48 protein-coding genes and 2 tRNA genes (1 of these 50 only partly in view) are annotated in these 57,671 nt (G+C 71.0%); 34 read left to right on the forward strand and 16 right to left on the reverse strand.

Annotated elements, in window-relative coordinates; genetic code table 11:
- The first annotated feature begins 179 nt into the window (after positions 1-179).
- The 5 genes from ACIRQP_RS05410 to moeZ all read left to right on the forward strand — a co-directional run bounded on the left by ACIRQP_RS05410 (position 180) and on the right by moeZ (position 4,618).
- Positions 180-551, forward strand: coding sequence for a hypothetical protein (locus tag ACIRQP_RS05410; RefSeq protein WP_403883785.1), 372 nt, complete (start codon positions 180-182; stop codon positions 549-551).
- A complete protein-coding gene (locus ACIRQP_RS05415; protein ID WP_403883789.1) occupies positions 544-1,608 on the forward strand; it encodes a hypothetical protein in 1,065 nt (354 codons plus the stop codon). The genes ACIRQP_RS05410 and ACIRQP_RS05415 overlap by 8 nt, the downstream gene beginning before the upstream one ends.
- Positions 1,605-2,579 carry an NAD-dependent epimerase/dehydratase family protein gene (locus ACIRQP_RS05420; RefSeq protein ID WP_403883792.1) on the forward strand — a complete coding sequence of 325 codons (975 nt, stop codon included), beginning with the start codon at positions 1,605-1,607 and terminating at the stop codon, positions 2,577-2,579. Before ACIRQP_RS05415 ends, ACIRQP_RS05420 begins: the two co-directional genes overlap by 4 nt.
- Entirely contained in the window at positions 2,567-3,367 is an 801-nt protein-coding gene (locus ACIRQP_RS05425; RefSeq protein WP_403883795.1) for a spherulation-specific family 4 protein, read from the forward strand. The genes ACIRQP_RS05420 and ACIRQP_RS05425 overlap by 13 nt, the downstream gene beginning before the upstream one ends.
- A 72-nt stretch (positions 3,368-3,439) precedes the next feature.
- Positions 3,440-4,618: an adenylyltransferase/sulfurtransferase MoeZ gene (moeZ, locus tag ACIRQP_RS05430; protein ID WP_403883798.1), complete on the forward strand. Its 1,179-nt coding sequence runs from the start codon at positions 3,440-3,442 to the stop codon at positions 4,616-4,618.
- Between the two features lie 129 nt (positions 4,619-4,747).
- Here the strand turns inward: moeZ and ACIRQP_RS05435 are convergent, their stop codons facing one another.
- From ACIRQP_RS05435 to ACIRQP_RS05445, 3 genes are all read right to left on the reverse strand, one after another.
- A complete protein-coding gene (locus ACIRQP_RS05435) occupies positions 4,748-6,346 on the reverse strand; it encodes an alpha/beta hydrolase (RefSeq protein WP_403883801.1) in 1,599 nt (532 codons plus the stop codon).
- Positions 6,347-6,471: 125 nt separating this feature from the next.
- Positions 6,472-8,127, reverse strand: a complete 1,656-nt coding sequence (locus ACIRQP_RS05440; RefSeq protein ID WP_403883804.1) for an alpha/beta hydrolase — start codon at positions 8,125-8,127, stop codon at positions 6,472-6,474.
- 293 nt (positions 8,128-8,420) lie between these two features.
- Entirely contained in the window at positions 8,421-11,141 is a 2,721-nt protein-coding gene (locus ACIRQP_RS05445; RefSeq protein ID WP_403883807.1) for a lysylphosphatidylglycerol synthase domain-containing protein, read from the reverse strand.
- Between the two features lie 248 nt (positions 11,142-11,389).
- On the opposite strand from ACIRQP_RS05445, the gene ACIRQP_RS05450 reads away from it, so the two are divergent.
- The 6 genes from ACIRQP_RS05450 to nudC all read left to right on the forward strand — a co-directional run bounded on the left by ACIRQP_RS05450 (position 11,390) and on the right by nudC (position 22,208).
- Positions 11,390-11,845: an MGMT family protein gene (locus tag ACIRQP_RS05450; RefSeq protein ID WP_403883810.1), complete on the forward strand. Its 456-nt coding sequence runs from the start codon at positions 11,390-11,392 to the stop codon at positions 11,843-11,845.
- Positions 11,846-12,087: 242 nt separating this feature from the next.
- Positions 12,088-15,600 carry an ATP-dependent helicase gene (locus ACIRQP_RS05455; protein WP_403883813.1) on the forward strand — a complete coding sequence of 1,171 codons (3,513 nt, stop codon included), beginning with the start codon at positions 12,088-12,090 and terminating at the stop codon, positions 15,598-15,600.
- Between the two features lie 95 nt (positions 15,601-15,695).
- Positions 15,696-15,920 carry a hypothetical protein gene (locus ACIRQP_RS05460; RefSeq protein ID WP_403883816.1) on the forward strand — a complete coding sequence of 75 codons (225 nt, stop codon included), beginning with the start codon at positions 15,696-15,698 and terminating at the stop codon, positions 15,918-15,920.
- A 108-nt stretch (positions 15,921-16,028) separates the two neighbouring features.
- A complete protein-coding gene (locus ACIRQP_RS05465) occupies positions 16,029-19,760 on the forward strand; it encodes a UvrD-helicase domain-containing protein (RefSeq protein ID WP_403883819.1) in 3,732 nt (1,243 codons plus the stop codon).
- A 19-nt stretch (positions 19,761-19,779) separates the two neighbouring features.
- The gene (locus ACIRQP_RS05470; protein WP_403883822.1) at positions 19,780-21,192 is read left to right on the forward strand and encodes a dipeptidase; all 1,413 of its coding nucleotides are present in this window, start codon (positions 19,780-19,782) and stop codon (positions 21,190-21,192) included.
- A gap of 71 nt (positions 21,193-21,263) precedes the next feature.
- The gene (gene nudC / locus ACIRQP_RS05475; RefSeq protein WP_403883825.1) at positions 21,264-22,208 is read left to right on the forward strand and encodes an NAD(+) diphosphatase; all 945 of its coding nucleotides are present in this window, start codon (positions 21,264-21,266) and stop codon (positions 22,206-22,208) included.
- A 118-nt stretch (positions 22,209-22,326) separates the two neighbouring features.
- On the opposite strand, the gene ACIRQP_RS05480 is transcribed toward nudC, so the two are convergent.
- Positions 22,327-22,569 (reverse strand): mycoredoxin, encoded by a 243-nt coding sequence (locus tag ACIRQP_RS05480; protein ID WP_249954276.1) that lies wholly within the window; start codon positions 22,567-22,569, stop codon positions 22,327-22,329.
- 208 nt (positions 22,570-22,777) lie between these two features.
- Here ACIRQP_RS05480 and ACIRQP_RS05485 point away from each other — a divergent pair, with 208 nt between their 5' ends.
- The 4 genes from ACIRQP_RS05485 (at position 22,778) to ACIRQP_RS05500 (ending at position 26,358) form a co-directional block, all read left to right on the forward strand.
- Complete coding sequence (locus tag ACIRQP_RS05485) at positions 22,778-24,985, forward strand: ATP-dependent DNA helicase UvrD2 (protein WP_403883827.1); 2,208 nt, start codon at positions 22,778-22,780, stop codon at positions 24,983-24,985.
- 167 nt (positions 24,986-25,152) lie between these two features.
- Complete coding sequence (locus ACIRQP_RS05490) at positions 25,153-25,497, forward strand: hypothetical protein (RefSeq protein WP_403883830.1); 345 nt, start codon at positions 25,153-25,155, stop codon at positions 25,495-25,497.
- A gap of 172 nt (positions 25,498-25,669) precedes the next feature.
- On the forward strand, positions 25,670-26,038 hold the full coding sequence (locus ACIRQP_RS05495; protein ID WP_403883833.1) for a WhiB family transcriptional regulator: 369 nt from the start codon (positions 25,670-25,672) through the stop codon (positions 26,036-26,038).
- Positions 26,035-26,358, forward strand: coding sequence for a hypothetical protein (locus ACIRQP_RS05500; protein WP_403883836.1), 324 nt, complete (start codon positions 26,035-26,037; stop codon positions 26,356-26,358). Before ACIRQP_RS05495 ends, ACIRQP_RS05500 begins: the two co-directional genes overlap by 4 nt.
- 126 nt (positions 26,359-26,484) lie before the next feature.
- Here ACIRQP_RS05500 and ACIRQP_RS05505 read toward each other — a convergent pair whose 3' ends face one another.
- Together ACIRQP_RS05505 and ACIRQP_RS05510 are read right to left on the reverse strand one after the other, a co-directional pair.
- Positions 26,485-27,912, reverse strand: coding sequence for an ABC1 kinase family protein (locus ACIRQP_RS05505; RefSeq protein ID WP_403883839.1), 1,428 nt, complete (start codon positions 27,910-27,912; stop codon positions 26,485-26,487).
- A gap of 42 nt (positions 27,913-27,954) precedes the next feature.
- Positions 27,955-29,103: a TOMM precursor leader peptide-binding protein gene (locus ACIRQP_RS05510; protein ID WP_403883842.1), complete on the reverse strand. Its 1,149-nt coding sequence runs from the start codon at positions 29,101-29,103 to the stop codon at positions 27,955-27,957.
- 245 nt (positions 29,104-29,348) lie between these two features.
- On the opposite strand from ACIRQP_RS05510, the gene ACIRQP_RS05515 reads away from it, so the two are divergent.
- The 4 genes from ACIRQP_RS05515 to ACIRQP_RS05530 all read left to right on the forward strand — a co-directional run bounded on the left by ACIRQP_RS05515 (position 29,349) and on the right by ACIRQP_RS05530 (position 33,219).
- Positions 29,349-29,972: a M48 family metallopeptidase gene (locus ACIRQP_RS05515; RefSeq protein ID WP_403883845.1), complete on the forward strand. Its 624-nt coding sequence runs from the start codon at positions 29,349-29,351 to the stop codon at positions 29,970-29,972.
- A 134-nt stretch (positions 29,973-30,106) separates the two neighbouring features.
- Positions 30,107-31,750, forward strand: coding sequence for a TerD family protein (locus ACIRQP_RS05520; protein ID WP_403883848.1), 1,644 nt, complete (start codon positions 30,107-30,109; stop codon positions 31,748-31,750).
- Positions 31,751-31,763: 13 nt separating this feature from the next.
- A complete protein-coding gene (locus ACIRQP_RS05525) occupies positions 31,764-32,444 on the forward strand; it encodes an AIM24 family protein (RefSeq protein ID WP_403883851.1) in 681 nt (226 codons plus the stop codon).
- Between the two features lie 16 nt (positions 32,445-32,460).
- Positions 32,461-33,219, forward strand: a complete 759-nt coding sequence (locus ACIRQP_RS05530; protein WP_403883854.1) for an AIM24 family protein — start codon at positions 32,461-32,463, stop codon at positions 33,217-33,219.
- Between the two features lie 182 nt (positions 33,220-33,401).
- Here the strand turns inward: ACIRQP_RS05530 and ACIRQP_RS05535 are convergent, their stop codons facing one another.
- Complete coding sequence (locus ACIRQP_RS05535; RefSeq protein WP_403883857.1) at positions 33,402-33,935, reverse strand: NUDIX hydrolase; 534 nt, start codon at positions 33,933-33,935, stop codon at positions 33,402-33,404.
- Positions 33,932-35,377, reverse strand: a complete 1,446-nt coding sequence (locus ACIRQP_RS05540; protein ID WP_403883860.1) for a zinc-dependent metalloprotease — start codon at positions 35,375-35,377, stop codon at positions 33,932-33,934. Before ACIRQP_RS05540 ends, ACIRQP_RS05535 begins: the two co-directional genes overlap by 4 nt.
- A 308-nt stretch (positions 35,378-35,685) precedes the next feature.
- Here ACIRQP_RS05540 and ACIRQP_RS05545 point away from each other — a divergent pair, with 308 nt between their 5' ends.
- The 4 genes from ACIRQP_RS05545 to ACIRQP_RS05560 all read left to right on the forward strand — a co-directional run bounded on the left by ACIRQP_RS05545 (position 35,686) and on the right by ACIRQP_RS05560 (position 38,912).
- Positions 35,686-36,798: an SDR family oxidoreductase gene (locus ACIRQP_RS05545; RefSeq protein WP_403883863.1), complete on the forward strand. Its 1,113-nt coding sequence runs from the start codon at positions 35,686-35,688 to the stop codon at positions 36,796-36,798.
- Positions 36,799-36,908: 110 nt separating this feature from the next.
- Positions 36,909-37,367: a molybdenum cofactor biosynthesis protein MoaE gene (locus ACIRQP_RS05550; RefSeq protein ID WP_403883866.1), complete on the forward strand. Its 459-nt coding sequence runs from the start codon at positions 36,909-36,911 to the stop codon at positions 37,365-37,367.
- A gap of 165 nt (positions 37,368-37,532) precedes the next feature.
- Complete coding sequence (locus tag ACIRQP_RS05555) at positions 37,533-37,718, forward strand: hypothetical protein (protein WP_403883869.1); 186 nt, start codon at positions 37,533-37,535, stop codon at positions 37,716-37,718.
- Positions 37,719-37,823: 105 nt separating this feature from the next.
- On the forward strand, positions 37,824-38,912 hold the full coding sequence (locus tag ACIRQP_RS05560) for a PDZ domain-containing protein (RefSeq protein WP_403883872.1): 1,089 nt from the start codon (positions 37,824-37,826) through the stop codon (positions 38,910-38,912).
- 39 nt (positions 38,913-38,951) lie between these two features.
- Here ACIRQP_RS05560 and ACIRQP_RS05565 read toward each other — a convergent pair whose 3' ends face one another.
- Positions 38,952-39,509, reverse strand: coding sequence for a PPA1309 family protein (locus tag ACIRQP_RS05565; RefSeq protein ID WP_403883875.1), 558 nt, complete (start codon positions 39,507-39,509; stop codon positions 38,952-38,954).
- Positions 39,510-39,659: 150 nt separating this feature from the next.
- On the opposite strand from ACIRQP_RS05565, the gene ACIRQP_RS05570 reads away from it, so the two are divergent.
- The 4 genes from ACIRQP_RS05570 to ACIRQP_RS05585 all read left to right on the forward strand — a co-directional run bounded on the left by ACIRQP_RS05570 (position 39,660) and on the right by ACIRQP_RS05585 (position 44,991).
- Complete coding sequence (locus tag ACIRQP_RS05570) at positions 39,660-42,590, forward strand: UPF0182 family protein (protein WP_403884375.1); 2,931 nt, start codon at positions 39,660-39,662, stop codon at positions 42,588-42,590.
- A gap of 42 nt (positions 42,591-42,632) precedes the next feature.
- Positions 42,633-42,706 (forward strand) — tRNA-Met (locus ACIRQP_RS05575).
- Between the two features lie 201 nt (positions 42,707-42,907).
- Positions 42,908-44,851, forward strand: a complete 1,944-nt coding sequence (locus ACIRQP_RS05580) for a tetratricopeptide repeat protein (protein WP_403883878.1) — start codon at positions 42,908-42,910, stop codon at positions 44,849-44,851.
- A gap of 66 nt (positions 44,852-44,917) precedes the next feature.
- Positions 44,918-44,991 (forward strand) — tRNA-Met (locus ACIRQP_RS05585).
- Between the two features lie 190 nt (positions 44,992-45,181).
- Here ACIRQP_RS05585 and ACIRQP_RS05590 read toward each other — a convergent pair.
- Positions 45,182-45,598: a Fur family transcriptional regulator gene (locus ACIRQP_RS05590; protein WP_403883881.1), complete on the reverse strand. Its 417-nt coding sequence runs from the start codon at positions 45,596-45,598 to the stop codon at positions 45,182-45,184.
- Positions 45,599-45,751: 153 nt separating this feature from the next.
- On the opposite strand from ACIRQP_RS05590, the gene ACIRQP_RS05595 reads away from it, so the two are divergent.
- Positions 45,752-47,203, forward strand: a complete 1,452-nt coding sequence (locus ACIRQP_RS05595) for a catalase (protein ID WP_403883884.1) — start codon at positions 45,752-45,754, stop codon at positions 47,201-47,203.
- A 70-nt stretch (positions 47,204-47,273) separates the two neighbouring features.
- Here the strand turns inward: ACIRQP_RS05595 and ACIRQP_RS05600 are convergent, their stop codons facing one another.
- Positions 47,274-47,678, reverse strand: a complete 405-nt coding sequence (locus ACIRQP_RS05600) for a cyclic nucleotide-binding/CBS domain-containing protein (RefSeq protein ID WP_403883887.1) — start codon at positions 47,676-47,678, stop codon at positions 47,274-47,276.
- 389 nt (positions 47,679-48,067) lie between these two features.
- Positions 48,068-48,868 (reverse strand): histidinol-phosphatase, encoded by an 801-nt coding sequence (hisN, locus tag ACIRQP_RS05605; protein WP_403883890.1) that lies wholly within the window; start codon positions 48,866-48,868, stop codon positions 48,068-48,070.
- A 131-nt stretch (positions 48,869-48,999) separates the two neighbouring features.
- Between hisN and ACIRQP_RS05610 the strand changes: the two genes are divergently transcribed.
- A complete protein-coding gene (locus ACIRQP_RS05610; RefSeq protein WP_403883893.1) occupies positions 49,000-49,698 on the forward strand; it encodes a TetR/AcrR family transcriptional regulator in 699 nt (232 codons plus the stop codon).
- On the opposite strand, the gene ACIRQP_RS05615 is transcribed toward ACIRQP_RS05610, so the two are convergent.
- The 4 genes from ACIRQP_RS05615 to ACIRQP_RS05630 all read right to left on the reverse strand — a co-directional run bounded on the left by ACIRQP_RS05615 (position 49,664) and on the right by ACIRQP_RS05630 (position 53,348).
- Positions 49,664-49,987, reverse strand: a complete 324-nt coding sequence (locus ACIRQP_RS05615) for a DMT family transporter (RefSeq protein WP_403883896.1) — start codon at positions 49,985-49,987, stop codon at positions 49,664-49,666. The genes ACIRQP_RS05610 and ACIRQP_RS05615 overlap by 35 nt on opposite strands.
- 124 nt (positions 49,988-50,111) lie before the next feature.
- Complete coding sequence (gene rsgA, locus ACIRQP_RS05620) at positions 50,112-51,122, reverse strand: ribosome small subunit-dependent GTPase A (RefSeq protein WP_403883899.1); 1,011 nt, start codon at positions 51,120-51,122, stop codon at positions 50,112-50,114.
- A gap of 4 nt (positions 51,123-51,126) precedes the next feature.
- Positions 51,127-52,491 (reverse strand): 3-phosphoshikimate 1-carboxyvinyltransferase, encoded by a 1,365-nt coding sequence (gene aroA / locus ACIRQP_RS05625; protein ID WP_403883902.1) that lies wholly within the window; start codon positions 52,489-52,491, stop codon positions 51,127-51,129.
- A gap of 134 nt (positions 52,492-52,625) precedes the next feature.
- A complete protein-coding gene (locus ACIRQP_RS05630; protein ID WP_403883905.1) occupies positions 52,626-53,348 on the reverse strand; it encodes a M50 family metallopeptidase in 723 nt (240 codons plus the stop codon).
- 219 nt (positions 53,349-53,567) lie between these two features.
- Between ACIRQP_RS05630 and ACIRQP_RS05635 the strand changes: the two genes are divergently transcribed.
- The 5 genes from ACIRQP_RS05635 to ACIRQP_RS05655 form a co-directional block, all read left to right on the forward strand.
- Positions 53,568-54,383: an SOS response-associated peptidase gene (locus ACIRQP_RS05635; protein ID WP_403883908.1), complete on the forward strand. Its 816-nt coding sequence runs from the start codon at positions 53,568-53,570 to the stop codon at positions 54,381-54,383.
- Positions 54,384-54,463: 80 nt separating this feature from the next.
- Complete coding sequence (locus ACIRQP_RS05640; RefSeq protein WP_403883911.1) at positions 54,464-55,186, forward strand: alpha/beta family hydrolase; 723 nt, start codon at positions 54,464-54,466, stop codon at positions 55,184-55,186.
- Between the two features lie 264 nt (positions 55,187-55,450).
- Positions 55,451-56,110 carry a sigma-70 family RNA polymerase sigma factor gene (locus ACIRQP_RS05645; RefSeq protein ID WP_193564036.1) on the forward strand — a complete coding sequence of 220 codons (660 nt, stop codon included), beginning with the start codon at positions 55,451-55,453 and terminating at the stop codon, positions 56,108-56,110.
- Entirely contained in the window at positions 56,107-56,424 is a 318-nt protein-coding gene (gene rsrA / locus ACIRQP_RS05650; RefSeq protein ID WP_403883914.1) for a mycothiol system anti-sigma-R factor, read from the forward strand. The genes ACIRQP_RS05645 and rsrA overlap by 4 nt, the downstream gene beginning before the upstream one ends.
- Positions 56,425-56,733: 309 nt before the next feature.
- Positions 56,734-57,671, forward strand: partial view of an HD-GYP domain-containing protein gene (locus ACIRQP_RS05655; RefSeq protein WP_403883917.1) — the 5' portion only. 640 nt of this gene lie beyond the right edge of the window; 938 of the gene's 1,578 nt are visible here — the first part of the coding sequence; it begins with the start codon at positions 56,734-56,736; the stop codon falls past the right edge of the window.

Consider the following 57,671-nt stretch of genomic DNA (forward strand, 5'->3'; position numbering starts at 1 on the left):
CGGCCCCGCCCTCCGCCCCCCCCCCCCCCCCCGGCCCGCCGCGCCGCCCCCCCCCCCCCCCCCCCCCCCCCCCCCCCCCCCCCCCCCCCCCCCCCCCCCACCACCGGCTTATCCGCTTACGGTCGTCCCGCTGCGAGTCGCCGGATCAACGGCGGCTGCCCACAAGGGAGATCGGGGGTGTGCTCGTGCGGATCGGACTGCTTACGGACGGTGGCTTTCCGTATGCGAAGGGCGAGTCAGTCAGCAAGCGCTGCGGGCTGCCGGCTGCCCTGCGCTCGGAAGCCGCCGTACGGCTGCTGGAGGCCGCCTGCCGTATCCCCGGCGCACGCCGGAGTATGCACACCGCGTCCGTGCCCGATCTCCGCCCCGCCGCGTACGGAGGGTGCGGAGGCTCGGTCACGCTGTCCGGGCTGCTGGCCAAACGCTTCTTCGGGGCCATCCAGAGGCTGACCGCCGAGGTCACCCCGGGCGGGGCGGCCGGCGCGCACGTGGGCCGCGACAACCCCGTCCCTTTGGGGGCGTACGCCGGAGCGGGGGAGCGCGATGTCTGACCGGGACGCGCGAGGCGGCCGAGACGCGCGAGGCGGCCGAGACGCCCGTACGACTCCCGACCGGTCCGGCCCGTCCGGCTGGGGCAGGTGGACGGCCCTCGCGCTGCTGCCCGGCACCGTCTGCGCCCTCACCCTGCTCGGGCTCGACCACACCGGCGGACAGCGGCGCCTCGCGATAGGTCTGGCAGGGGCTCTCGCACTCGCCGGCGCGCTCTTCGCGTGTCTGCGCCGGGGACCGCTGCGCGCCGAAGGCCGTACCCACCCCGCCGCGGGACTCTGGACGTACGGGCTGCTCGCCTATCTGCTGTGCGGCGACGGGCTGCTGACCGCGCTGGTCAGCGGCGGCCCCGACGGAGCGTGGCCCACGTCCCCGGCGCTGCTCGCCGCACCGGCCTTCGCCGTCCTCCCCGCCGCCTGGTGCGTCCACCTCTTCTCCTCGTTCTCCTCGCGGGCCCGGCGCGGGCCCGCCGGGAGCCGCGGACCCGCCGACTTCGCCGCCGTCGCGCGCTCCCTATTGCTCGCGCTCGTCGGGCTCTTCGCCGCCGTCCTGACCTGTCTGTACCTGCTCGCCGCCGCCGTCTTCGGCGAGGACAACGGCGGCGCGCCCGGCGCGCACGGCGCACTTCCCTCCACGCCGGGCGGCGCACTCGTGCCCACCGTCACCGTCGGCACCCTGCTCCTGCTCGCCCGGCTGCTCACGGTCCACGGTTTCCCCGGGGCCGCCGCCACCGGACTCGCCGCCGCCTGTGCCCTGGAGGTCCTGTCCTGCGCGTCCGTACTGGCGGGCCGCCTGCCCGGCTGTGACGCCCTCGCCGTCCCCGTGCGCGCGGTGGCCGAGGCGTGGGGCGCGGCAGCCGTACCCGCCCTCGCCTGCGGAGCCGCCGCGCTCGGACTCCTCGCCCATGCCACCGTCGCCCTCCCGCGGGCGTCGGCACACACCTTGAGGCCTCAGCACCACCTTGTGAAGGAGAAGCCAGAGATGACTCCGCAATCCGCAGCACGGGCCGCAGCAGCGGCCCCCGCACCGGCCCGCCGGCACAGAGGGGCCGCGCGATGAGGGTTCTGCTGCTCGGCGCCAACGGTTTCCTCGGCCGCTTCGTGGCCGACCGGCTGCTCGCCGACCCCGCCGTCCACCTCACCGCGCTCGGCCGGGGCGACGACGCCGACGTACGGTTCGATCTCGCGGGCGGCAGCCCGGGAGCCCTCACCCGCTTCCTGGACGCCGTCCATCCCGGGGTGATCATCAACTGCGCCGGAGCCACCCGTGGCGGCGCGCGCGAGCTGACCCGGCACAACACGGTCGCCGTCGCCACGGTCTGCGAGGCCCTGCGCCGCAGCCGCTGCGGCGCGCGGCTCGTCCAGCTCGGCTGCGCCTCCGAGTACGGCCCGTCCCAGCACGGCTCGTCGACCGCCGAGGACGCCGTACCGCGCCCCGGCGGCCCGTACGGCGTGAGCAAACTCGCCGCGTCCGAGCTGGTGCTGGGGTCCGGGCTCGACGCGATCGTGCTCCGGGTGTTCTCGCCCGTGGGCCCCGGCACCCCCGCGGGCTCCCCGCTCGGCCGGCTCGCGGAGGCGATGCGCCGCGCCATGCAGTCGGGCGACGGTGAGCTGAAGCTCGGCGGCCTGGGTGTGCAGCGTGACTTCGTCGACGTACGCGACGTGGCGCGCGCCGTGCACGCCGCCTCGCTCTCCGCCGCCCAGGGCGTCGTCAACATCGGCACCGGACGCGCGGTGAGGCTGCGGGACGCCGCCGCCGTACTGGCGAGGGTCGCGGGGTACGCGGGCGCCCTGCACGAACTGGACCTGCCCCCCGGGCCGATGCGGGCCGGCCACGCCACCGTCGGCGCCCCCCGGGGCGAATCGGTGCCCGAACTCCTGGGCGCGGGCCCGCTCCCGTACCCCGACGGCTGCGGCAGCTGGCAGCAGGCCGATGTACGGACCGCACGTGACCGGCTCGGCTGGCGGCCCCGGATCAATCTGGAGGAGTCACTCGCCGATATCTGGATGGAGGCGGCGTGCCGTATCTGACCAGAACCGGCGGCCGGCTCTCCGCCACCGAGGAGGGCCGGCTCGGCATCGGCGTTCCCGGGTACGCGCACCCGCTGCTCGCGCCGGTCGAGTGGGCCGAACTGACCCGCCCCGGAACCCCGCTGCACTGGGCCGTCCTCAATGTCGCGGACGGCCCCGGCGACCGGCCCGACCCGCACTGTCTGGCGGCGGCGGGCCGGCTCACCAACGCGGGCTCCAGGGTGCTCGGCCATCTCGACCTGGCGTACGGCGCCCGCCCCGCCGGGGAGCTGGACTCCGACGCGCGGCGGTTCTTCGACTGGTACCGCGTCGACGGCTTCTTTCTCGACCGGTGCCCGGCGGGCCGTGCCGACCTGCCCGCGATGCGGCGGACGACGGCGGCGCTCGGCGCGGTGCTCGACGACGGGTTCCTCGTCCTGGGCCACGGGGTCCATCCGTACCCCGGATACGCGGAGGCCGCCGACCAGTTGGTGACCTTCCGCGGCCGGTGGGCGGATTACCGCTGGTCGCAGGCGGCGGCGTGGACGGCTGACCATCCGCCGGAGCGCTTCGCCCATCTCGTCCACGGGGTGCCGCGCGGTCATCTGGAGGAGGCGATGCGGATCGCCCGCTGGCAGGGCGCGGGCACGATCTTCTTCACCGACCGCACGGACGGCACGGACCGCACCGACCGCACGGACGTGAGTGAGGGCGGCGTCGCCCCGGTCGGCCGCACCAGGGCATTCGAGACGCTGCCCGGCTTCTGGGACGAGATCGTCTCGCGAGTCGGACCAGGTGTCTTGGAATGAGAAGGGCCGTGGCAGTGTTACAGACAGAACAACCGTACTGATTGACCGACCAACCCCCTTGTTGAGGTCCCTGTGTCGCTGCCACCCCTGGTCGAGCCCGCTGCCGAGCTCACCGTCGACGAGGTCCGCAGGTACTCCCGTCACCTGATCATCCCGGACGTCGGGATGGACGGGCAGAAGCGGCTGAAGAACGCGAAGGTGCTGTGTGTGGGTGCCGGTGGCCTCGGCTCCCCGGCTCTGATGTACCTGGCCGCGGCCGGTGTCGGCACGCTCGGCATCGTGGAGTTCGACGAGGTCGACGAGTCGAACCTGCAGCGTCAGATCATCCACAGCCAGGCCGACATCGGCCGGTCCAAGGCCGCGTCCGCACGTGACTCCGTCCTCGGAATCAACCCCTATGTGAATGTGATCCTTCACGAAGAGCGGCTTGAGGCCGAGAACGTGATGGATATCTTCTCGCAGTACGACCTGATCGTGGACGGCACGGACAACTTCGCCACCCGCTATCTGGTCAATGACGCCTGCGTGCTGCTGAACAAGCCGTACGTCTGGGGTTCGATCTACCGCTTCGACGGCCAGGCCAGCGTGTTCTGGTCCGAGCACGGTCCCTGCTACCGCTGCCTCTACCCGGAGCCGCCGCCCCCCGGCATGGTTCCCTCCTGCGCCGAGGGCGGCGTGCTGGGCGTGCTCTGCGCGTCCATCGGCTCCATCCAGGTCACCGAAGCGATCAAGGTGCTCGCGGGCGTCGGCGAGCCGCTGGTCGGCCGGCTGATGATCTACGACGCCCTGGAGATGCAGTACCGCCAGGTCAAGGTCCGCAAGGACCCCGACTGCGCGGTCTGCGGCGAGAACCCCACCGTCACCGAGCTGATCGACTACGAGGCTTTCTGCGGCGTCGTGTCCGAGGAGGCCCAGGAGGCGGCGGCCGGCTCGACGATCACTCCCAAGCAGCTCAAGGAGTGGATCGACGAGAAGGAGAACATCGAGATCATCGACGTGCGCGAGCCGAACGAGTACGAGATCGTCTCGATCCCCGGCGCCAAGCTGATCCCGAAGAACGAGTTCCTGATGGGGACCGCCCTGGAGGCCCTGCCGCAGGACAAGAAGATCGTCCTGCACTGCAAGACGGGTGTCCGCAGTGCGGAAGTCCTCGCGGTGCTGAAGTCCGCGGGCTTCTCGGACGCGGTGCACGTCGGCGGCGGAGTCATCGGCTGGGTCCACCAGATCGAGCCGGAGAAGCCGGTCTACTGAGACCGGAATCGGTCTACTGAGACCCGGCGCATCGATACGAGCGAAGCGAAGGGGCCGACGCGCACACGTCGGCCCCTTCGTCGTGCGTGGGCCCCCTCTACGGGCAGCTGGGGTCCCGCTACGGGCAGCCTACGAGCAGCTGGTCCCGGCGGCCGGGACCGTGCCGTGCAGGAAGTAGTCGTCCACCACACCGGTGATACAGCGATTGCCCGTGGTGTACGCGCCGTGGCCCTCGCCCTCGAAGGTGAGCAGGACCCCGACCCCCTCGCCCAGCTCCTCCACCATCCGCTGCGCACCCTCGTACGGCGTCGCCGGATCGCCCTTGCCGCCGACCACCAGGATCGGTGCCGCGCCCGGCGCCGCCACCTCCGGTGTCTCGTGCTCGCCGGGCACCGGCCAGTCGGCACACCAGCCGGCCAGATCCCAGGCCAGATAGGGGCCGAAGACCGGCGACACCTTCCGGAAGTCCGACAGCAGCCGGGACGTGACCTCCGCCGCGGTGACGCGTCCCTTGGCGTCCGCGCAGGAGATGGCGCGCTGCGAGTGCTGCGCCGTGCCGTAGCGGCCCTGTGCGTCGCGGTCGTTGTACGAGTCGGCCAGCCGCAGCAGCCCGCTGCCGTCACCGCCCTCGGCCGCGTCCAGCGCGTCGGTCAGATACGGCCAGCTGTCCTCGCTGTACAGCGGGCTGATGATGCCGGTGAGCGCGAGGCTCTCGGTGAGTCTGCGCCCCGTACCGGTCGGCAGGGGCTCGCGGTCGAGCCGGTCGAGCAGCCGCACCACCCGCGCGGTGCCCGCCTGCGCGCTGACGCCCCGGCTCTTGTAGTAGTTCTCCAGGGCGCGCTGGAAGCCGAGCGCCTGGTTGCGGGAGTGCCCCACATAGTCGGCCGTCGGATCGACGACCGCGTCCAGGGTGAACCGTCCGACCTTCGCCGGGAACAAGTGGGCGTAGACACCGCCCAGTTCGGTGCCGTACGAGAAGCCCAGATAGTTGAGCGTGTCGTCGCCGAGGACCTGGCGCATCAGATCCATGTCACGGGCCGCGCCGGTAGTGCCGACATGGGGCAGCAGCGGTCCGGAGCGGCGCGCGCAGTCCGCGCCGAAGGCCGCGGAGTCGTCGAGGAAGGTCTTCTGCTCGGCCGCGGTGTCGGGGGTCGTGTCGATACGGAGGGACTTCTCCGTCTGCCGGTCGTTCCGGCACACCACACCGGCGCTCTCCGCCACCCCGCGCGGGTCGAAGCCGACCAGGTCGTACCGGGTTCGGAGCGCGGTGAACGAGTCGGCGACGGCGGGGAGCGTGGCCACGCCCGAGCCGCCGGGGCCGCCGAAGTTGAAGAGGAGGGAGCCGATCCGGCTGGACCTGTCCTTGGTCTCGGAGCGGATCAGGGCGATTCCGATGGTCTCGCCGGAGGGCGCGGTGTAGTCGAGCGGCGCCCGCATCGTGGCGCACTTCCAGTCCGAGCCGGGAGCCTTCGCCGCGCTGCCGCCGGCGGCGCGCGGTGCCTCGCAGCGCTTCCAGTCGAGCCGCTGTCCGGTGAGCGAGGCGGGCAGCGCGGGCACGGCGGCGGAATCCGGTGTGGCACCGGCGGCGGCCGGGGCGGACGCCGGGGCCGAGGAGCGAGCGGCCGCCTTGGCGTCGGGCGGGGGGTCCTCCGTAGCGCTCCCGCACCCGGTGACGGTCAGCAGGAGTGACACCGTGAGCAGGGCGGATATCCGAGTACGGCGAGACATGGCGCAATTCAATCCGGTCCGGCCGGTGAGGACAACCGAGGGCGGACGGACTTCGGACGTGGAGACCGCGCGCATAGGTGGGGGGCCTCTTGGAGACCGCGGGGGCATGGCCACCGGTCCGCGCGTCAGCGGCAGACCGTACCCGCGGCCGGCACCTTTCCGTTCAGCAGATAGCCGTTCACCGCCCCCTGGACACAGGGGTTGCCGCTGTCGTACGAGCCGTGTCCCTGTCCGTGGTACGTGATCTCCGTGCCGACGCCCTTGCCCAGCGCGTTGGCCATCGCCCTGGCGCCCGCGTACGGGGTCGCCGGGTCACCGGTGTTGCCGACGATCAGAATCGGGGCCGAGCCCTTCGCGCTGACATCGGGGGTGGACCACCGCCCCGGCACCGGCCACTTGGTGCAGCTCATGATCCCCCAGCCCAGGAAGTCCCCGAAGACCGGCGACGCCCTGCGGAACTCCGGCAGCTTCGCCTCGGTCTGCGCCACCGTGTAGCGCTCCTTGGAGTCGGCGCAGTTGATGGCCACGTTGGCGGCCTGGAGATTGCTGTACCTGCCGTACTGGTCGCGGCCGTTCATCGAGTCGGAGAGCGCGAGCAGCAGGGCGCCGCTGCCGCCGTCGGCCTCGTCGAGCCCCTGTTCCAGATACGGCCAGAAGTCCTTCGAGTAGAGCGCCTGGGCGATGCCATTGGTGGCCTGTGTCTGGGTCAGTTTGCGGGTCCCGATGCCGGCGATCGGCTGCTTGCCCAGCCGATCGAGCAGCTGGGTGATGAACCCCTCGATCTCCTTCGGGGTGGTGCCGGGCAGTACACAGGCGTCGCCGCGCGCGATGCAGTCCTTCTCGAAGTTGTTCAGGGCGAGCTGGAAGCCCTTCGCCTGGCCGAGCGAGCCCTGTTCGGAGTTCTGGGTCGGGTCGACGACGGCGTCGAAGACCGCCCGGCCGACGGACTTCGGATAGAGATGGGCGTAGACACCGCCCAGTTCGGTGCCGTAGGAGATGCCGAAGTAGTAAAGCTTGCTGTCGCCGAGGACCTGGCGCATCAGCTCCATGTCGCGGGCGGCGTTGGTCGTACCGACATACGGAAGCAGGCTGCCGGAGTTCTTCTCGCAAGCGGCGGCGAAGGTGGCGAGCCCCTTGGTGAAGGTCTTCACCTCGGCCGGGGTGTCGGGGGTGGAGTCCTGGGCGAAGTACGCGTCGAGCTGTCTGTCGTTCTCGCACTTCACGCCGTCGCTGTCGCCGACCCCGCGCGGGTCGAAGCTGACCAGGTCGTAGCGGGCGCGGAGTTTCTCGTAGTCCGGGGCGAAGGACGGCAGCCCGGTGATGCCGGAGCCGCCGGGGCCGCCGAAGTTGAAGATGAGTGAGCCGATGCGCTGCTTCGTGTCGCGGGCCTTGGCCCGGATCAGCGCCAGATCGATCGTGTCGCCGTCCGGCTTGGCGTAGTCGAGCGGCGCCTTCATGAAGGAGCACTCCCACCGGGCGCCGCCGGGCAGCGGCGAGGGGGCCGTACCGCCGCCCTCCGCGACCGACGGGGTCCTGCACGCCCTCCACTCCAGCCGCTGGGTCGCCAGGTCCTTGGGTCTGTCCGCACTCCCGGTGTTCCCGCCGTGGGAGCTGCCCGGCGCGGAGGTCCCGCTGTTGCCGGAGCATCCCGTGGCGGCCAGCAGGGCGGCGGCGGTGACAGCGGCCAGGGCGGGGGCGCGGCGCACGGAGAGAGCGGACGGGGCGGACGGGACGGACAGGGCGGACGGGACGGAGACGGCGGAGACGGGGGAGCGTGACATGGACCCATCGTGCGCCCCGGCGGCATGGGCCGCTCGGGGCCGCGGTCCATGCGGGTGGCGGCGGCCCGGCGGGAACCGCACGCATGTCTCGCAGGTCCTGTCCGGCCGGACAGGACTTAGGCCGTGTCTGACAAATTCCGCCTGGCTCGCGGCGTCTGGCACGCGCGCTCGCCGCGTTGTCGGGCTCGTCCACGTAGCTCCGCTACGAGGACGACCCTCCGCCTTGCGATCGCACGCACCAGACGCCGTGAGCCCCGCCCTCCGGGCGGACGGCGCTATTTATCAGACACGCCCTAGAGAGCTCCCTTACGGGTGAGGTGACTGAAGCTCAGCCAGCCGGGCAGCACCGGCAGCCACAGCGTCAGCAGCCGGTAGAGCAGCACGGCGGGCGCGGCGACCTCCTTCGGCAGTCCGACGGCCAGCAGACCCAGCGTCAGCGCGCCCTCGACCGCGCCCACCCCGCCCGGCGTCGGCGCGGCCGAGCCCAGCGCGTTGCCCGCCAGGAAGACCACCGCGATGCTCGCGTAGCTGAGCTGCTGGTTGCCGTTGTCGAACGCACGGATCGAGGCGTCCAGGCACATCACGAACACACCCGTGAGCAGGAGCATCCCGCCGATGCCGGTGAGCAGCTTCATCGGCCGCTGGAGGACGTCGAGCATGCGGGGCACCACCCCGGCGAACAGGGAGCGCAGCCGCGTCACGAGGAACTTGCGCAGGAACGGGATCGCGGTCACGACCAGCACCAGCACGGCGACCGTCAGCAGACCCGCGATCACCGTCCTGGACGGGGTGAGCGACGTCGACTTCTCCGTGCCGGTGAGGTAGCCGAAGGACAGCAGCAGCAGGATGTGCGCCCCGAGCCCGAAGAGCTGCGAGGCGCCGACGCTGGCGACGGCGAGCCCCGGGCGTACCCCCGCGCGCTGGAGGAAGCGCGTGTTCAGCGCCACACCACCGACCGCTGCGGGCGTGACGATCTTGACGAAGGAGCCGGCGACCTGCGCGACGACCGTACGCCGGAAGGGCACCCGTTCCGGTACGAAGCCCAGCAGGCTCATCGCCGCCGCGACATAGCTGAGCGCCGAGAACGCCACGGCCGCGGCCACCCAGCCCCAGTGCGCCTGACTGATCACCGAGCCGAAGTCCACCTGCGTGATGGTGGTGAGCAGGAAGTACGCGGCGACGGCCCCGGCGATGAAACTGAGCAGCGTACGGGGCTTGATCCGCTCCAGCCGCACCGGTTCGACCGGCGCCTGCGGCCTGATCCGCAGCACCTGCTTGCGCATCTGGGAGAGCAGATCCTCCTCGCGCGCCTCGTCGAGGGCCTCGTCTATGGCCCGCTTCTCCGCCTGCTTCTCCGCGCGCAGGGATCTCCGTACGGCCTTGCGGTCACCGTCCACGGCGGCGGCCTCCGCCACCTTGGCGCGCTTGTTCGCCTCGGACGCCTGGAGCACCGCCTCGCGCTCGCGCTGCGATCGCTCGCGGGCGAGCCGGCGCAGCGTCGCGCGCGTGGAGCGGCTGAGCGCGATCGGCTGGAGGAGCGGCAGGCAGTCGGCGATGGCGTCGGGGCCGAGGACCTCGACCGCCGCGGCCACCGAGCGCTCCGCGCCCACCCGCAGCCCCATCGTGGTGAGCAGCTGGGCGGTGTCCATCCGCAGCACCAGATCGCCCGCCGCGATCTCGCCGCCGCGCAGCTCGGTGAGGATCACCTTGCCGGAGCGGTCCACCAGCAGCGCGTCGCCGGTGAGCCTGCGGTGCGCGATCCGGCGCGACTGGAGGGCCTTGACCTGGCGCCAGGCGCCTCGTACCAGTTCGTCGGTGATCTCCTCGTCCGGCAGTGAGTCCAGGGACCGGCCGCCCAGGTGCTCGTACACGAGCATGACGGCGTCGGGGCCCAGCTCCGAGGTGGCGATCAGCTTGGGGGCGTTGGCCCCGGCGGCGATGGCCGCGTACGCGAGCAGCGCTTCCTGTTCGAGCGCCTGGCGCAGCGAAGGGATGGACCGGCGGGTGGTGATGGAGCGCAGCGTCAGCTGGCGCCAGACCCGGTAGAAGAAGCCCTGGGCCTGCTGTTCGCGGTCGACGACGGTGACATCGAGCGGTGGACCGTCCTCCAGGGTGACCAGATAGCGGCGGCCCCGGTCGCCCTGCTCGGCCGAGTCGGCGGCATCCTCGGCGCGCATCGCGTTGACGGGACGGAAACCGACATGGCGCAGACCCGCCATCAAGGTCTGCCCGGTGGGGCGTACGTTGGGCGAGCCGACCGTGTAGAGCGTGCCGTACGCCACGCTCCAGCCGATCAGTACGGTCAGGATGATCGAGAACGGTGTGGTGTAGCCCGCGACCAGCATCGCGAAGGCGTCGAGCAGCAGCACCACCCACAGCACGACCCGCCAGCGGGGTCTGCGTGCCATCCCGACGGCCGTCATATACGCGATGACGGGCGCCAGATAGCCATGGACGGGGTCGGTGAGCCCGGCGCCCGCCTGGGGCCGGGTCAGCGCGTCCTGGATCGACTCCGGGGCGGCTCTGGCGACCCAGAGGTCGATGGAGAGGGTGACGCCGTGTGCCAGGACGGCGGCGAGCACCCCGTCGGCGATCCGCAGTCCGTCGCGTTTGATCAGCCGTTCGATCGCGAAGGCGACCGGGACGAGCAGCACGGCGATGCTCGACACCAGACCGGCCACCTTGACCATCAGGTCGGGGGCCTGGCCCGTGCCCTTGCTGATGTCCTGTTCCAGACCGGAGGTCGTGCCGTGGGCGAAGGCGGAGAGCCCGAGGACGAGCGCGATGGCCAGGACGCCGATGAGCAGACGCAGCAGATCGGAGGGGCGGTGGACACGGGCAGAGAGCAGCGGCTCGTCGCCGGAGACGCGGTCGGCGCGGGTGGCGCCGGTGTCGCAGGACTCACTGTCGGGACCAAAGCCGGGACCGGTGCTGGTTCTGGTGGTGGTGCCGGTGTCGTCGGCGTCCGGGCGCGACTCACCGCCAGAGGTGGGCGCCGCCGCCGGAGGCCGCACGTCCCGCTCCTCTGTCGAATCCGTCTCTTCTTGATCTCGTATCACCAGTCACCGCCCGGATGATGGTGGCACGAGCAGCCGACAGACGGGGGCATCAGGGTGCATTGCGGGGACCCGGGGCGCACGAGATGCGTCCCTTTGCGTGCGTACGTACATGCGGTGACCGCACGTATACGCTCCGATGCGCGGTCGCGGCCGGGCCGCCGGGACCGGCGGGGCTGTCGGCGGGGTGCGGCAGGATGGGCAGGATGGGGAGCGAGGAGTCCCGGAAGCCGACCGTGCGCGCGCCCGCCGACGTGCCCGCTGACGCGGCGGCCGACGCGGCGGCCGACGAGGCGGATGGAGCGGCCGACAAGGCGGCGCGGCTGCCCGATTACGCGGAGCGCGTGCTGGACGTGGCCGAGCTGATCCCGCCCGGCCGGGTCATGACCTACGGCGATGTCGCGGAGTGGCTCGGTGAGGGCGGACCGCGCCAGGTCGGCCGGGCCATGGCGCTCTACGGCGGCGCCGTGCCGTGGTGGCGCGTGGTCAGGTCGGACGGAGTGCTGCTGGCGGGACACGAGCTGAGCGCGCTGGACCACTACCGCGAGGAGGGCACCCCCCTGCGCGAGGCCGCGCGGAGCGCGGAAGGGCATGTGCCGCGTCTGGACATGAAACGGGCGCGATGGGACGGCGCGGATGCGGGCGAGGGGGCTCACATATGACAGCTTCCGCCATTCGGGCGTTCGACGGGTGGTGCGCCGCCCCCGCGGCTGCCCGTGCCGATGACGGAGCGGAGCGCGTCGCCGGGCCGGTCGTCGCGAGCGGAGCGCAGCGCATGCGTCCCGGCCGCCCGACGGCGTAGCGTCACCGGCACGCGCCACCCGCGCCCCGGCCGGCGCACGGGTCACCGTCAGCGCCCCCGGCACCGTCACCACCAGCACCTTCTCCAGGACCGGCGAACCACGTGAGCTCCTCCTCTTCCACCGGGCGTACCCCGCACCGTCGGGTACGGCAGCGGACCCCGGGCGCGTACCGACTGGTGCGTACCCCGCCGGTCCCGGTGGATCCTCCTTGGCTGGACGCAGCGCAGCGCGGCGTGGTTGACCATGAGACCGGACCGTTGCTTGTGCTGGCCGGCCCCGGCACGGGCAAGACCACGACGCTCGTGGAGTCGGTCGCCGCGCGGGTCGGCCGGGGCGCCGACCCCGAACGGATCCTGGTGCTGACCTTCAGCCGCAAGGCCGCCGTGGAACTGCGCGACCGGATGGCGGTCCGGCTCGGCGGCAGGCGCGGCCCGCAGGCGACCACCTTCCACTCCTTCTGTTACGCCCTGATCCGCGCCCATCAGGAGGCCGAACTCTTCACCGAACCTCTACGGCTGCTCTCCGGTCCCGAGCAGGACGTCGCCGTACGCGATCTCCTCGCGGGCCAGCTCGATCTGGAGCGGGCGGGGCGGGGGCGCGTCCGGTGGCCGGACGAGCTGCGGGCGTGCCTCACCACGCGCGGCTTCGCCGACGAGGTACGGGCCGTGCTCGCCCGCAGCCGGGAACTGGGCCTCGGTCCCGACGCGCTGGCCGTGTTCGCGCGGCGCACCGGCCGTCCCGACTGGTCGGCGGCCGCGGCCTTCCTCGCCGAGTATCTGGACAACCTGGATATGCAAGGGGTGCTCGACTACGCGGAGCTGGTCCACCGGGCGGTGCTGCTCGCGGGCCGCCCGGAGGTCGGGGCGCGGCTGATGGAGCGGTACGACGCGGTGTTCGTCGACGAGTACCAGGACACCGACCCGGCGCAGGTCCGGCTGTTGCGCGCGCTGGCGGGCCGGGGGCGCACGCTGGTCGCCTTCGGCGATCCGGACCAGTCGATCTACGCTTTCCGGGGCGCCGATGTGAACGGCATCCTCGACTTCCCGTACGCCTTTCCCCGGAGGGACGGCCGGCCGGCGCCGGTGGAGGTGCTCACCACCTCCCGGCGCTCCGGAGACCGCCTGCTGACGGCGACCCGGCTGCTGACCCGCCGTATGCCGCTTCCCCGGCTGCCCGCCGAGAAGGTACGGACGCACCGCGAGCCGGCGGCGGTGCGTACGGGCGGCAGGGTCGAGACGTACACGTTCCCGACGCCGTCGACGGAGCTGGACAACATCGCGGACATCCTGCGCCGCGCACATCTGGAGGACGGCGTTCCGTGGCGTGACATGGCGGTGCTGGTGCGCGCGGGCGGCCGTACGATCCCGTCGATCCGGCGCGCCCTGACCTCGGCCGGCGTCCCTCTGGAGATCGACGGAGACGATCTTCCCCTTCGCCATGAACCGGCGGTGGCCCCACTGCTGGCGGCGCTGCGAGCGGTGGCGGAGGCGGCGATCCGCCGTCCGTCGCGGGACGGGGCGGGCGAGGACGGGGCGGGCGCGTACGTACGAGGAGAGGGCACGGCGGCGGCGGAGGAGGAGGCCGTGCCCGATCCACGAGTCGACGGCAGGACCGATCCGGCCTTCGCCGTCGATCCGCGGGTCGGCGCCGGGACCGAGCCCGCCTTCGCCGTCGATCCGCGGGTCGGCGCCGGGACCGAGCCCGCCTTCGCCGTTTCCGCCGTGTCCGCCGCTCCCGTCACCTCCTGGCTCGATGTCGAGACCGCTCTCGCTCTCCTCGCCTCTCCCCTCGGCGGGATGGACGCCGCCGATCTGCGCCGGCTCGGGCGGGCGCTGCGCGATGAGGAACGGGCCGGCGGGAACCGCGTCCCCGCCGCGTCGGACGCGCTGCTCGCGCGGGCGCTCGCCGAGCCCGAGCGGCTGGTGGCGCACGACCCCGCGTACGCCCGAGGCGCACAGCGGCTCGGCGCGCTTCTGCGGAAGGCGCGTGAGCTGCTCGAAGGCGGCGGCACCGCCGAGGAAGCCCTCTGGGAGTTGTGGGACGGCACCTCCTGGCCGGGCCGGCTGGAACGCTCCGCGCTGCGCGGTGGTGCGGGCGGCCGTAACGCCGACCGCGATCTCGACGCCGTATGCGCCCTCTTCGACGCCGCCGCGCGCGCGGAGGAGCGCACCGGCGGCCGGGGCGCGCTGAACTTCCTGGAGGAGCTCGACGCCCAGGACATCGCCGCCGACACGCTCAGCCGCAGGGCCGTACGCCCCGACGCCGTACGGCTGATGACGGCGCACCGCTCGAAGGGGCTCGAATGGCGCCTTGTCGTCGTCGCCGGTGTGCAGGAGGGGCTCTGGCCCGATCTGCGGCGGCGCGGCTCTCTCCTGGAAGCGGACAGGATCGGCCGCGACGGCCTGGCCGAGCCGCTTTCCCCCGGCGCGCTTCTCACGGAGGAGCGCAGGCTGTTCTACGTGGCCGCGACCCGCGCCCGTGACCGGCTGGTCGTGACCGCCGTCAAGGCCCCGGCCGACGACGGCGACCAGCCCTCGCGCTTCCTCACCGAACTGGGCGTGGAGCCCAGGGACATCACCGGCCGCCCCCGCCGCCCGCTCGCCGTCGCTCCGCTCGTCGCCGAACTGCGCGCCACCACCGTCGACCCGGAGGCGTCCGCGGCGCTCCGCGCCGCCGCCGCCCGTCGGCTCGCCCGGCTCGCGGCGCTCAGCGACGAGGACGGCCAGGCGCTCGTCCCGGCCGCGCATCCGCACCGCTGGTGGGGCCTGTACGAGCCGACCCACAGCACGGTCCCGCTGCGCGACCGTGACCAGCCCGTCGCGCTCTCCGGGAGCGCCCTCGACCAACTGGCGAACACCTGCGCGCTCCAGTGGTTCCTGGGACGCGAGGTGAAGGCCGACGCGCCCGCCACGGCCGCCCAGGGGTTCGGCAACGTGGTCCATGTTCTGGCCGACGAGGTCGCTTCCGGCCGTACCCCCGCCGATCTCGATGTCCTGATGGAGCGGCTGGACTCCGTATGGGACGCGCTCGCCTTCGACGCCCCCTGGAAGTCCCAGCAGGAGAAGGCGCAGGCGAGGGTCGCCCTCGAACGGTTCCTGCGCTGGCACGTCATGGACCGCGGCCGTACGCCCGCCGCCACGGAGCACGGATTCGACGTCACCCTCGAAGCGGGCGCGTACGAGGTACGCATCCGGGGCTCCATGGACCGCGTCGAGAAGGACGCGGAGGGCCGCGCCTATGTCGTCGACTTCAAGACCGGGAAGCAGGCCCCGACCAAGGACGAGGTCGCCCACCACCCCCAGCTCGCCGTCTATCAGCTGGCGGTACGCGAGGGTGCGCTGGACGAGATCTTCGACGGCCGCCGCCCGGAGCCGGGCGGCGCGGAACTCGTACAGCTGCGCCAGGCCGCGCCGAAGAAGGAGGGCGGCGAGGAACTCCCCAGGATCCAGGCCCAGGAGCCACTGGCGGGGGAGTGGGTCGGTGAGCTCCTGACCACGGCGGCCGGCCGCGTACTCGACGAACGCTTCACCCCCACGACCGGCCAGCACTGCGGCCACTGCGCGTTCCGCGCGTCGTGCAGCGCGCAGCCGGAGGGGCAGCAGGTCGTGGAGTGAGACATGGGATCGATGGGTGACCCGTATGGGTGATTGTTCGAGGAATCAGCCTATGTGCCAAGCGGTACTCACCAGAGGGTGTGCACAGTTTCGGCATGGATACATTTCCCCTTGTGGAAGCCCGCAACCAGCTTGGGCAGCTTGTAGGCCGGGTGCGGCACGGCCATGTAGAGGAACTGGAAGAACTGCGCCGCCTGAGGGACGAGGCCGACATCGCGGAAGCCGAGGCCCGCAGGGCCGCCCCGACCGGGCCGCCGATTACGCATGATGAGTTCATGGCTCAATTGGATGCCGAAGACGCTCAGGCGGCGGCCTCATGACGTAAATCATGGTGTGGGAGCACCAAGCCACGGCTGAGCTCCGCAGATTTCGTGAGATCGATCAACTGGCCCACCCCAGTGTCAGTGGTGGCCGATAGCCTCCCTGGGGTGTCCGTACATCTCACCGATCCCGAGCAGCTCAAGGAGCTTCTCGGGATCCCCTTCACCCCGGAGCAGACGGCCTGCATCACCGCGCCGCCCGCCCCGCAGGTCATCGTGGCCGGAGCCGGTTCCGGGAAGACGACGGTGATGGCCGCCCGGGTGGTGTGGCTGGTGGGCAGCGGACAGGTCGCCCCCGAGCAGGTCCTCGGGCTGACGTTCACCAACAAGGCGGCGGGCGAGCTCGCCGAGCGGGTGCGCAAGGCGCTCGTACGGGCCGGAGTCACCGACCCCGACGCCATCGACCCCGAGCACCCTCCCGGCGAGCCCAGCATCTCCACCTACCACGCCTTCGCGGGCCGGCTGCTCACCGACCACGGCCTGCGGATCGGTCTGGAGCCGACCGCCCGGCTGCTCGCGGACGCCACCCGCTTCCAGCTCGCCGCGCGGGTGCTGCGGGACGCGCCGGGACCGTATCCGGCTCTGACAAAGACGCTTCCCGCGCTGGTCAGTGATCTGCTCGCGCTCGACGCCGAGCTGGCCGAGCATCTTGTCGGGCCCGCGCGGCTCGGCGCGTACGACACCGACCTGCTGCGCACCCTGGAGGGTGCGCGGCTCAGCAACGCCGAGCTGCGCAAGGTCCCGGAGACCGCCGTCGCCCGTGGTGAACTGCTCGAACTCGTCGGGCGCTACCGCGCCGCCAAGAGCGCCCGCGAGCTCCTCGACTTCGGCGACCAGATCGCCCTTTCCGCCCAACTCGCCACCACCAGACCCGAGGTCGGCGCCCTCCTCCGGGACGAGTTCCGGGTCGTCCTGCTCGACGAGTACCAGGACACGTCGGTCGCGCAGCGGCTCCTGCTCTCCGGGCTCTTCGGCGGCGGCACGGGACACGCGGTCACCGCGGTCGGCGACCCCTGCCAGGCGATCTACGGCTGGCGCGGCGCCTCCGTCGCCAATCTGGACGACTTCCCGGCCCACTTCCCGTACGCGGACGGCCGCCCGGCCGCCCGCTTCTCCCTCAGTGAGAACCGCCGCAGCGGCGGCCGTCTCCTGGACCTCGCCAACGGCCTCGCGGAACCGCTGCGCGCGATGCACGAGGGCGTGGAGGCACTGCGCCCGGCGCCCGGCGCCGAGCGCGACGGCGGGGTGCGCTGCGCGCTGCTGCGTACGCACGCGGAGGAGATCGACTGGCTGGCGGACTCGATCGCCCATCTGGTGCGCACGGGCAAGGAGCCCGCCGAGATCGCCGTGCTGTGCCGTACGGCCGGGGACTTCCCGGAGATCCAGGGCGCCCTGGTGGCCCGCGATGTGCCCGTCGAGGTCGTCGGCCTCTCGGGACTGCTCCATCTCCCCGAGGTGGCCGACCTCGTGGCGATGTGCGAGGTCCTCCAGGACCCCGGCGCCAACGCCTCCCTCGTACGGCTGCTCACCGGACCCCGCTGGCGCATCGGCCCGCGCGATCTGGCGCTGCTCGGCCGCCGGGCCCGGCTGCTGGTCCACCGGGGTACGGGCGCCGACGGGGACGACGACCCCGACGCGCGGCTGGCCGCGGCGGTCGAGGGCACCGACCCCGCCGAGGTGATCTCGCTCGCCGACGCCCTGGACACCTTCCTGGAGTCGGCGGGCGCGCCGGAGGACGGACTGCCCTTCTCCGCCGCCGCCCGGGTCCGGTTCGCCCGGCTCGCCACCGAACTGCGCGAGCTGCGCCGGTCGCTCGCGGACCCTCTGATGGACGTCTTGCACCGCGTCCTGGCCACGACCGGACTGGAGGTCGAGCTCTCCGCCTCCCCGCACGCGCTGGCCGCCCGCCGCCGGGAGACGCTGGGCAACTTCCTCGACATCGCCGCCTCGTTCGCGGCGCTCGACGGCGAGGCCGGGCTGCTGGCCTTCCTGGCGTTCCTGCGTACGGCCGCGCAGTACGAGAAGGGCCTGGACAACGCGCTGCCCGGCGGCGAGAACACGGTGAAGGTCCTCACCGCCCACAAGTCCAAGGGGCTGGAGTGGGATGTCGTCGCCGTGCCGGGGCTGGTCGCCGGACAGTTCCCCAACGGCAAGGCGCGCGAGTCGTGGACGTCCCAGCCGAAGGTCCTCCCGCACGCGCTGCGCGGTGACGCGCCGACCCTGCCGGAGATCACGTCCTGGGACGCGAAGGGCCTCAAGTCCTTCAAAGAGGCCATGAAGACGCACCAGCACACCGAAGAACTGCGCCTCGGCTATGTCACCTTCACCCGTCCGCGCTCGCTGCTGCTCGGCTCGGGCCACTGGTGGGGGCCCACGCAGAAGCGGCCGAGGGGCCCGTCCGATTTCCTGCACGCTCTGTACGACCACTGCGCGGCGGGCTTCGGCGAGATCGAGGCATGGGCGGACGAACCGGAGGAGTCGGAGGACAACCCCGCTCTGCGGACGGAGGGCGTCTCCCACGTCTGGCCGCTTCCGCTGGACGGGCCGTCGCTGACCCGCCGGCGCGTGGCGGCGGACACGGTGCTGACGTATCTGGAGGAGCTGGGGAGCGACGGAGGCGGGCCGGCCGAGTCTGCGGACCCGGCCGATCCGGAGAAGCCGGCCGATCCGGCCGATCCGGAGGAACTGGCCGATGTGGAGGAGCCGTCCGATCCGAACGAGCCTGCCCATCCGCATGTGCGGGCCGGCCTGGACGAACCCGACGATCCGTTCGACGGCGAGTCGCCGGACGAGGACCCCTTCGACGTCGACCTGTCCGGCGCGGATCTGTCCGACTGGGACTCCTGGACGACCGCCCCCGGCGCCGACGCCCCCGATGCCGACGCCTCCGGTGCCGACGCCCCCGGCGCCGACGCCCCCGATGCCGACGCCCCCGGCGCCCACTCCGCGGCCGCCGTCCCCGCTCCCCGGCAGGCCGGGGAGGCACCCGCCGACCACCCCCGCCTCACCCCCGAAGAGAGCCGCACCCTCGCCTCCTGGGACCGCGATCTCGACGCCCTCGCCGGTGAGCTGCGCCGCGCCCGCGCCACCGTCCGCGACGTCCCCGTACCACCGTCGCTCTCCGCCACCCAACTGCTGCGGCTCGCCGCCGACCCCGACGGCTTCGCCCATGAGCTGGCCCGGCCCATGCCGCGTCCGCCACGGCCCGCCGCCCGCAGGGGCACGCGGTTCCATGCCTGGGTGGAGTCGCGGTTCGAGGAGCTGCCGCTCCCGATGCTCGGCCCCGACGAGCTGCCCGGCGGCGAGGACGACGAGCCGGAGATCGCGGACGAACGCGATCTGGCCGCGCTCAAGGAGGCGTTCGAGCTGACGCCGTACGCCCGGCGCACGCCGTACCGCGTGGAGGTACCGTTTCAGCTCACCCTCGCGGGCCGCGTGATCCGGGGCCGTATCGACGCCGTCTACCGCCATGCCCATGCCGACCCCGCGACCGGCGCGGAGACCTTCACGTACGAGATCGTCGACTGGAAGACCGGCCGTGCCGGGACGGCGGACCCCCTTCAGCTCGCTGTCTACCGGCTGGCCTGGGCCGAGCAGCACGGCCTCCCGCCGGCCGCGGTCACGGCCACCTTCCTGTATGTGAGGACCGGGGAGGTCGTCCGTCCCGGCCGTCTTCCCGGCCGCCCGGAGCTGGAGCGGCTCCTCACCGAAGCCCCGGACGGCCCGGAGGAGACCGCCCAGGATGGCCAGGACGGGGCCGCTCCGGAAGGCACGCACGGGACCCGGGACACACTCACGGACGAGCGATCCTCACAACCGGCAGACGGGACCGCCCTCTGAGCCCGTTAGGCTCGTAATCATGAGCGACACCCCGGACAGCGTCGTCCGTACGTACATCCAGACCCACCGCACCGCCTTCCTCGCCGACCTCGCCGACTGGCTGCGCATCCCCTCCGTGTCCGCCGACCCCGACCACGACGCTGACGTGCGGCGCAGTGCCGACTGGCTCGCCGCGAAGCTCAAGGAGACCGGGTTTCCGGTCACCGAGATCTGGGACACCCCGGGCGCCCCCGCCGTCTTCGCGGAATGGCCCTCCGAAGACCCGGACGCCCCGACCGTGCTGGTCTACGGTCACCACGATGTCCAGCCCGCCGCCCCCGAGGACGGCTGGCACACCGACCCCTTCGAGCCGGTCGTCCAGGACGGCCGTATGTACGCGCGCGGCGCCGCCGACGACAAGGGGCAGGTGTTCTTCCACACACTCGGCGTACGGGCGCATCTCGCCGCCACCGGCCGCACGACACCCGCCGTCCACCTCAAGCTCCTCGTCGAGGGCGAGGAGGAATCGGGCTCCCCGCACTTCCGCGCGCTGGCCGAGGAGCGGGCCGGCCGCCTCGCCGCCGATGTCGTGATCGTCTCGGATACGGGCATGTGGTCTGCGGACACCCCGACCGTCTGCACCGGTATGCGCGGGCTCGCCGACTGCCGGATCGAGCTGTACGGCCCCGACCAGGACATCCACTCCGGCTCCTTCGGCGGAGCCGTCCCGAACCCGGCCACCGTCGCCGCCCGTCTCGTCGCGGCCCTGCACGACGAACACGAACGCGTCACGGTCCCCGGCTTCTACGACGGTGTGGCCGAACTCACCGAGGCCGAGCGCGCCCTGATCGCGGAGCTGCCCTTCGACGAGAAGGAGTGGCTGCGCACGGCGAAGTCGCACGGCACCCTCGGCGAGGCGGGCTTCTCCACCCTGGAACGCGTCTGGGCCCGCCCGACCGCCGAGGTCAACGGCATCGGCGGGGGCTACCAGGGCCCGGGAGGCAAGACGATCATCCCGTCCTCCGCCCATCTGAAGCTCTCGTTCAGGCTGGTCGCGGGTCAGGACCCGGACCGTATCGAGCGGTCCGTACGCGACTGGGCCGAGGCCAGGATCCCGGCCGGTATCCGGATCAAGATCAGCTTCGGCGCGGCCACGCGTCCCTGTCTGACCCCGCTGGACCATCCCGCGCTCCAGTCGGTCGTACGGGCCATGGGCCGCGCCTTCGGGCAGAAGATCCGCTTCACCCGGGAGGGCGGTTCAGGACCGGCCGCCGACCTCCAGGACGTGCTCGGCGCCCCCGTGCTGTTCCTGGGCATCTCCGTACCGTCCGACGGCTGGCACGCGCCGAACGAGAAGGTCGAACTCGACCTGCTCCTCAAAGGTGTGGAGACCACGGCCCACCTCTGGAGCGAGCTGGCTGCCCCCGCGCCGGGGACAGGACCCGCGCGTTGAACGCCCCGCCCTGTCCCGCCGCATACTCCGCTGACCAGAAACCAATCCACCCGGGGGAGTTGGAAGTACCTGTGAGCACCATCAGCAGTGACGCCACCGCACACCGACCCATCGGCCTCACCGCCCCCAGCGGTATCGACCGCGCGGCGCACCACCGCCTCGACGAGGCATGGCTGGCGGCTGCCTGGAGCCATCCGACGACCCGCGTCTTCGTGGTCTCGGGCGGCCAGGTGCTGATCGACGACACCCCTGACGGGCGTACCGAACTGGTCATGACCCCGGCCTTCGAGGCGCCGCTCACCGAGACGCACCGCTACTTCCTCGGTACGGACGAGGACGGAGTGCGCTATTTCGCGCTCCAGAAGGACTCGCTCCCGGGACGGATGGACCAGTCGGCGCGGCCCGCGGGGCTGCGCGAGGCCGGGATGCTGCTCTCCGCGCGCGACGCGGGCCTGATGGTGCACGCGGTGGCGCTGGAGAACTGGCAGCGGCTGCACCGCTTCTGCTCCCGCTGCGGCGAGCGCACCGTGATCGCGGCGGTCGGCCATATCCGCCGCTGCCAGGCCTGTGGCGCCGAGCACTACCCGCGTACCGACCCCGCGGTGATCATGCTCGTCACCGACGAGGACGACCGCGCGCTGCTGGGCCGCCAGGTCCACTGGCCCGAGGGGCGGTTCTCCACGCTGGCGGGCTTCGTGGAGCCCGGCGAGTCGATCGAGACATCCGTGGCCCGCGAGGTCTTCGAGGAGGCGGGCGTCACCGTGGGCGAGGTCGAGTACATCGCCAGCCAGCCGTGGCCGTTCCCGTCGAGCCTGATGCTGGGCTTCATGGCCCGCGCCACGTCCTCGGACATCACGGTGGACGGCGAGGAGATCGAGGAGGCGCGCTGGTTCTCTCGGGAGGATCTGCGGACGGCGATCGAGACGGGCGAGATCCTTCCCCCGGCCGGCATCTCCATCGCCGCGCGCCTGGTGGAGCTCTGGTACGGCAAGCCCCTGCCGAAGCCGCTGCCCTGATCACCGGCCGGAGTCCGATCAACCGCCGGAGTCCGAGCACCGCCTGTCTGTACGGCACACGACAGAGCCCCCGCGGACAGCGGTCCGGCGGGGGCTCTGTCGTGCGATGGCCGCGTCGTCAGACGCCGACCTTCTGCTTGACCTGGGCCAGCGAAGGGTTCGTCAGCGTGGAGCCGTCGGGGAACAGCACTGTCGGTACCGTCTGGTTGCCGCCGTTCGCCTTCTCGACAAAGGCCGCCGACTCCGGGTCCTGCTCGATGTTGATCTCGGTGTACGCGATGCCCTCACGGTCCATCTGGCCCTTGAGCCGACGGCAGTATCCGCACCACGTGGTGCTGTACATCGTCACAGTGCCCGGCATGTCTCTCGGCTCCTCTGCCTCGTCGAAATCTCGGACATCTCGCTGAATGCGTCGCCCGCAGTCTGTCGAACGCGCGTAACCCGGCCACCATTCCCCAGGGCGCACGGCCATCCACAGGACCGGTCGTACGAACGCATCGGTACGACCGGTGCGGCACCCCTGTGGACAACCGCCGCACCTGTCCCGGGAGACCTGGCAGCATGGCGGGGTGACAGCAGCAACGCACTCCCCACTGTTCCCGCGGGAATCCGACGTCGGCCAGATCGTGCCCCCGCCGCGCGACGCCGACGCGGTGCTCGACGCGCTCGACCCCGAGCAGCGCGAGGTGGCGACGGCCCTGCACGGTCCGGTGTGCGTGCTGGCCGGGGCCGGCACGGGCAAGACGCGCGCGATCACCCACCGGATCGCGTACGGCGTGCGCGCGGGCATCCTCCAGCCCGGCAGCGTGCTGGCCGTCACGTTCACCAACCGCGCCGCGGGCGAGATGCGCGGGCGGCTGCGCCAGCTCGGCGCGGGCGGGGTGCAGGCGCGTACGTTCCACTCCGCGGCGCTGCGCCAGCTCCAGTTCTTCTGGCCCAAGGCGGTCGGCGGGGAGCTGCCCCGGCTGCTGGACCGCAAGGTGCAGTTGGTCGCCGAGTCCTCGGCCCGCTGCCGGATCAGGCTCGACCGCAATGAACTGCGCGATGTCACCGCCGAGATCGAGTGGGCCAAGGTCACCCAGACCGTGCCGGCCGACTATCCGGCGGCCGTCGCCAAGTCCTCCCGCGAAGCTCCGCGTGACGCTGCGGAGATCGGCCAGATCTACGGGATGTACGAGCAGCTGAAGCGCGAGCGCTCGGTGATCGACTTCGAGGACGTCCTGCTGCTCACGGTCGGCATCCTCCAGGACCGCCATGACATCGCCGACCAGATCCGCCGTCAGTACCAGCACTTCGTGGTGGACGAGTACCAGGACGTCAGCCCGCTCCAGCAGCGGTTGCTCGACCTGTGGTTGGGGGACCGGGAAAGCCTCTGTGTGGTCGGTGACGCGAGCCAGACCATCTACTCCTTCACCGGCGCCACCCCCGACCATCTGCTGAACTTCCGCACCCGGCATCCGGGCGCCACGGTCGTGAAGCTGGTCCGTGACTACCGCTCCACCCCGCAGGTGGTCCACCTCGCCAACGGCCTGCTCAACCAGGCGCGCGGCCGGGCCGCCGAGCACCGTCTCGAACTGATCTCGCAGCGCGAGCCCGGCCCCGAGCCGGTCCGCGCGGAGTACGCGGACGAGCCCGCCGAGGCCGAGGGCACCGCCCGCCGTATCCGCGATCTGATCGCCGCGGGCGTGCCGGCCGGCGAGATCGCCGTGCTCTACCGGATCAACGCCCAGTCGGAGGTCTACGAACAGGCTCTCACCGACGCGGGCGTGCCCTACCAGCTGCGCGGCGCCGAGCGGTTCTTCGAGCGCCAGGAAGTACGGGAAGCGGGCGCTGCGCTGCGTGGTGCGGCCCGCTTCGGGGGCAATGACTCCCTGCTCGACGATGTGGTCGAGCTGCCGTCACAGGTGCGGGCGGTGCTCTCCACGAAGGGCTGGACCACCGAACCCCCGGCGGGCTCGGGCGCCGTCCGTGACCGCTGGGAGTCGCTGGCCGCCCTCGTCCGGCTCGCGGAGGACTTCGTACGGGCCAAGCCGTCGGCGACGCTCGCCGATCTGGTGGCCGAGCTGGACGAGCGCGCCGCCGCGCAGCACGCGCCGACGGTGCAGGGCGTCACGCTCGCCTCGCTGCACGCCGCGAAGGGCCTGGAGTGGGACGCCGTGTTCCTGGTCGGTCTCACCGAGGGCATGATGCCGATCACCTACGCCAAGACCGACGAGCAGATCGAGGAGGAGCGCAGGCTGCTCTATGTCGGTGTCACCCGGGCACGGTCGCATCTCTCCCTCTCCTGGGCGCTCTCCCGCTCTCCCGGCGGCCGGGCCTCCCGGCGGGCCACCCGCTTTCTCAACGGGCTGCGTCCGGGGTCCGTGGCCCCGGGTGCCCGGGGCGCGGGAGCGGGAGCGGGCGGTCCCGTGGAGCGCGCGGGCGCGGCCCGGCGCAAGCGGCGCGGCCCGGTGCTGTGCCGGGTGTGCGGCAAGACGCTGACGGACGCCGGCGAGATGAAGCTGATGCGCTGCGAGGACTGTCCCTCGGACATGGACGAGGCGCTCTACGAGCGGCTGCGTGACTGGCGCGCCGACCAGGCACAGCTGCTGAGCCAGCCCGCCTACTGCGTGTTCACCGACAAGACGCTGATGGCCATCGCCGAGGCTGTGCCCGGGAGCCCGGGTGAGCTGGCCGGGATCGCCGGTGTCGGCGGCCGCAAGCTGGACCGGTTCGGAGCCGATGTACTGGCCATCTGCGCAGGTGAAGAGCGCGCGGAAGCCGATCGGGACAGCTGAGGCAAACTCGGCCCAAAAATAGTTTGCGCCCGCCCCGGGAATCCCCATAGGTTCTTAACCACGGAAACAACGGCTTCTCCGAAGCCCCGTTACCGTGCTCTACTTGTCCACATACGTGTGACGGGCCTTCGGGCCGGTCCTTGAGACGCCGAGAGGAGGCGATTCCAGTGATCAGCATCAACGCAAGCTTCATCAGCACCGCCAAAATGACCGATCTCTCGGTCGTCTCCGTCTGCCCGCTCGGCATCTCCCGTTCCGAGCTCATCGCCAGTGGTCTGTCCGGCGCCTCCGCCGTCCGTCCCGCAGGTCTGTCGGCCCTTCCTGTCCGGAAGTGCGCCGGCAATGTCCTGGAGCGCAATGAGCGACCGAGCGGGGCACTGGAAGCAGGAGTAGCAGCGGCAGAGGCCAAGGCCTATGCCTTTGCGGCGACCGGTGCCGAAACGAAGAAGCAGACGCAGCACCACATGATGTGGGCCTTCCGTGGGCTCGAACCCTGGAGTGATCCAGCCTGATCCACCATCAGGCCGGCGCCTTCAGGGCCGCGGAACCCCACCCGGGATCCGCGGCCCTTCTGTTTGTCCCGAACGGGAGAGACAGAGCGAAGGGGCCTCGGGACACGCACCACCCGGTACCAGCCGACACCCGGCCAACAGGCCGGACCGACCAGACGAGGAACGACACCCCGTGCAACTCGAAGCGCACGCCCCGTCCGTACCGCCTTCCGAATCGATCACCCCGCCCGGCCCCACGGAGGACTCCACCTTGACCCCGCTCACCGCGCTCACCGCGCTCGACGACGCCATCGAGAACCTCGGCGTGCCCGTTCCGTGCCGTGCCTACGACCCGGAGGTCTTCTTCGCCGAGTCCCCGGCCGATGTCGAGTACGCCAAGGCGCTCTGTCGCACCTGCCCGCTGATCGAGGCCTGCCTCGCCGGCGCCAAGGAGCGGCGCGAGCCGTGGGGTGTCTGGGGTGGGGAACTCTTCGTCCAGGGCGTCGTGGTTGCCCGCAAGCGGCCTCGTGGCCGTCCGCGCAAGAACCCGGTTTCGGCATGAACGTCTCCGGAACCATCGACCGCCCCCTCACGCACGATCCCCAGAAGCAGGCTCCGATGACCTCTTCCCCGAGCGAGCCGTGCGGCTCCGCCACCCCAGTCGTCACCACCATGGGCGCGAACGACTCGCGTCAGAACAGGACCCGCGAGATGCAACTCATTCCAGAAGCCCTGGCACGCGCGCATATGAACGAGCGCATGCGGGAAGCCGACGCGGAACGCCGGGCCGTGCGCCTGGTCGCCGCTCGGCGGATGCAGCGCCGCGCCGAGCGCGTATCGATGCGCGCCCGCCGCGCGCTCGCCATGGCCGTCATGCAGTAGGCGACACCTTCAGACAGCGCCAGTAGCTGTCACTGCGCGGGGGCCGGTCCCGACGGACCGGCCCCCGCGCCGCGTTGTTTTCCACCCGGACCCGGTGGGGCTGTCGTCGCCACGTGCGGTGACTGCTCACGCGTCCACATCAGAGCGGTCGAGGGCAGGCTCGGCTCCGACCGGTGGTGACAGCACCTCGTCCTCGTCGCCAGGCTCCGGCACGAACCCGGGCAGCCATGCCTCCAGCTCGCCCCGGAGCCGTACCGTCGCGCTCAGCTGGCAGAGCACTCCGATGGTGCTCAGCGTCACGCGGTGGATCAGCAGATACGACGGCGGCAGATTCAGCTGCTTGCCCAACTGGTTGGCGGGGGAGCGCGGGTCAGCGATCCGTGCCGCCTGGGCGCGCATCCAGCCGCGGGTGAAGGTGAACTCCTCCACCACCGCCGGTTCGATGATCGGCAGCAGATACTCCAGCACCCCGTCCGGGTCGAGATCGACGGAATCCTTGACGAACCCCTCGTCCCGCAGCAGGTCGTACACCGCCTGGGCGTCGCCCTCCAGTGCCATCCTCAGCGCCTCACCGATCGTGTCGGGCAGCCCACCAGGCAGCCGGTCCACCGTGCCGAAGTCCAGCACGCCGAGCCGCAGTTCACCGTCCGGGCCGTCGTCCCCCTCCCCGGCGTCCGCCGCGGGCAGCAGCCGGAAGTTCCCCGGGTGCGGATCCGCGTGCAGCAGGCCCGTACGCGCGGGGCCCGAGAAGAGGAACCGCGCCAGCAACTGCCCGGCCCGGTCGCGCTCCTCGGGCGTGCCGTCGGAGATCACCTCCGCCAGCGGTTTCCCGTCGATCCACTCCGTGACCAGCACCTGATCGCCCTGGTGCACCACATCGGGCACCACCACATCCGGATCGTCGGCGAACTCCGCGGCGTGCTCCCGCTGTGCCTCGGCCTCCAGGGCGTAGTCCAGCTCCTCGGACACCCGGTCGCGCAACTCGTTGATCAGCGGCTTGATGTCCATCCCCGGGACGAGCGGCCCCAGCAGCCTGGCGAACCGGCTCAGCTGGGTCAGATCCGACAGCAGCGCCTCACCCGCCCCCGGATACTGCACCTTGACCGCGACCTCGCGTCCGTCGTGCCACACCGCCCGGTGCACCTGGCCGATCGAGGCGGCGGCCGACGGCTTGTCCTCGAACTCCAGGAACAGCTCGCGCCACTCCTCGCCCAGCCGCTCCGCCAGCACCGCGTGCACCGTACGGGTGGGCATGGGCGGCGCCGCTTCCTGGAGCTTGGTGAGCGCCGCCCGGTAGGGCCCCGCGATCTCCTCCGGCAGCGCGGACTCGAAGACGGACAGCGCCTGCCCGAACTTCATCGCTCCGCCCTTCAGCTCCCCGAGCACCTTGAAGAGCTGGTCGGCCGTGCGCTGTTGCAGCTCCCGCGCGACGATCTCCGCGGACTTCCCGCCGATCCGCTTGCCGAGCCCCCATGTGGCCCGGCCCGCGAAGCCCAGCGGCAGTGTGGCCAGCTTCGCGGTACGGGTGACCGCCTTCCGGGGAAGATCAGACATTGAGCCCCTCCTAGTCCCAGACAGCCATGTCGCGTACGGCGGTTATCCCGCCATTGTGTCGTGCGACGCCGCCGTCCCGGCCATGCGCTCCCCCTCTCTTCGGCCCGCCGCCCCGCAGGGACACTCCGGATGCGGTGCGATCCGTTCCGACCGCCAGTCGAGCAGCGGCAGTGACGCCTCCCACCGCGCACCCGTACTGGCCGGCAGCTCCCCGTCCAGGAACGACAGGGCATGGGCCGCCGCCAGACCCGCCACCGCGGTGGCCAGCCCCAGGTCACAGGCCGGTACGGCGTCGGCACCGCGCCCGGAGCGCCACTGCGCCAGCATCCTCGGCCATCCCGGATCGCGGTCCGCGCGCTCCCCGGCGATACACCCCGCGCAGGCCGTGCCGCCCGGCAACACCAGCGGTCCGACCACGCCCGTGGCCTCGATCACTCCCGTATAGAGATGGGGAGTTCCGGTGGAGATCCAGGGCTCGGCAGGCGCCGGATCGGGGGCGAAGGCCGCGAGCCCGTCCCGCGGGGCGACGATCACCAGCGAGAGACCCGGCTCGCCCTCGCCGCCCGACTCCGCGAACTCCGCCGCCCGTGGCGCGCGTCCGGGCGCGGACTTCCGTACCAACTGCCGGGCCGCCGTGTCCCGGCGGTCACCCACCGACCGCGTCGGCAGTCCGCCGGGTGACACATCCCACACCTGGGCGCACCCGCTGTCCAGCACATCGACCCGCCCGACCCCGGAGGCCGAAAGCACCGCCGCGACCGCCGCCCCCACCCGTCCCGCGCCACGGACCTGGACCCGCGTCGTGCGGCGCGCCGCCAGCCGTCGCACGCCCGCCCCCGGCTCCGGATGGACGACGGAGAGCGATGCCAGATCGGGCCGCATCCGGTCGAGCACCGCCGTCCGTTTCCGCAACGCGTCGGCCGCGCCGCCGCCCGCGTCCGGATCGTCGATCAGCCCCGCCCTGGTCAGCCGTGTCACCAGCGAATCGGCCAGGCCGTCCGGCAGCCCCATCGCGCGGGCCTCCTCCCGCAGCAGCGGCAACCCGCGCGTCCCGTCCAGCAGCTCCAGAAAGCTGCCCGTGGCCGTATCGACCGGACCCACCAGCACCGCGTGCGCGGGGGTGATCCCGAACTGCACGGTCTGCCGCTCCCGCCACGCGCGACGCAGCGCGGGCTTCACCGTCGGATGCATATCGGCCTCCCCATTTGTCTTCTCTCGTCTTGTGCTCTGTTCTCGTCTTGTGCTCTGTGATCACTCCGGAATGTCCCGGGCCCCCGGATTCGTGTTCTCAGAATGCAAGACAGCTCTCGACGGTGCGGAAAGTTATCCACAGCGGGCGTCATTAGTCGTTCAAATCCTGCCGTGCAGGAAGTGGATCAAGGGAGAACCCTCGCGGAGGCGGGACTTCCTCCACACACAGCGGGTAACGTCGTGGCGTGTCCGCCGATCCTTCCCCTCGCCTGGCGGGGGAGACCCCATCGCGCAGCGCCGGAAGTGACGAGCGGCGCGTGCCGGGCCGCCCGCCCCGCGGCCCGGGGACCAGCGCTGTCGAGGTCCGCAGAAGCACCCGCCGCAGCAGAACGGTCTCGGCATACCGCGAGGGCGACCGGACCATCGTGCTCATCCCGGCCCGGATGTCGGAGGCGGAGGAGCGGCGCTGGGTGACGGTGATGCTCGACAAACTCGCCGCGCAGGAGAGCAAGCGCGTCCTCGGCGACAGCGAGCTGACGGCACGGGCCGAGCGGTTGTCGAACCAGTACCTCGGCGGACGGGCCAGGCCCGCGTCGGTCAGATGGGTCACCAACCAGAACACCCGCTGGGGTTCCTGCACCCCCGCCGAGGGCAGCATCCGGCTGTCGCACCGGCTCCAGGGCATGCCGGAGTACGTCGTCGACTACGTACTCGTCCACGAGCTGGCCCATCTGCTCGTGCCGGGACACGGCACGCGCTTCTGGCGCCTGCTGGAGGCGTATTCCCGTACCGAGCGGGCCAGGGGCTATCTCGAAGGCGTGGTCGCGGCGGAGCGGCTGCCCTTTCTGCCCGTCGCGCGGGGGGAATGACGGCCGCCGGCCGCCGGGACTTCTGTCCATTCGGCGATCCTGTACCGAGTGTGTACCGGCTGGGCCGATTGTCAGCCTCAGCCGTTAGCCTGACGCGACGCAATCACCATCCGGATGGGGGACGGTCGTTACGCATGGCCAGGGAATTCCAGCGCGGCCACAAGGCCAAGATCAGTGATCTCACGGCGGGGACCGATCTGTACGTAGGTGTGCAGATCGCCGGCCCCGGGCTGAGCTTCGACATCAGCTGCTTCGGCCTCGACGCCAACGAGCAGCTCTCGGACGACCGTTACTTCATCTTCTTCAATCAGCCGAAGTCCCCTGAAGAATCCCTTCAGTTGCTGGGCGCGCAGGCGGGCGACACCGAGTCGTTCCGGGTGACCCTGGACCGTATTCCGGCGAATATCCACAAGCTCTCGTTCACCGCCACCCTTGACGGTGCCGGACAGATGTCCCAGGTCGGCCCCGGATACATCCGTATCGTCGCGGGCGGCGAGGAAGTTGTCCGATACGCCTTCACCGGCTCGGAGTTCACCACCGAGCGCGCTGTGATGCTCGGTGACTTCTACCTCAAGGACGTATGGCGGTTCGCCGCCGTCGGCCAGGGTTTCGACGGCGGTCTCGACGCGCTGCTGAAGAACTTCGGCGGCGAGGTCGCCGAGGAGGAACCGGCCGTGCCGGAGCCGATCGCCGGCGGCGCCCCGCCCGCCTTCGCCCCGCCCGCGCAGAGCACCCCGCCGCCCGCGTTCGGCGCTCCGGCCGGACCGCCTGCCCAGGCGCCCGCTCCCGCGCCTGCTCCGGCGCCCGCGCCCGCCCCGGTGCCGCGGCCCGTGCACACGGCGCCGACCATCGTGGCGCCGATGACCCCGCCGGGCGGTACGGTCCATCCGCCGGCGCCCGCGCCGTCTCCGTACGGCCAACCCACGCAGGCGCCCGCGCCCTACGGCCGGTCCGAGCCCGCCCCGTACGGTCAGCCGGCGCCCGCGCCCGCCGCCCCGTTCGGACAGCCGGCCCCGACGCCCTACGGTCAGCCCGCTCCCGCGCCCTACGGTCAGCAGCCGCCGGGACCGCCCCAGGGCGTCCCCCAAGGTGTCCCGCAGGGCGTGCCGCGCGGCGGCGCCGGTCTCCAGGCGGCCCTTCAGCCGTACAGGGAACTGCCCACGGGCCAGCGCTGGACCTCGCAGAACGGCCAGCTGATGCGCGTCGACCTCGGCGAGGGCGGCAGTCCGGTCCTCGCCCGGCAGGGCAGCATGGTGATGTACCAGGGCAAGGTCGACTTCGGCTACAAGGGCGCCGGTTTCGCCGGCCGTATCGTCGGCAACGCCACCGGCCAGGAGATGCAGCTGATGCGCTGCACGGGCAAGGGACAGGTCTTCCTCGCCGAGGAGGGCGCACATCTGCACCCCGTCGAGCTCCAGGGCGACGGCATCTGTGTCTCCGCCGAGAACGTCCTCGCCTTCGACGAGAGCCTCCAGTACGAGGTCCGCCGTATCGAGGGCCACGGCATTCCCGGCGGCGCGCTGTTCACCATGCTGTTCCAGGGCACGGGCACCGTGGTCGTCAAGACCCATGGCACCCCGGTGGTCCTGCCCGTCACGCCCACCACCTTCGCCGACTGCAATGCCGTCGTCGCCTGGTCGGCCGCGTCCCAGGTGATCATCTCCAGCCAGGTCAGGCTGCGCCGCAACGCGTACCCCGGCCACAGCGGGGAGACCGTGAACCTCCAGTTCCGGGGAGCCCCCGGCAACTTCATCGTCGTCCAGCCGTACGAGGTCTGAGGGAGCCCGGACAATGAACCAGCAGCTCGCGGGCTATGCCCCCACCCCCGTCGCGGCCCGGATGGAGAACCACGGCCGCGCCATGCTCAAGGTCGCGATGGCCTCGGGCCAGGACCTGTTCGCGCGCACCGGCTCGATGGTCGCCTACGAGGGCTTCATCCAGTACGAGCCGAACCCGCCCGCCATCCGCCGGGTCGCCTCCCAGTGGGTGACCGGCGAGGGCACGCCCCTGATGAAGTGCGCGGGTGACGGTCTGCTCTATCTCGCCGACTACGGCGCGGACGTCGTCGTCATCAACCTCGACAACGACGCGCTCTCGGTCAACGGCACCAATCTGCTCGCCTTCGACGCGCACCTCCAGTGGGGCGTCGAGCGCGTCAAGGGGCTGGCCAAGTTCGCCGGCCAGGGGCTGTGGAACGTACAGATCTCCGGGACCGGCTGGGTCGCCCTGACCTCACGCGGCACCCCGATCGTCGTCGACTGCGGCCGCGGCGAGGACGAGACCTATGTGGACCCGGACGCTCTCGTCGCCTGGTCGCCGGCCCTGAAGGTGAAGGGCAAACGCAGCTTCAAGGCATCGGCGCTGATCGGGCGCGGCAGCGGGGAGGCCTACCAGATGGCCTTCTCCGGCTCGGGAATCGTGGTCGTACAGCCCAGCGAGGACAGCACCGACCGCCTGCGGGTCCAGGGCTGAGGGGGGAGAACACACCATGCAGAGTCCGCTTTTCGCGTACACCGAGCAGCAGTCCCAGGACCGCTACGCGGTACAGAACCCGCAGCTGCTGCGGGTCGCGCTCACCGGCCAGGACGATGTCCTCGCCCGCAAGGGCGCGATGGTCGCCTACCAGGGACTGATCGACTTCGACGGGGAGTACCAGTCGCAGAGCCAGCGCCAGTCCCGCACGCGTACCGGTGAGGGACTGGCGCTGATGCGCTGCTCCGGGCAGGGCACGGTCTATCTGGCCAATCTCGCCCAGTACATCCATGTGGTGGACGTCGACCACGAGGGGATGACGGTGGACAGCGCCTATGTGCTGGCGCTCGACTCCACGCTGCACACCGAAGTCATCGCGGTGGACAGCCAGTACGGGATCTCCGGCTCCGGCAAGTACCAGCTGAACATCTCCGGCCGGGGCAAGGTCGCCCTGATGACCTCGGGCCAGCCGCTGATGATACAGGTCACGCCCGAGAAGTACGTCAACGCGGACGCCGACGCGGTCGTCGCGTGGTCCTCCGGCCTGCGGGTGCAGATGCAGGCGCAGACGCACTCCTCGGGGGTGCTGCGGCGGCGCGGCAACACCGGCGAGGGCTGGGAGCTGAGCTTCCTCGGCCAGGGCTACGCGCTGGTCCAGCCCAGCGAGGTCATGCCGCCGCAGCACGCGGCGATCGGGCAGGGCCTCGGGGCTCAGTTCGGGGTCGGCCAGCAGGGCGCCCACGGCCAGAACCAGAACAACGTCTGGAGTCGTTGACGCGGGAGATTCCGGGCCGGCGGAGGGCCGACGGATGGGAGCGACCGGGTTCCGGACCGGCGGAAGAGGGCGGCTCGCACGGGGCCGCCCCTTCTCAGCGGCTCTCGCGCTCGCAGCCGCTCCCGCCCTTCTCAGCCGTCGTGCCCGTCCCAAGCCTTGAAGCGCGGCCTCGGCCTCGCAGCTCAGCCTCGGCCTCGCAGCGCGGCGCGGGTGCGCTCCACCAGTCGTACGACCGAGCCGTCGCCCACCGTCGCGGCCTCGTCGTAGGAGAACCACCGCAGGTCCAGTGACTCCTCGCTGATCGCCTCGACCGCTCCCGAAGGCGCCAACGCCGCGTACTGGACATCGAGATGCCAGTGGCACGGGGCCGGGATCGCGTGCCGGTCCAGCTGTACGGGGCCGCCCGCCAGCAGCGTCAGCCCCTCGATCCCGGACTCCTCCGTCGCCTCCCGAAGCGCCGCCCGCGCCAGCGAGGTGTCACCCGGTTCGCAGTGGCCGCCCATCTGGAGCCACATGCCGAGCTTCTTGTGCAGGGTCAGCAGAACCCGGCCGCGGTCCGGATCGATCACCAGCGCGCTGGCCGTCAGATGCCCTGCCCCGCAGGACTTCCACATCGCGTCGGGATGAGCGGCCAGATGGTCCTGATAGAGCCCGCGCAGCTCCGGCTGGTCCTCGTAACCCTTCAGTACGAGGACCGCGTCGTCGTGGGGGTTCACTTGCCGCTGTCGCCCTTGTCGTCGTCCCGTCCGGCGTTGTCACCGTCGTCCTTGCGGAGGTTCGGCTTGCCGTCCGCCGCCTCGCCGAGCATCTTGTCGAGCTCGGAGAAGTCCAGCTGTTCGTGGTGGACGAAGCCGTCCGGGTCATCGAGGTCGGACGCCGTCGGCAGCATGTCCGGGTGCTCCCACAGACGGTCGCGGCCGTCGACGCCTCGCGCGTCCGTGAGCGAGGCCCACAGCCGCGAGGCGTCCCGCAGCCGGCGCGGGCGCAGCTGGAGACCGATGAGGGTGGCGAAGGTCTGCTCCGCGGGACCACCGGAGGCGCGCCGCCTGCGCAGCGTCTCGCGCAGCGCGTCGGCGCCCGTGAGCCTGGACTTCGCGGCCTCGTGCACCACCGCGTCCACCCAGCCCTCGACCAGCGCGAGCGCCGTTTCGAGACGGGCCAGCGCGGCCTTCTGCTCGGGTGTGTCCTCGGGCTGGAACATGCCCTGCTGGAGCGCTTCCTGAAGCTCCTCGGGATGGGTCGGATCGAACTGGCCGACCACGTCCTCCAGCTTGGTCGTGTCCACCTTGATCCCCCGGGCATAGCCCTCGACCGCGCCGAACATGTGCGACCGCAGCCAGGGCACATGGGCGAAGAGCCGCTGATGGGCGGCTTCACGGAGGGCCAGATACAACCGGATCTCGTCCTTGGGGACCCCGAGGTCCTTGCTGAACGCCTCGATGTTCAGCGGCAGCAGCGCGGCCCTGTTCGCCGGGCCGAGCGGGAGCCCGATGTCGGTCGAACCGACCACCTCTCCCGCCAGCACGCCCACGGCCTGTCCGATCTGCTGGCCGAACATGGCGCCGCCCATGGAGCGCATCATGCCGATCAGCGGACCCGCCACGGACTGCATCTCCTCGGGCAGCACCTCACCCATGGCCGTACCGACCCGCTCCGCCACCGGATCGACGAGCTGCTGCCACGCGGGCAGCGTCGCCTCGACCCATTCGGCGCGGCTCCACGCCACGGCCGTGTTCGAACCGGAGGGCAGGGACGTCACGCCGTCCAGCCAGATGTCCGCGAGCCGTACGGCCTCCTCGACCGCGGCGCGCTCGGAGGGTCCGACGCTCGCGTCCTTCGTGCCGTCCGGTGTGCCCTGGGCGACCGTCTGGCGGGCGATCTGCTTCGCCATGTCCCAGTTCACGGGACCGCCCTCGTAGCTCAGCATCTGGCCGAGCTGCTGGAAGGCCGCGCCCAGGTCGTTGGGGTTGAGCGAGCCGAACATCGCGGCGAACGGATTGTCCGCACCGCCCGCGCCGCCCGGCATCCCGAACCCCGCGAAGGGGTTCACGGGACCGCCACCGGCACCCTGACCACCTCCGGCGGGGTCCTTCTTCTTGCCGTCGCCGTCCTCCGGCTCCTCCGGCGGAAGGCCGAATCCGAATGGGGTGTCACTCACGGGGTTCCTCGGCTCGTAGGGCCGCCGGCGTGCTGCCGGCGGCGGCTGCCCGGCTACACCACCCAGCCTAAGCGGCACGGGCGGGTCAGGGTGTCTTCGCGGGCCGCGGGCCGCGCCCGGCCGCACTACCCGGGACCCTGCCTTCGACCTGCTGTGTCTCCCGCCTCCGACGGCCCCATACCATTTCGACACCCGGGCGGCTTCCGGGCTCGATGCTCCGCCGGACCATGGCCTGCGGCAGGATGGACATCACCTGGTACGTACGCGTCATTCACGTACGTATTGAAGACAACCGCTGGAGACGCCCGGTGAGTTCCCCAGATCCGCAGGTTCGCGCAGCGCGAAACCGCTCAACCACGCCCCGGTCCCGCGGCCCCGTCGTCGCGGTCACCGGCGCCGCCTCCGGAGTGGGCGACCTGCTCACCCGCCGCCTGGCCGCGTCCGAGGAGATCAAGCAGGTCATCGCCATCGACGAGCGCAGGGGTGAGGTCTCCGAGGCGCAGTGGCACCTCCTCGACGTCCGTGATCCGGCCATCGCGGAGAAGTTGCGCGGGGCGGATGTGGTGGTACATCTCGCGCTCGATCTCGACCTGGAGACCGACGCGACCGCGCGTACGGCGTACAACGTGCGCGGCACGCAGACCGTGCTCACGGCGGCCGCCGCCGCGGGGGTGCACCGGGTCGTGCTCTGCACCTCGGCCATGGTCTACGGCGCGCTGCCGGACAACGACATCCCTCTCTCCGAGGACGCGGAGCTGCGCGCCACCGCCGAGGCGACCGGCGTCGGCGATCTGCTGGAGATCGAGCGCCTCGGCCGCCGCGCGCCCCGCGCGCACCCCGGCCTCAATGTGACGGTCGTACGCCCCGCCGTCCTGGTCGGCGGCACCGACACGGCTCTCACCCGCTACTTCGAGTCGCCGCGGCTGCTCGTCGTCGCGGGATCCCGCCCCACCTGGCAGTTCTGCCATGTCGACGATCTGGTCAGCGCGCTGGAGTACGCCGCGCTGGAGAAGGCCGACGGCGAGTTCGCGGTCGGCTGCGACGGCTGGCTGGAGCAGGAGGAGGTCGAGGAACTCAGCGGCATCCGCCGGATGGAACTGCCGTCGGCGGTCGCCCTGGGGGCCGCCGCCCGGCTGCACAGGATCGGCCTCACCCCCTCGCCCGCCGGCGACCTCGCCTACACCATGCATCCCTGGGTGGTCAGCGTCGGCAGGCTGCACGACGCGGGCTGGCGGCCGCGCTGGACCAACGAGGAGGTCCTCGCCGCGCTCCTGGAGGAGGTGGAGGGCCGCCACACGGTGGCGGGCCGCCGGCTCGGCCGCAAGGACGCCACCGCAGCGGGCGCGGCGGGCGCGACGGTGGCGCTGCTCGGTACGGCCGCGCTGGTACGACGGGCCCGCAAGGCGAGGCGCAGGCTCTAGCAGCGCAGGCTCTGAACGAGCGCTGCGGACCGGCCCCGGGGCGCACCGTCGCGTCCGGCCGCGCGAAAGCGCTGTTCCGCGATGTCAGTGCCGTGCGGCACGATGGGTCCATGGCGAGCACGCATTCCCACCCCGGCGAGCAGGCGGCACAGGACCCGATCCGGCTGCTGGCGATACGCGACACCCCGCTGACCGTCGACGAGGTCTTCCGCGCGGTCGGCGACGACGCGGCCGGCGGCACGGCGCTCTTCGTCGGCACGGTGCGCAACCACGACGGCGGAGCCGACGTCGACACCCTCGGCTACTCCAGCCATCCCACGGCCGAGGCGGAGCTGCGACGCGTCGCGGAGAAGGTCGTCTCCGACTATCCCGTGCGCGCTCTGGCCGCTGTCCACCGTGTGGGTGATCTGGAGGTCGGAGATCTGGCGGTCGTCGTGGCGGTCTCCTGCCCGCATCGCGGGGAGGCGTTCGAGGCCTGTCGGAAGCTGATCGACGACCTGAAACACGAGGTCCCGATCTGGAAGCACCAGAAATTCGCGGACGGCACGGAGGAGTGGGTCGGCGTCTGAAGAGGTCCGCGCGCGCGCTTTGCTCGACCGGCATCGTCTGAAACCCGGTCAGTACCCCTAGGGCCCGATTTGCGTAACCGCACCCCTGCCAGCAGCGTTGGATCAGCAGATGCTTATCTGCTGATCGGTCAGTCAGAGACGCTCACTTGAGGTCGGGAGAACGAAATGGCCGCACTTGCCTGGCTCTTGATTCCACTCTTCGCCGTCATAGGCGCCGGTATATGGGGAAGCTGGGTCTCCAGGGACCGCACGATCGGGGACATAGCCGAGCTCAACGGCTACGCCCGGTTCCGTGACGCGATGGAGAAGGCACCCTCCGGCTCGGTTCCCGCCGAGTCCGACGCCGTCTGACGTCGTCGCGGTCCGTACGTCGTCATCGCGCGGCCCCGCCGCCCGCGACCCCGTACGGACCGGCCCCAGGGGTGTACTGACAGACCCTTCCCGTACTGTCGTTCCATGCCACGCCGCACCGCCACGATGCTCGCCTCCACCCTCGTCCTCATCGCGCTGCTTTGCGCAGGCGTGCTGATCAAAGTGCCGTATGCGGAGATGAGCCCCGGGCCGACGGTGAACACACTCGGTGACGCGGGCGGTGAGCCCGTACTCCGGATCTCCGGCCGCAAGACGTATCCGACCTCGGGTCATCTCAATATGACGACGGTCAGGGTCACCGGCGCGGACTACAACATGAACATCGTCGAAGCGGTCTACGGCTGGCTCGCCCACGACAACGTGGTGGTGCCGCACGACACCCTGTATCCGGACGGCAAGACGGAAGAGCAGTCCACACAGGAGAACGCCGAGGAGTTCAGCCAGTCCCAGGAGAGCGCCAAGGTCGCCGCCCTGCGGCAGCTGAATGTCCCGGTGTCGTCGCGGATCATCGTCTCCTCCGTGATCAAGGGCAGCCCCTCCGAGGGCACACTGCACGCCGGTGATGTGATCAAGGCCGTGGACGGTACGGCCGTCAAGGAGCCGCAGGACGTCGCGAAGCTCGTCACCCAGCACAAGCCCGGCGAGGACGTCTCCTTCACCATCGTCCCGGCCGACGAGGCGAAGGCGGCGGAGAAGGCGGGCAAGGAGCCCCAGGGCGGCGAGAAGGTCACGGTCACCACGGCGAAGTCCCCCGACGACGACCGGGCGATCGTCGGCATCCAGGCCGGGACCGCCCACACGTTCCCGTTCACGATGGACATCAAGCTGGCCGACGTGGGCGGACCGAGCGCCGGGCTGATGTTCTCCCTCGGCCTCGTCGACAAGCTCACCCCCGGCTCTCTGACAGGCGGCTCGTTCGTCGCCGGTACGGGCACGATCGACGAAAAGGGCGAGGTCGGCCCGATCGGCGGTATCGAGATGAAGCTCGTGGGAGCGCGCGCCGCGGGCGCCGAGTACTTCCTCACACCGGACCAGAACTGCGCGGCGGCGGTCTCCGACATCCCCAGCGGCCTCACGCTGGTCAGGGTGAAGACCATCGCGGACGCCACGAAGTCCCTGGACAAGATCCGCGCCGGGGACACGGCCGGCCTGCCGAGCTGTTCGGCGAGCTGACCGGCCGCGCCCCGGGAACGGGAGCGGATAAGGAGTCGCTTACGACTCGAACGTGGCGGAGAGTGCCTCGGCGAGCCCCGGGACCAGCCCCGAGCCGGTGAGGACCTCGCTCGGAGAATCCTTCTCGCGCAGCCGCAGAGCCGACTCCCGGGCGCCGTCACGCAGCACGGCCACGGTCATCCGTACCTCCTGACGCTCCGGGTGGTCGGAGACCCACGAGGCGAGTCCCGCCTCGTCGAGACCTTCCGGTACGGACGCCTCCGCGGACGGCGGCAGCATCAGCCGCTCGACCGTCATCGCGCAGCCCGCCACCGCCCCGGGCCACGCGATGGTGGCGAGGAACTCGTCCAGCGGGGTGCCGGACGGGATCTCGTCCTGCTCGATAGGGGTGAGGGGCGCGACCGCCCCGGCGTCGTCGAGACCCAGCTGGGCCGCGAGCTCCGGTTCGTCGGTGCGCAGCCGCGCGGTGTCGACGAGCGCGAAGAGCCTGGCCGGCTGGTCCCAGCCGAGCCCGGACGCGTACTCGTCGATTTCGAGCACCGCGCGGGTCAGCGGGCTCGCGGCCATGGGAGTGCCTGAGGGAGAGACGTTGGACATGGCCAATATCCTGCCTCCTTCGCACCCGGGTACGGGAACTAGGTAAAGCCTCAGTAAGTTGCATGGGTGGGCTCTACGATCGCGGGGCCCGCTTTTCACACGCTGAATCACACGACCGCGAACTTAGAGGTGCGCACGTTGGCTTTCCAGATGCCGGACCGCGGCGGAGGCCCAGCCGGGCCACGGATGAGAGTGGGCCGGCCCTCTCGGCGGGTCCGGACCCTGCTCATGACCCTGGGGGTACTGGCCGTACTGGCCATGCTCTTCGTCATGTTCGCGGGGTTCTGGACCGACTGGCTCTGGTACCGCTCGGTGAAGTACTCCTCGGTGTTCACCACCACGCTCTGGACCAAGATCGGCCTGTTCGCGGTCTTCGGGCTGCTGATGGCCGGCGCCGTCGGTCTCAACATCTGGCTGGCGCACCGGCTGCGGCCGCCGCTCAGCGCGATGTCGATGGAGCAGCAGAACCTCGACCGGTACCGGATGGGGATCGCCCCGTACAAGAAGTGGGTGCTCCTCGCGATCACCGCGCTCGTCGGGCTGATCTCCGGGGCCTCCGCCGCGGGACAGTGGCGTACGTGGCTGATGTGGGTGAACGGGGTGGCCTTCGGCCAGAAGGACCCCCAGTTCAAGATGGACGTGTCGTTCTACGCGTTCGATCTTCCCTGGTACCGCTTCCTGCTGGCCTTCGGCTTCGCGGCCACGGTGCTGTCGCTGATCGCCGCCGCGCTGACCCACTACCTGTACGGCGGGCTGCGGATCACCAGCCCCGGCGCGCGGGCCACCGCCGCGGCCACCGGCCATCTGTCGGTGCTGCTCGGTGTCTTCGTCTCGCTGAAGGCCGTGGCGTACTGGCTCGACCGGTACGGGCTGGCCGTGAAGTCCAGCGACTTCAAGGCCGCGGGCAACTGGACGGGTCTGCGGTACGTCGACGCCAACGCGTACCTTCCGGCGAAGACGATCCTCTTCTTCATCGCCGCGATCTGCGCCCTGCTGTTCTTCGCGACGCTCTGGCGCCGTACGTGGCAGCTGCCGGTGATCGGCTTCGGTCTGATGGTGCTGTCGGCGATCCTCATCGGCGGCCTCTACCCGGCTATCGTGCAGAAGTTCCAGGTCCAGCCGAACGAGCAGGCCAAGGAAGCGCCGTACATCAAGAAGAACATCGACGCCACGCGTCAGTCGTACGGCATCGACACCGCCGATGTGCAGAACTACGGCGGCAAGGGCGACCCGGACAAGAAGGCCGAGCAGCGCAAGGCGGCCGACACCGCCGCCAGTTACCGGCTGGTCGACCCCAATGTGGTCTCGCCCGCGTTCCAGCAGCTCCAGCAGGAGCGCAAGTACTACCAGTTCCCCGCCACGCTGGACGTCGACCGGTACACCGGCCCCGACGGAAAGCCGCAGGACACGGTCGTCGGTCTGCGCGAGCTGAACATCACCGGTATCCCCAAGCGCAACTGGATCAACGATCACTTCACGTACACCCATGGGTACGGCGTGATCGCGGCCAAGGGCACGAACACGGTGACGGACGAGAACAACGGTACCGTCGGCGCCCCGGACTTCACCGAGTCCGGCCTGCCGACGACCGGTCAGCTGCCCACGTACGAGCAGCGCGTCTACTACGGCGAGAAGACCGAGCAGTATTCGATCGTGGGCGGCCCCCAGAAGGAGCTGGACTACGAGAAGAACGGCGAGCGGACGACGAGCTACAAGGGCAAGAGCGGGGTCGATCTCTCCAACCCGCTGAACCGCGCGGCATACGCCGTGGCCTTCAGCGAGCCCCAGATGCTCTACTCCGGCGCCATCGGCGACGGCTCGCGGATTCTCTACAACCGCACGCCCAAGGAGCGCGTCGAGGCCGTCGCGCCCTGGCTGACGATCGACGGCGACGCCTATCCCGCCGTGGTCGGCGGCCGTATCCAGTGGATCGTCGACGCGTACACCACGACGAACGGCTATCCGTACGCGTCCCGTACGACGCTCGGCGACACCACGGCCGACTCGCTGACCGACAGCCAGCGCGCCGTGGTCGCGCAGCAGAACCAGGTCAACTACATCCGGAACTCGGTGAAGGCCACCGTCGACGCCTTCGACGGCACGGTCAAGCTGTACGAGTGGGACACCAAGGACCCGGTGCTCAAGACCTGGATGAAGGCCTTCCCCGGCACGGTGCAGCCGAAGGCCGAGATCAAGCCCGACCTGATGTCCCATCTGCGCTACCCGCAGGACATGTTCAAGGTGCAGCGCGAGCTGCTCACCCGCTACCACGTCACGGAGCCCGAGCAGTTCTACAGCGGCAGTGACGCGTGGCAGGTGCCGGACGACCCGACCAACAAGGACAGCAACTCCGTCCCGCCGTACTACCTGAGCCTGAAGATGCCCGGCGAGACCGAGCAGAAGTTCTCGCTGACCACCACCTTCACGCCCAACGGACGCCCCAACCTGGGTGCGTTCATGGCGGTGGACGCCGATGCGACCAGTTCGGACTTCGGCAAGATCAGAGTCCTGAGAGTGACGTCCACCGTGCAGGGCCCGCAACAGGTGCAGAGCGAGCTGAACGGTGTGCCGGAAGTCGCCGAGTTCGTCAGAAACCTGAGAGGCACCGACTCGGACATCGAGTACGGCAACCTCCTGACGGTGCCGCTCGACGGAGGCTTCCTGTACATCGAGCCGGTGTACGCGCGCGGTGGCAGCGCGAACTATCCGCTGCTGAAGAAGGTGGCGGTCTCCTACGGCGGCAAGCCCGTCTTCAAGGACAGCCTCCCCGAGGCGCTCAACGCGGTGTTCGGGGCGGAGAGTTCACCGCCGCCCACGACCCCGCCGCCACCGGGCGAGACCACCAAGCCGCCGGTCACCGGTGACAAGGCGCTGCAACAGGCCATCGCGGACGCCCAGAAGGCGTACGAGGACGGTGAGGCCGCGCTGGCGAAGCAGGACTGGACGGCGTACGGCAAGGCCCAGAAGGAGCTCCAGGAAGCTCTGCAGCGGGCCGCCGACGCGGACACCGGATCCGGCTCGACCAGCGGAAACGGCGGAGACAGCGGCGACGGCGCGAACGGCGGTGCCAACAGCGGCTGAGCAGGCGGCACTCCACCCCGTGGTACGGTTGGAACACAACGACGCGGGGTGGAGCAGCTCGGTAGCTCGCTGGGCTCATAACCCAGAGGTCGCAGGTTCAAATCCTGTCCCCGCTACGCGAAGTCGAGGGCCCGGATCCATACAAGGATCCGGGCCCTCGCCATGCGCGCCGCGCCACGTGTGCCAACTGTGTCTCAGGTCCCCTGAGTTGACCGCGAGCGTGTTTGACTTGTCTCTCTGTGGGCATGTCGACAAAACGCTGAAGTGACCACCGGTCGTTGTATACCGGCTGTACGCCGGTGGTCAGTGGTGCGACGATGGAAAATATGGGGGATAGGACAACTCTGTTGGAGACAGGGCGGTATGTGCAGCGACACGTAGAGGATTCCGTGCGGGCCGAGAGCGGCACGGCGGGATCCGCCGAGACCGCTGCCGACGCCGAGACCGAGCAGCGCCACCGGCGCGCCGCCGACGCGGGCGACACCGCGTCGATGAGCGTCCTCGGCGCCATGCTGCTGCGCCGCGGCGAACTCGACGCCGCCGAGCCCTATCTGCGTGCCGCGACCGCCGAGGGCGAACGCGCCGCCGCCAACAACCTGGGCGTCCTGCTCCACCAGCGCGGCTATGTCGACGAGGCGGCCGGCTGGTGGCGGGTCGCCGCCGTCGCCGGATCCGCCGCCGCGGCCCACGCGCTGGGACGGCACTACCGCGAGCTGGGCGACGAGCCCGCCGCCGAGTACTGGCTGCGTCAGTCCGCCGAGCAGGGCCACGCGCTGGGCGCGTACGCCCTCGCCGATCTGCTGGAGCACCGCAGCGACGTCGGTGCCGAGCGCTGGCTGCGCGCCGCCGCCGAACAGGGGCACCGCGAGGCGGCGTACCGGCTCGCCCGCGCCCTGGAGGTACGGGCGTGCGAGACGGCGCACCCGGGCGCCGACGAGATCTACCGCAGCGGCACCGGCCCCCCGACCGCGGGCGGCCGCCGCCGACCGGGCACCGACGCGGGCCCGCGCGAGGACACCGGCACCGTCTGGAGAGCTTCCGACGGGCCGTCGCTCATCAGCGAGGCCGCGCAGTGGTACCGGCAGGCCGCCGCCCGCGGCCACCGCCGGGCCGCGCTGTACCTCGGCGCGATCCTGGAGAAGCGGGGTGAGCTCAAGGAGGCAGGCCGCTGGTATCTGACCTCCGCCAAGGACGGCGAGGCGCGGGCCGCCTGCGCCCTCGGTTTCCTGCTGCGCGACGCGGGTGACGAGGAGAGCGCCGCCATCTGGTGGCTGCGCGCCGCGCAGGAGGGCGACGGGAACGCGGCCAACGCCCTCGGCGCGCTGCACGCCGCGCGCGGCGAGCAGCAGACCGCCGAGCGCTGGTACCGCGCGGCCATGGACGCGGGCGATGTCAACGGGGCGTACAACCTGGGGCTGCTCTGCGCCGCCCAGGACCGCAACGTCCAGGCCGAGCAGTGGTACCGCCGCGCCGCCTACGCGGGCCATCGCGAGGCCGCCAACGCCCTCGCCGTCCTGCTGCTCCAGGCCGACGACCCGACCGGCGCCGAGCCCTGGTTCTCCAAGGCCGCCGAGGCGGGCAGCGTGGACGCCGCGTTCAACCTCGGCATCCTCTACGCGGGACGCGACGACGACAGTACGGCCCTGCGCTGGTACGAGCGCGCGGCGGCGGCCGGCCATACGGAAGCGGCCCTCCAGGTCGGTATCGCCTGCCTCAGGGACGGCGACGAGCGGTCGGCCGAGCGCCATCTGCGCTGCGCCGCGGGCGGCGGCAGCGCCGAGGCGGCCTTCCGGCTGGCCACGGTCCTCGACTCGCGCCGACCGCAGCCGGGACCGCCCGCGCTCGGTGAGCCGCACGGCGTGAAGACCGAGTGCGAGCAGTGGTACGAGCGCGCCGCCGAGCAGGGACACCGGCGCGCCCAGGTACGGGTCGGCATGCTCGCCGCCGGCCGCGGGGACATCGCCGACGCGGCCCGCTGGTACCGGGAGGCGGCGGAGGCGGGCAGCCGCAACGGCGCCTTCAACCTCGGACTACTGCTCGCCCGCGAGGGCGGCGAGCGGGAGGCCGCGCTGTGGTGGACCAGGGCCGCGCAGGCCGGGCACGGCCGGGCCGCGCTGCGCCTGGCGCTGCTCGCCGCGCGCCATGGCGAGCTGACCGAGGGCCAGCGGTGGTGCGCGCGCGCCGTCGAGCTGGGCCCCGCCGAGGTCGCGGAGCGCGCGGCCCGGCTGCGCGAGGCGCTCCACCAGGAGCTCACCGCGTGAGTACGCGGGGCGCGCGGAAAGGGATTTGCTCTGGTCGGTGGCGTGACGTAGTGTTGCGTTCATCGACGCGGGGTGGAGCAGCTCGGTAGCTCGCTGGGCTCATAACCCAGAGGTCGCAGGTTCAAATCCTGTCCCCGCTACTGAAACCGGAGGCCCGGATCTCGGAAGAGATCCGGGCCTCCGGCGTTGGTGCCTCAGCTACGACGAAGGGCCCGGCGGCGGTGAGCTGCGGGGCCCTCGGTGAGCTGCCGGGCCCTCCGTGAAGCGATCTGCCTGACGACGTGACGCCTGTTGACGTGACGCCTGAGACCTCTGATGAGTGCGAAGCGGTTACGCGGCCGCGCAGTTTGGGCAGGTGCCCCGGTATGTCACTTCGACATCCGAGATCGTGAACCCGAAGCGCTCCGCGTCCGGCAGGTCGGCCAGCGGATCGCCCGATGGATGGACATCACGTATGGCACCGCACCGCGCGCAGACCAGGTGCTGGTGCGGCCTGTGCGCGTTCGGGTCGTACCGCTTGGCCCGGCGGTCCGTGGACACCTCGATCACTTCACCGAGCGTCACCATCTCGCCCAAGGTGTTGTAGACGGTGGCCCGGGAGATCTCCGGAAGTCTGGCGACGGCGCGCGCGTGCACCTCGTCGGCGGTCAGATGCACATGGTCCCCGTCGAGGACCTCGGCCACAACACGACGCTGGGCCGTCATGCGCCAGCCGCGTTCGCGAAGTCGTTCCAACAGGTCACTCATGGGACCAGCCTAACAGTGAAGGGACCCAGGTCCCGAACGTGTGTGACTTTGGATGGCTGCTTGACTTAGACAAAGTCCATCGTAGGATCGGAATCGGCACTCGCCAAGGGTGCCGAGGGACAGGACAGAGCAGTAATGACGCAGGAGGCGCACGTGACGCAGGGACCGCTCACCACGGAGGCCGGGGCTCCGGTCGCCGACAACCAGAACAGCGAGACCGCGGGCGTCGGTGGTCCCGTTCTGGTCCAGGACCAGGCACTGCTGGAGAAGCTCGCGCACTTCAACCGCGAGCGCATCCCGGAGCGCATCGTGCACGCGCGTGGCGCCGGCGCGTACGGCACGTTCACCCTGACCCGCGACGTCTCGCAGTGGACGCGGGCGAAGTTCCTCTCCGAGGTCGGCAAGCAGACGGAGACGTTCCTGCGCTTCTCCACCGTCGCGGGCAACCTGGGCTCGGCGGACGCGGTGCGTGACCCGCGCGGCTTCGCCCTCAAGTTCTACACCGAAGAGGGCAATTACGACCTCGTCGGCAACAACACCCCGGTGTTCTTCATCAAGGACGCCATCAAGTTCCCCGACTTCATCCACACCCAGAAGCGCGACCCGTACACCGGCTCGCAGGAGGCGGACAACGTCTGGGACTTCTGGGGTCTGTCGCCCGAGTCCACCCACCAGGTGACCTGGCTGTTCGGTGACCGCGGTATCCCGGCCACGCTCCGTCACATGAACGGGTACGGCTCGCACACGTACCAGTGGAACAACGAGGCCGGCGAGGTCTTCTGGGTCAAGTACCACTTCAAGACCGACCAGGGCATCAAGAACCTCACCTCGGAAGAGGCCGCGGTGCTCGCGGGCCAGGACCCGGACAGCCACCAGCGCGACCTGCGCGAGGCCATCGAGCGCGGTGACTTCCCGTCCTGGACGGTGCAGATCCAGGTCATGCCGGCGGCCGAGGCGGCCGCCTACCGCTTCAACCCGTTCGACCTGACCAAGGTCTGGCCGCACGAGGACTACCCGCCGATCGAGATCGGCAAGCTGGAGCTCAACCGCAACCCGGAGAACATCTTCGCGGAGGTCGAGCAGTCCATCTTCTCGCCGGCCCACTTCGTTCCGGGCGTCGGTCCCTCCCCGGACAAGATGCTCCAGGGCCGTCTGTTCGCGTACGGCGACGCCCACCGCTACCGCGTCGGCATCAACGCCGACCACCTGCCGGTGAACCGTCCGCACGCCACCGAGGCGCGGACGAACAGCCGTGACGGCTTCCTGTACGACGGCCGCCACAAGGGCGCCAAGAACTACGAGCCGAACAGCTTCGGCGGCCCCTTCCAGACGGACAAGCCGCTGTGGCAGTCCGCCCCGGTCACCGGTGCCACCGGCAACCACGAGGCGCCGAGCCACGCCGAGGACAACGACTTCGTGCAGGCGGGCAATCTGTACCGGATGATGTCCGAAAACGAGAAGGGCCGTCTGATCGGCAACCTCGCCGGGTTCATCTCCCAGGTCTCGCGCGACGACATCGCCGAGCGCGCGGTGAACAACTTCCGCCAGGCGGACGGTGACTTCGGCAAGCGACTGGAGGCCGCGGTCCAGGCCCTTCGCGGCTGACAGCCTCACGCGCCGAGACGTCAGGGGCCGGGTCCTTCGAGGATCCGGCCCCTGACGCCGTCCCGGGGCCTCAGGCCCCGGCCAGTACCGCCGCCTCCCGCCGGGCCGGGGCCCAGCAGCGGATGATGTCGCGTACGGAGACGATGCCGACCGGTTCGTGCTCGTCGAGCACGATCAGATGGCGGAACCCGCCGCTGGACATGGCGGCCGCGGCTTCCTCCAGCGTCCAGGCGGGCGAGGCGAAGACGACGGACGTCGTGGTGTGGCTGCAGGCGGTCTCGGAATCGGGGCTCTCGCCGGCACCGAGCGAGTTGAGAATGTCGCGCTCGGTGAGGATGCCGATGCCGCAGTGGTCGGGGTCGAGGACGACGGCGGCGCCGACGCGGCGTGCCGACATCAGCCGGGCCGCCTGGCGGAGCGTATGCGTGGGCCCGATGGTCAGAACCACCGAACTCATGGCATCACGGACAAGCATGGATGGAGTCACCTCCTCGGTGAACCGGTTTCCTGGGTCCCTTGGGGGCCGAGGGGATCGGGAAGACCCTGGAGAAACGATTCACAAGTTCACAAGTGGGGGAACTCTTAGAGTGACACTGTTGCGCGGAGTGAACAAGGGGGCGCCCGGCGCGGATCCCCGGGCGCACACAAAACAGACAAACGCTCCCAGTGCCCGGACGCCCCGATCGCGGCGTCCGGAGGCGAGTGAGCCGAAGGGGCGCGCCGACGCCGAAAAAGAGGCTGTGCTCGATATGCGGCTCCGCCGCGCGTGCAGAGGTTCGCGAGGTACGAGCGAATCGAGCACGGTCGACCGTCGGCGTTGGCATAAGGCGCCCCGGAGGCGAACCGAGCCTCCAAAAAGAGAGGCTAATAGCGCTGGTTCAAATAGCCGAGGAGTTCTTCGTGGAGGATTCCGTTCGAGGCCGCCGCGTTGCCGCTGTGGGGGCCCGGACGGCCGTCGAGGCCGGTGAAGCTGCCGCCCGCCTCCTGGACGACGATCGCCGGCGCCGCCATGTCCCAGAGGGACAGCTCGGGCTCCGCGCAGATGTCCACCGAGCCCTCGGCGACCATCATGTACGGCCAGAAGTCGCCATAGCCGCGGGTACGCCAGCACGCCCGGGTCAGATCCAGGAAGCCGTCCAGTCGGCCCTGCTCGTCCCAGCCGGTCAGTGAGGAGTACGCGAACGACGCGTCCTGGACGCGGGAGACGTCCGAGACCCGCAGCCGCGTCGCGGAGGAGAGGCTCCTGCCCGTATAGGCGCCGCCCCCCTTCGCCGCCCACCAGCGCCGGCCGAGCGCGGGCGCGGACACCACGCCGACGACCGGTTCGTAACCGCCCTCGACGGCCACCATCAGGGAGATCAGCGTGGCCCAGACGGGCACTCCGCGGACATAGTTCTTGGTGCCGTCGATGGGGTCGATAACCCAGCGGCGCGGGCCCGTGCCCTCGATGCCGTACTCCTCGCCCAGGATCGCGTCACGCGGCCTGGCCCGCTGGAGATTGCCACGGATCAGCTCCTCGGCGGCCTTGTCGGCCTCACTCACCGGAGTCATGTCCGGTTTGGTCTCGACCTTCAGGTCCAGAGCCTTGAACCGGTCCATCGTCGCGGCGTCGGCGGCGTCCGCGAGGACATGGGCGAGACGCAGATCATCGTGGTAATCGGGCATGGTCGTCACAGTATCCATCGTGCGGGACGGCGGGCCACGGGGTCCGGTCGGCGAGAAGGCGCGCGCAGCCTTGACAGTGAGCGACAGCCCGTCAACTCTGTGCACAGAGCCGCACGGCCCCGGAGGCGACGATGCCTACAGCGCGTGAAGCCCTGCTCCGCTCCGCTCTCGCGGCGCTCGCCGAGCTGCCCTGGTCCGCGATCAGAATGGTCGATGTGGCGTCGGGTGCCGGGGTCTCCCGGCAGACCCTCTACAACGAGTTCGGCAGCAAGGACGGTCTCGCCCGTGCGCTGATGCGGTGGGAGACCGATCGCTATCTGCACGGTGTGGAGCGGCTGTTGGGCGAGCGAGCCGCCGCCGCGGACCGGCTGGTGGCCATCGCCGAGTGGACGGTCGGCGAGGCACGTGCCAGACCGCTGCTGCGCGCACTGCTCACCGGCTGCTGGGGGGAGTGGCTCCCGGCGCCGCCGCCCGCACGGGAGGCCACCGTCACGTCCACCGTTCCGGCACAGCGCCGCGCGGACGCCGGGCCACCGGGGACCGCGGCTCTGGTGGCGCTGGTACGGGACAGATCGGCGGCCGCGCTGCGCCAGGATCAGCGCGATCAGAATCAGCGCCATCAGGGGCAACGGGATCACGGGCAACGGGATTACGACCGCGACGAGTTGCTCTACCGCTGTGAGCTGGCCGTCCGGCTCGCGCTCGCCCATCTCATCGCGCCCGGCGCCGAGTCCGTGGGGCCGCTGGTCCGTACGGCCGTCACCGCACCGCTCCGCGTACCCCCGCGCGCACCGCTCAGTGCGCCGAGCCCGAGAGCTGGAGCCCGATGACTCCGATGACCACCAGCGAGATCGAGACAAGCTTCAGTACGGACACCACATCGTCGAGGAAGACCATCCCGTAGATCGCGGTGCCCGCCGCGCCGATGCCCGTCCACACCGCGTACGCGGGACCGACGTCGAGCTTCTTCAGCGAGAGCGTCAGCAGACCGAAGCTGCCGAGCGCGAAGACCGCGAACGCGATGGTCGGCCAGAGCCTGGTGAAGCCGTGGGAGAGCTTCAGGCAGACGGCAAAGCCGGTCTCCAGAATCCCGGCGACCACAACCAGCAGCCACGCCATGGTGAAAGAGCCTCCCCGCGTCGGTGACTGCCCGGTATCGCCTGGTGTCTGGTGTGATTATGCCCCTTACCGGAGCCGACGGGCGGCAAACGTGTGTGAGTCAGTCACCTTCGCGCCGCTGCCGTCAGTCGCCTTCGCGCCGCTCGCGGGTGGCGAGAAGGCGACGGAGCGAGTACAGCCGGGCCGGATCGGCGTGGCCCTCGGCCACCCAGGCGTCCAGCGCGCAGTCCGGTTCGTCGTGGCTGCACGCCCGCGGGCAGCCCTCCGTTCCCGGCATCAGATCGGGGAAGGCGAGGATGACCCGCGACGGATCGACATGGTGGAGTCCGAAGGACCGGATACCGGGGGTGTCGATCACCCAGCCGTCCGCCTTCGCCAGCGGCAGCGCCAGCGCCGAGGTGGTGGTGTGCCGGCCGCGTCCGGTGACCGCGTTGACGTCTCCGGTGATCCGCTGACGGTCGTCCGGGACCAGCGCGTTGACCAGCGTCGTCTTGCCGACGCCCGAGTGGCCCACGAAGGCGGTGACCCGGCCGTCGAGATATTCGCGTACGAGGTCCGCCGCGTGGCCGCTCGCCAGTTCGTCGCGTCGCGTGACGACATGGCGGATGCCCAGCGCCCGGTAGGTCTCCAGGAGTTCGTCCGGTGAGGCCAGATCGGACTTCGTCAGCACGAGCAGCGGTTCGAGCCCTCCGTCGTACGCCGCGACCAGACAGCGGTCGATCAGCCGGGGGCGCGGCTCCGGGTCGGCGAGCGCCGTGACCACGGCCAGCTGGTCGGCGTTGGCGACGACCACACGCTCGTACGGATCGTCGTCGTCCGCCGTCCGCCGGAGCACCGAGCGGCGCTTCTCGATCCGTACGATGCGCGCCAGCGTGTCCTTCTTGCCCGACAGATCGCCCACCAGAAAGACCTGGTCGCCCACCACGGCGGCCTTGCGGCCCAGTTCGCGCGCCTTCATCGCCAGCACGACACGATCCTCGACGAGACAGGTCAGCCGTCCCCGGTCGACGGTCAGGACCATGCCCTCCGACGCGTCCTCGTGCTTGGGCCGGATGTTCGTACGCGGCCGGTTGCCCTTGGGGTTGGGGCGGTGGCGGATGTCGTCCTCGTCGGGGTTCTTGCCGTAGCGGCGCATCGCGTCAGGCTCCCGCTCCCGCGAGCATGTCCGTCCACATCCGCGGAAAGTCCGGCAGTGTCTTGGCGGTCGTCGCGACGTTCTCGATCTCCACCCCGTTGACGGCGAGGCCGATGATCGAACCCGCCGTGGCCATGCGGTGGTCGTCGTACGTATGGAACACCCCGCCGTGCAGCGGGCGCGGGCGGATGTGCAGCCCGTCCGCGGTCTCGGCGACATCGCCGCCCAGCTCGTTGATCTCCTTGGTGAGCGCGGCCAGCCGGTCCGTCTCATGGAGCCGCAGATGGGCCACGCCCCGCAGGGTGGAGGGCGAGTCGGCGAGCGCGGCGACCGCCGCGATGCCCGGGGTCAGCTCCCCGACCTCGCTCAGATCGAGATCGACCCCATGGATCCGGCCGGTGCCCGTGAAGGTGAGGCTGGTGCCCTCGGCCGTCTCGGCGAACTCGCAGGAACCGCCCATCTCGGTGAAGATCTCGCGCAGCGCGTCACCCGGCTGGGTGGTCCGCTCGGGCCAGTCGGGGACGGTCACCCGGCCGCCGGTGACCAGCGCGGCGGCCAGGAACGGCTGGGCGTTGGAGAGATCGGGCTCGACGGTCAGGTCGCGGCCGAGCAGCGCGCCCGCCGAGACCCGCCAGACATTCGGCTCACCACCGGTCTCGGGCTCGTCGACCTGGGCGCCGACCCCGCGCAGCATGTCGACCGTCATCCTGATGTGCGGCAGCGAGGGCAGTACGGAGCCCACGTGCCGTACCTCCACGCCCTGGTTGAAGCGTGCTCCCGAGAGCAGCAGCGCCGAGACGAACTGGGAGGAGGCGGAGGCGTCGATCTCCACCGGGCCGCCCTCCAGGGCGCCGCCGCCGTGCACGGTCAGCGGGAGCGAGCCGCGTCCGTCGTCGTCGATACGGGCGCCCAGCGCGCGCAGGGCGTCGATGACGCTGTGCAGCGGACGCTGGTAGGAGCGGGGGTCGCCGTCGAAGCGGATGTCGCCGTCGGCGAGCGTCGCGACGGGGGGCAGGAAGCGCATCACCGTACCGGCGTTGCCGACGTCGACGGAGGCCGGGCCGTGCAGCCCCGAGGGGATCACCCGCCACGCCTCGCCGCTCGGACCCGGCACGGCAGCGGCGGCGGAACTGGACGACGACACGGTCTCCTCGATACCGACGCCCATGGCCCGCAGCGCGTCGACCATCAGGAGGGTGTCGCGGGAGCGCAGGGGCCGGCGCAGCCAGCCGGGCTCGGCGGCCAGCGCGGCGAGCACCAGACCGCGGTTGGTGACCGATTTCGAGCCGGGCACGGTGACCGTCGCTTCGACGGCCCCGTTTGCGTAGGGGGCGGGCCAGAGGGCGGGCTGCACGGAGCTTTCGGTCATGGCCAACACTTTAGTGGTTCTTGAGGGACCTCGATCCTGATCAAATACGGAGAAACCAGGGCGTAATCAGCGAGTGATAAGAGGGCTGCACGATGAGAGGCCGAATTGTGGGTGCTCGTCGGTGCTCGTCGGTGTCAGAGGCCCAACAGCCAGCGCCCGCCGCCGATCAGGGAGCAGAGCGAGACGGCGTGGAAGAGGAACAGCCACAACGCGGGCGGCGTGTGCGTCAGCCGACCCAGCTGGTCCGCGTCGGAGTCCCCGGCGCCGCCGTACCGGCGCTTCGACTGGAGCTCGAAGGCGGGGCGTACGCCCCCCAGGAGCAGAAACCAGACCGCGGTGTACGCGAACACCGACTGGACGTCCGGACCGGTCAGCCAGGATATGAGCAGGAAGGCCGCCCCGGTGACGATCACCGTGAGCGCGCCGTACGCGTTGCGGATCATCACCAGCATCGCGAGCAGCAGGGCCGTGGCCAGCCACAGCAGCAGGGTGATGTGGTGCGCGGAGAGCAGCCAGGCGCCGCCGAGACCGAGCAGCGGCGGGGCGGTGTAGCCCGCGGCCGCGGTGAGGATCATGCCGGGACCGGTCGGCCTGCCCCGGCTCACGGTCAGGCCCGAGGTGTCCGAGTGCAGCCGGATGCCGTCCAGCCGGCGTCCGGTGACCAGGGCTATCAGCCCGTGGCCGCCCTCGTGCGCGATGGTTATCGCGTTACGGGAGAGCCGCCAGAGCGGACGCGGTACGACGGCCGCGAGCGCGACGACCGCCGCCACGACCACCAGCCAGTCCTCCGGGGCGGGTTGGGTGCCGAAGACGCGATCCCACAGATCGCCGATGGAGGCGGAGTCGATGCTGGCCATTGCTCGGGCGGCTCCTCAGCTCGGTGGCGTCGTGGCGGTGTCGTGGCAGTGTGGCACCGACGTGCCATACGTAGGAAAACGCCCCCGCGCCTCACGTCGGTTCCGCCGGAATCCTGTGAGTCGTCCCTTCGACAGTGGGTACGGGTCCGCCGAGGCACCGCGAAGCCACATCTGTTCGGCGTAACCTGGCGCCATCGCAGGCCAGAGGAGCGGTTGAGGATGTGCGGCAGGTACGCGGCGAGCCGTCGGCCCGAGGACCTTCAGGGAGTCTTCGGCATCGAGACGTGGGAGCCCGAGGAGACCCTCACCCCCGACTGGAACGTGGCCCCGACCAAAGAGGTCTACGCCGTTCTGGAACGCCCCGTGAAGGAGGCGGCGGACCCCGGTCCGGTCCGTCAGCTGCGGAGACTCAAGTGGGGGCTCGTACCGTCCTGGGCCAAGACGCCCGAGGGCGGGGCGCGGATGATCAACGCGCGCGCGGAGACCGTGCACGAGAAGCCGTCGTTCCGGCGGCCCTTCGTCTCACGGCGCTGCATCCTCCCGGCCGACGGCTACTACGAGTGGGTCACCGGATCCGAGGAGCGGCAGCTGGAGGAGCGGGGCAGGAAGAAGCGGCCCCGCAAGCAGCCGTACTTCGTCACCCCGGCGGACGGCTCGGTCATGGCGATGGCCGGACTGTACGAGTTCTGGCGGGACCGCACGCTGCCGGACGACCATCCGTCGGCCTGGTGGGCGACCTGCTCGGTGATCACCACCGAGGCGGAGACGACCCCGTTGGCGGTGGCCCCGGCCGAGGGCCCCGGATCGCTGGCGGAGATCCATCCCCGGATGCCGCTGATGCTGACGCCGGACCGCTGGGACGCCTGGCTGGACCCGGCCCGTACGGACCCCGAGGAGCTGCGGGAACTGCTCGCCCCGCCGCCGGCCGGGCTGATGCGGGCGTACCCGGTCACGACGGCCGTCAGCAATGTCCGCAACAACGGACCCGAGCTGCTGGAGGAGCTGCCCGCGCCGGAGGAGAGCACGCTTTTCTGACGGACACCGGCCCCGCCTCCCCACGACCACGGCCCCGTCGGCCTCCGCGCTCCAGCGGCGCTGTGACGGAGGATGGCTGTGTGACAAGCGACACGACAGCCGACAGGACAGCCGAGCCGGACCGGCAGGCCGTCGAAACCCCGGCCGGGGACGCCCGGATCACCTGGCATCGCGCGAAGCGGCCCCGCCGCGTCCTCGCCCTCGGCCATGGCGCCGGCGGCGGGATCGAGGCGCGTGACCTCCGCGCCCTGGCCGCCGCGCTGCCCCCGCTCGGGGTAACCGTCGCCCTGGTGGAGCAGCCCTGGCGGGTGGCGGGCAAGAAGGTGGCACCCGCGCCGAAGACCCTCGACGCCGGCTGGCGCGCGCTCTGGCCCGCGCTGGAGAAGCCGGGGGTGCCGGTCGTCGCGGGCGGGCGCAGCGCAGGGGCGCGTGTGGCTTGTCGCACGGCGCGTGAGCTGGGCGCGCACGCCGTACTGGCCCTGAGCTTCCCGCTGCACCCGCCGGGCAGGCCGGAGAAGTCCCGCGCCACCGAGCTGCTGGAAGCGGGTGTGCCGACCCTGGTCGTGCAGGGCGGGAACGACCCGTTCGGCAAGCCCGCCGAGTATGCCGAGCTGCCGGGGGGCGCTGGAGGCGCCGGGGGTGCGGGGGCCGTCCCGGGTGGCTCGTACGAGCTCCTGGAGGTGCCTTACGGCGACCATGGATTCGCCGTGCCCAAGAGGGCGCCCCTCTCGCAGGACGAGGCCCTGGACATCATCACCGAGGGCGTCGCCGGCTGGCTCGCCGTGCCGGACGGGACCCGCTGAAACCTCCGGGGAATGTCCGGCGCGAAGTCGCTGTTGTGAGAAACATCGGTAGACAGAGCACGAGAGGGAGTCCGTCGTATGGGTTCGACCATCTGCCCGCGCCGCTCAGACGCCACTGACCTGGAGTGGACGGTGCTGTCCGCGGCAAAGACCGCTTCCCTTCGGGCGGCCGGCGGGGCGGACCGGCAGGCCCCGTCGCATCGAGGTCGACTATTCTCCGATTCGAGTGGGTCCGCATTCGGCCCCGCCACATCGTTGGAGGAGGTGGGTCCGGTCACTGGGACCGACGGAGCGACCGACGACGGCCACATCGAAGAGACCACCGCCGAGCGCAATGCCCGTTTCGAGAGGGACGCCCTCGGCTACCTGGACCAGATGTACTCGGCCGCGCTGCGTATGACGCGCAATCCGGCCGATGCCGAGGATCTGGTGCAGGAGACCTATGCCAAGGCGTACGGCTCCTTCCACCAGTTCCGTGAGGGAACCAACCTCAAGGCGTGGATGTACCGCATCCTCACGAACACATTCATCAACTCGTACCGCAAGAAGCAGCGCGAGCCCCAGCGAAGTGCCGCCGAGGAGATCGAGGACTGGCAGCTGGCACGCGCGGAGTCGCACATGTCGACAGGTCTGCGTTCCGCGGAGTCGCAGGCGCTCGACCATCTCCCGGACTCCGACGTGAAGGCCGCGTTGCAGGCGATTCCCGAAGAATTCCGTATCGCCGTGTATCTCGCCGACGTAGAGGGCTTTGCGTACAAGGAGATCGCGGACATCATGGGAACCCCCATCGGTACGGTCATGTCACGACTGCACCGAGGCCGCCGCCAGCTGCGCGGCATGCTGGAGGACTACGCCCGTGACCGCGGGCTCGTCCCGGCGGGTGTCGGAGAGTCGTTGGACGATCGGAAAGGTTCGGACTCATGAGCTGCGGAGAGCCGCATGAGACGGATTGCGCCGAGGTCCTCGATCATCTCTACGAGTTCCTCGACCGCGAGATGCCCGACAGCGACTGCACCAAGTTCGAGGTGCACTTCGAGGAGTGCTCCCCGTGCCTGGAGAAGTACGGCCTTGAGAAGGCCGTGAAGAAGCTGGTCAAACGGTGCTGCGGGCAGGACGACGTACCGGCCGATCTGCGGTCCAAGGTGATGGGGCGGATCGACCTGATCAGGTCGGGAGAGGCCGTGCCCGAACACGAGGTGTCGGCCGGCGCGGATCTTCCGGGCGTCGCCAAGGAATAGGGCCCGGCGAGTGGGCCGGGCGCGCAAGAAGTACCGGTAGGACAAGAAGCACCGGTAGGACAAGAAGTACCCGGTAGGAACGGACTGACGAGAGGGCGTATCGCGCGTGGCGCGGTGCGCCTTCGCGCGTATTCGCGCGCACCCCGCCCCGCCCGCGCGCATGACTCTCGCGCGCGTACCCACCGTATGTCCGCGTATATCACCGCTGTCACTCGAAGGGGCTAATCGGCGGCAAACGCCGGATGGTCGCCCTCCAACTCGCTAGCCTGACCCTCTGTTTGGGCCGGGCCGAGAAGGGGGGAATACGCCGTGAGGGCCATTCCGGTGGCGGCGCGCGTCTACATTCTGGGTACCGCGCTCTGCGCGGCCCTCTGTGTCCGTCCCGCGTTGCGCCCAGACCTGCCCTGGGAGGCGATGGCGCTGCTGGCGGCGCTGTACGCCTTCTGCGAGCTGCCCGCCCGCTGCCGCTGTCCGGGACGCTCGGTGAACGGTTCCGCACCGGTCGTCGCCGGATCGTTCTTTCCCGTGCTGCTCGCCGCCGCCCTCCTGCTCCCGCCCGCCGCCGCCGCGCTGGTCGCCGTGCCGGGCGCGCTGCTCGGCCGGATCGAACAGCGCCCGAGAAGCGCGCGGCGGATCTGGCGCACGGCGCAGCTCACCCTCGCCACCTGGGCGGCGGCGTGGGCGCAGGTGTTCTTCGGCGGTCCCGTCGCGCTCGGCGGCGGGGGGTACGGGCTGACGACTCCCGACTTCCCCTACGTGCTGCTGCCCACCGGAGCCGCGGCCCTCGCCTTCTGTCTGGTGCTCTCCGCGCTCGACGGCGGCATCCTGGTCACCGCCGAGCGGCTGCCGCTGCGCACCGCCTGGCGCGGGCTGCTGCCGCGCTCGCTCGCCCCGCTCGGCGCGCACGGGCTCGCCGGGCTGATGATGGCCGTTCTGTGGCGCAGTCCCTTCGGGCCGCTCTCCGCGCTCTTCGTGCTGCTGCCGATGTACATCTCCTGCTGGGTCTTCGCCCAGTACCACCGCGAACGCGCCGCCCACCAGGCCACCATCAGGGCGCTCGTCCAGGCCGTCGACATCAAGGACCGGTACACCCGCGGACACAGTGAGCGGGTGGGGCACGCCTCCGTGCTGATCGCCCATGAGCTGGGCATGGAGCGGGAACGGATCGAAGTGCTCCGGTTCGCCGGGATCCTGCACGATGTCGGCAAACTCGGCGTCCCGACCCGGGTGCTGCGCAAGGACGGCCC

It is taken from the genome of Streptomyces sp. NPDC102274 (assembly GCF_044766385.1).
Taxonomy (GTDB): domain Bacteria; phylum Actinomycetota; class Actinomycetes; order Streptomycetales; family Streptomycetaceae; genus Streptomyces.

Coding starts and splice junctions, on each gene's coding strand:
- ACIRQP_RS05450 (WP_403883810.1), top strand. CDS start 11,390: ATGGGGAGCGAGGAGTCCCGGAAGCCGACCGTGCGCGCGCCCGCCGAC.
- ACIRQP_RS05510 (WP_403883842.1), bottom strand. CDS start 29,103: ATGCATCCGACGGTGAAGCCCGCGCTGCGTCGCGCGTGGCGGGAGCGG.
- ACIRQP_RS05470 (WP_403883822.1), top strand. CDS start 19,780: ATGAGCGACACCCCGGACAGCGTCGTCCGTACGTACATCCAGACCCAC.
- ACIRQP_RS05615 (WP_403883896.1), bottom strand. CDS start 49,987: ATGGCGTGGCTGCTGGTTGTGGTCGCCGGGATTCTGGAGACCGGCTTT.
- ACIRQP_RS05480 (WP_249954276.1), bottom strand. CDS start 22,569: ATGCCGGGCACTGTGACGATGTACAGCACCACGTGGTGCGGATACTGC.
- aroA (WP_403883902.1), bottom strand. CDS start 52,491: ATGACCGAAAGCTCCGTGCAGCCCGCCCTCTGGCCCGCCCCCTACGCA.
- ACIRQP_RS05500 (WP_403883836.1), top strand. CDS start 26,035: ATGAACGTCTCCGGAACCATCGACCGCCCCCTCACGCACGATCCCCAG.
- ACIRQP_RS05420 (WP_403883792.1), top strand. CDS start 1,605: ATGAGGGTTCTGCTGCTCGGCGCCAACGGTTTCCTCGGCCGCTTCGTG.
- ACIRQP_RS05550 (WP_403883866.1), top strand. CDS start 36,909: ATGGCGAGCACGCATTCCCACCCCGGCGAGCAGGCGGCACAGGACCCG.
- ACIRQP_RS05530 (WP_403883854.1), top strand. CDS start 32,461: ATGCAGAGTCCGCTTTTCGCGTACACCGAGCAGCAGTCCCAGGACCGC.
- ACIRQP_RS05630 (WP_403883905.1), bottom strand. CDS start 53,348: ATGGCCAGCATCGACTCCGCCTCCATCGGCGATCTGTGGGATCGCGTC.
- hisN (WP_403883890.1), bottom strand. CDS start 48,868: ATGCCCGATTACCACGATGATCTGCGTCTCGCCCATGTCCTCGCGGAC.
- ACIRQP_RS05525 (WP_403883851.1), top strand. CDS start 31,764: ATGAACCAGCAGCTCGCGGGCTATGCCCCCACCCCCGTCGCGGCCCGG.
- ACIRQP_RS05415 (WP_403883789.1), top strand. CDS start 544: ATGTCTGACCGGGACGCGCGAGGCGGCCGAGACGCGCGAGGCGGCCGA.
- ACIRQP_RS05590 (WP_403883881.1), bottom strand. CDS start 45,598: ATGAGTGACCTGTTGGAACGACTTCGCGAACGCGGCTGGCGCATGACG.
- rsrA (WP_403883914.1), top strand. CDS start 56,107: ATGAGCTGCGGAGAGCCGCATGAGACGGATTGCGCCGAGGTCCTCGAT.
- ACIRQP_RS05435 (WP_403883801.1), bottom strand. CDS start 6,346: ATGTCTCGCCGTACTCGGATATCCGCCCTGCTCACGGTGTCACTCCTG.
- ACIRQP_RS05570 (WP_403884375.1), top strand. CDS start 39,660: ATGCCGGACCGCGGCGGAGGCCCAGCCGGGCCACGGATGAGAGTGGGC.
- rsgA (WP_403883899.1), bottom strand. CDS start 51,122: ATGCGCCGCTACGGCAAGAACCCCGACGAGGACGACATCCGCCACCGC.
- ACIRQP_RS05505 (WP_403883839.1), bottom strand. CDS start 27,912: ATGTCTGATCTTCCCCGGAAGGCGGTCACCCGTACCGCGAAGCTGGCC.
- ACIRQP_RS05635 (WP_403883908.1), top strand. CDS start 53,568: ATGTGCGGCAGGTACGCGGCGAGCCGTCGGCCCGAGGACCTTCAGGGA.
- ACIRQP_RS05565 (WP_403883875.1), bottom strand. CDS start 39,509: ATGTCCAACGTCTCTCCCTCAGGCACTCCCATGGCCGCGAGCCCGCTG.
- ACIRQP_RS05460 (WP_403883816.1), top strand. CDS start 15,696: ATGGATACATTTCCCCTTGTGGAAGCCCGCAACCAGCTTGGGCAGCTT.
- ACIRQP_RS05580 (WP_403883878.1), top strand. CDS start 42,908: ATGGAAAATATGGGGGATAGGACAACTCTGTTGGAGACAGGGCGGTAT.
- ACIRQP_RS05440 (WP_403883804.1), bottom strand. CDS start 8,127: ATGTCACGCTCCCCCGTCTCCGCCGTCTCCGTCCCGTCCGCCCTGTCC.
- ACIRQP_RS05555 (WP_403883869.1), top strand. CDS start 37,533: ATGGCCGCACTTGCCTGGCTCTTGATTCCACTCTTCGCCGTCATAGGC.
- ACIRQP_RS05600 (WP_403883887.1), bottom strand. CDS start 47,678: ATGCTTGTCCGTGATGCCATGAGTTCGGTGGTTCTGACCATCGGGCCC.
- ACIRQP_RS05560 (WP_403883872.1), top strand. CDS start 37,824: ATGCCACGCCGCACCGCCACGATGCTCGCCTCCACCCTCGTCCTCATC.
- ACIRQP_RS05610 (WP_403883893.1), top strand. CDS start 49,000: ATGCCTACAGCGCGTGAAGCCCTGCTCCGCTCCGCTCTCGCGGCGCTC.
- ACIRQP_RS05520 (WP_403883848.1), top strand. CDS start 30,107: ATGGCCAGGGAATTCCAGCGCGGCCACAAGGCCAAGATCAGTGATCTC.